Source organism: Pseudomonas sp. SJZ080, from assembly GCF_007828295.1.
GTDB classification, from domain to species: domain Bacteria; phylum Pseudomonadota; class Gammaproteobacteria; order Pseudomonadales; family Pseudomonadaceae; genus Aquipseudomonas; species Aquipseudomonas migulae_A.
The window spans coordinates 436,161-493,831 of sequence record NZ_VIUK01000003.1; the positions used below are offsets into that span (position 1 = coordinate 436,161).

The 57,671-nt window shown below is 58.8% G+C and carries 46 protein-coding genes, 1 other RNA gene and 2 pseudogenes (2 of these 49 cut by a window edge); 20 read left to right on the forward strand and 29 right to left on the reverse strand.

The genetic code is table 11. From position 1 onward, the window contains the following. From glmM to rlmE, 4 genes are all read right to left on the reverse strand, one after another. Window positions 1-1,164, reverse strand: partial view of a phosphoglucosamine mutase gene (gene glmM / locus FBY04_RS06830; RefSeq protein WP_145314836.1) — the 5' portion only. It extends 174 nt beyond the left edge of the window; only the first 1,164 of its 1,338 coding nucleotides appear in the window; it begins with the start codon at window positions 1,162-1,164; its stop codon lies off the left edge, out of view. A 16-nt stretch (window positions 1,165-1,180) separates the two neighbouring features. Then, entirely contained in the window at window positions 1,181-2,032 is an 852-nt protein-coding gene (gene folP / locus FBY04_RS06835; RefSeq protein WP_084321846.1) for a dihydropteroate synthase, read from the reverse strand. Between the two features lie 8 nt (window positions 2,033-2,040). Continuing rightward, window positions 2,041-3,951, reverse strand: a complete 1,911-nt coding sequence (gene ftsH / locus FBY04_RS06840; protein ID WP_084321845.1) for an ATP-dependent zinc metalloprotease FtsH — start codon at window positions 3,949-3,951, stop codon at window positions 2,041-2,043. Between the two features lie 202 nt (window positions 3,952-4,153). Beyond that, window positions 4,154-4,783 carry a 23S rRNA (uridine(2552)-2'-O)-methyltransferase RlmE gene (gene rlmE / locus FBY04_RS06845; protein WP_007900501.1) on the reverse strand — a complete coding sequence of 210 codons (630 nt, stop codon included), beginning with the start codon at window positions 4,781-4,783 and terminating at the stop codon, window positions 4,154-4,156. Between the two features lie 101 nt (window positions 4,784-4,884). Between rlmE and FBY04_RS06850 the strand changes: the two genes are divergently transcribed. Continuing rightward, window positions 4,885-5,193: a YhbY family RNA-binding protein gene (locus FBY04_RS06850; protein ID WP_017336468.1), complete on the forward strand. Its 309-nt coding sequence runs from the start codon at window positions 4,885-4,887 to the stop codon at window positions 5,191-5,193. A gap of 9 nt (window positions 5,194-5,202) precedes the next feature. Here FBY04_RS06850 and FBY04_RS06855 read toward each other — a convergent pair whose 3' ends face one another. The 8 genes from FBY04_RS06855 to grpE all read right to left on the reverse strand — a co-directional run bounded on the left by FBY04_RS06855 (window position 5,203) and on the right by grpE (window position 15,664). Continuing rightward, window positions 5,203-5,607, reverse strand: coding sequence for an MFS transporter (locus tag FBY04_RS06855; RefSeq protein WP_145314837.1), 405 nt, complete (start codon window positions 5,605-5,607; stop codon window positions 5,203-5,205). A 28-nt stretch (window positions 5,608-5,635) separates the two neighbouring features. Next, window positions 5,636-6,112: a transcription elongation factor GreA gene (greA, locus tag FBY04_RS06860; protein ID WP_019651075.1), complete on the reverse strand. Its 477-nt coding sequence runs from the start codon at window positions 6,110-6,112 to the stop codon at window positions 5,636-5,638. Then, the gene (gene carB, locus FBY04_RS06865; protein WP_145314838.1) at window positions 6,109-9,330 is read right to left on the reverse strand and encodes a carbamoyl-phosphate synthase large subunit; all 3,222 of its coding nucleotides are present in this window, start codon (window positions 9,328-9,330) and stop codon (window positions 6,109-6,111) included. Before carB ends, greA begins: the two co-directional genes overlap by 4 nt. Window positions 9,331-9,445: 115 nt before the next feature. Next, window positions 9,446-10,582 carry a glutamine-hydrolyzing carbamoyl-phosphate synthase small subunit gene (carA, locus tag FBY04_RS06870; RefSeq protein ID WP_084321842.1) on the reverse strand — a complete coding sequence of 379 codons (1,137 nt, stop codon included), beginning with the start codon at window positions 10,580-10,582 and terminating at the stop codon, window positions 9,446-9,448. A gap of 258 nt (window positions 10,583-10,840) precedes the next feature. After that, on the reverse strand, window positions 10,841-11,647 hold the full coding sequence (gene dapB, locus FBY04_RS06875; protein WP_145314839.1) for a 4-hydroxy-tetrahydrodipicolinate reductase: 807 nt from the start codon (window positions 11,645-11,647) through the stop codon (window positions 10,841-10,843). Between the two features lie 9 nt (window positions 11,648-11,656). After that, complete coding sequence (gene dnaJ, locus FBY04_RS06880; protein ID WP_084321840.1) at window positions 11,657-12,781, reverse strand: molecular chaperone DnaJ; 1,125 nt, start codon at window positions 12,779-12,781, stop codon at window positions 11,657-11,659. A gap of 297 nt (window positions 12,782-13,078) precedes the next feature. Then, window positions 13,079-14,995: a molecular chaperone DnaK gene (gene dnaK, locus FBY04_RS06885; protein WP_017336462.1), complete on the reverse strand. Its 1,917-nt coding sequence runs from the start codon at window positions 14,993-14,995 to the stop codon at window positions 13,079-13,081. Between the two features lie 102 nt (window positions 14,996-15,097). Continuing rightward, window positions 15,098-15,664: a nucleotide exchange factor GrpE gene (gene grpE, locus FBY04_RS06890; protein WP_084321839.1), complete on the reverse strand. Its 567-nt coding sequence runs from the start codon at window positions 15,662-15,664 to the stop codon at window positions 15,098-15,100. A 241-nt stretch (window positions 15,665-15,905) separates the two neighbouring features. On the opposite strand from grpE, the gene recN reads away from it, so the two are divergent. Next, entirely contained in the window at window positions 15,906-17,579 is a 1,674-nt protein-coding gene (gene recN, locus FBY04_RS06895; protein ID WP_145314840.1) for a DNA repair protein RecN, read from the forward strand. A gap of 227 nt (window positions 17,580-17,806) precedes the next feature. Here recN and fur read toward each other — a convergent pair whose 3' ends face one another. Beyond that, a complete protein-coding gene (gene fur, locus FBY04_RS06900) occupies window positions 17,807-18,211 on the reverse strand; it encodes a ferric iron uptake transcriptional regulator (protein WP_145314841.1) in 405 nt (134 codons plus the stop codon). 97 nt (window positions 18,212-18,308) lie between these two features. Here fur and FBY04_RS06905 point away from each other — a divergent pair, with 97 nt between their 5' ends. Next, window positions 18,309-18,836, forward strand: coding sequence for an outer membrane protein assembly factor BamE (locus FBY04_RS06905; RefSeq protein ID WP_084321837.1), 528 nt, complete (start codon window positions 18,309-18,311; stop codon window positions 18,834-18,836). Between the two features lie 60 nt (window positions 18,837-18,896). Here the strand turns inward: FBY04_RS06905 and FBY04_RS06910 are convergent, their stop codons facing one another. Genes FBY04_RS06910 through FBY04_RS06920 form a run of 3 tightly spaced genes read right to left on the reverse strand, consistent with a single transcriptional unit; the run spans window position 18,897 to window position 21,049 of the window. After that, window positions 18,897-19,211, reverse strand: a complete 315-nt coding sequence (locus FBY04_RS06910; protein ID WP_084321836.1) for an RnfH family protein — start codon at window positions 19,209-19,211, stop codon at window positions 18,897-18,899. Beyond that, window positions 19,204-19,638 (reverse strand): type II toxin-antitoxin system RatA family toxin, encoded by a 435-nt coding sequence (locus FBY04_RS06915; RefSeq protein WP_084321835.1) that lies wholly within the window; start codon window positions 19,636-19,638, stop codon window positions 19,204-19,206. Before FBY04_RS06915 ends, FBY04_RS06910 begins: the two co-directional genes overlap by 8 nt. A gap of 7 nt (window positions 19,639-19,645) precedes the next feature. Next, entirely contained in the window at window positions 19,646-21,049 is a 1,404-nt protein-coding gene (locus FBY04_RS06920; protein WP_084321834.1) for a sodium-dependent transporter, read from the reverse strand. Window positions 21,050-21,167: 118 nt separating this feature from the next. On the opposite strand from FBY04_RS06920, the gene smpB reads away from it, so the two are divergent. Next, window positions 21,168-21,650 (forward strand): SsrA-binding protein SmpB, encoded by a 483-nt coding sequence (gene smpB / locus FBY04_RS06925; protein ID WP_008029800.1) that lies wholly within the window; start codon window positions 21,168-21,170, stop codon window positions 21,648-21,650. A gap of 120 nt (window positions 21,651-21,770) precedes the next feature. Here smpB and FBY04_RS06930 read toward each other — a convergent pair whose 3' ends face one another. After that, window positions 21,771-22,538 (reverse strand): GntR family transcriptional regulator, encoded by a 768-nt coding sequence (locus FBY04_RS06930; protein ID WP_084321833.1) that lies wholly within the window; start codon window positions 22,536-22,538, stop codon window positions 21,771-21,773. 261 nt (window positions 22,539-22,799) lie between these two features. Here FBY04_RS06930 and FBY04_RS06935 point away from each other — a divergent pair, with 261 nt between their 5' ends. From FBY04_RS06935 to ssrA, 8 genes are all read left to right on the forward strand, one after another. Then, entirely contained in the window at window positions 22,800-24,494 is a 1,695-nt protein-coding gene (locus tag FBY04_RS06935; protein WP_084321832.1) for a lactate permease LctP family transporter, read from the forward strand. A gap of 151 nt (window positions 24,495-24,645) precedes the next feature. Beyond that, window positions 24,646-25,470, forward strand: coding sequence for a (Fe-S)-binding protein (locus FBY04_RS06940; RefSeq protein WP_084321831.1), 825 nt, complete (start codon window positions 24,646-24,648; stop codon window positions 25,468-25,470). Further along, on the forward strand, window positions 25,467-26,921 hold the full coding sequence (locus FBY04_RS06945) for a LutB/LldF family L-lactate oxidation iron-sulfur protein (protein ID WP_145314842.1): 1,455 nt from the start codon (window positions 25,467-25,469) through the stop codon (window positions 26,919-26,921). Before FBY04_RS06940 ends, FBY04_RS06945 begins: the two co-directional genes overlap by 4 nt. Next, window positions 26,921-27,592, forward strand: a complete 672-nt coding sequence (locus FBY04_RS06950) for a lactate utilization protein (protein WP_145314843.1) — start codon at window positions 26,921-26,923, stop codon at window positions 27,590-27,592. The genes FBY04_RS06945 and FBY04_RS06950 overlap by 1 nt, the downstream gene beginning before the upstream one ends. Further along, window positions 27,589-30,399 (forward strand): FAD-binding and (Fe-S)-binding domain-containing protein, encoded by a 2,811-nt coding sequence (locus FBY04_RS06955; RefSeq protein ID WP_145314844.1) that lies wholly within the window; start codon window positions 27,589-27,591, stop codon window positions 30,397-30,399. The genes FBY04_RS06950 and FBY04_RS06955 overlap by 4 nt, the downstream gene beginning before the upstream one ends. Before the next feature lie 130 nt (window positions 30,400-30,529). Further along, window positions 30,530-30,802 carry a hypothetical protein gene (locus tag FBY04_RS06960; protein ID WP_084321827.1) on the forward strand — a complete coding sequence of 91 codons (273 nt, stop codon included), beginning with the start codon at window positions 30,530-30,532 and terminating at the stop codon, window positions 30,800-30,802. 331 nt (window positions 30,803-31,133) lie between these two features. Further along, the gene (locus FBY04_RS06965; protein ID WP_145314845.1) at window positions 31,134-31,388 is read left to right on the forward strand and encodes a hypothetical protein; all 255 of its coding nucleotides are present in this window, start codon (window positions 31,134-31,136) and stop codon (window positions 31,386-31,388) included. A gap of 113 nt (window positions 31,389-31,501) precedes the next feature. Further along, window positions 31,502-31,895, forward strand: a transfer-messenger RNA (tmRNA) gene (ssrA, locus tag FBY04_RS06970). A 189-nt stretch (window positions 31,896-32,084) separates the two neighbouring features. Here the strand turns inward: ssrA and FBY04_RS06975 are convergent. Then, a complete protein-coding gene (locus FBY04_RS06975; protein ID WP_084321825.1) occupies window positions 32,085-32,750 on the reverse strand; it encodes a GntR family transcriptional regulator in 666 nt (221 codons plus the stop codon). Between the two features lie 264 nt (window positions 32,751-33,014). Here FBY04_RS06975 and FBY04_RS06980 point away from each other — a divergent pair, with 264 nt between their 5' ends. From FBY04_RS06980 to FBY04_RS07010, 7 genes are all read left to right on the forward strand, one after another. After that, window positions 33,015-34,247, forward strand: a complete 1,233-nt coding sequence (locus tag FBY04_RS06980; RefSeq protein ID WP_145314861.1) for an NRAMP family divalent metal transporter — start codon at window positions 33,015-33,017, stop codon at window positions 34,245-34,247. Between the two features lie 28 nt (window positions 34,248-34,275). Beyond that, the gene (locus FBY04_RS06985) at window positions 34,276-35,046 is read left to right on the forward strand and encodes a LamB/YcsF family protein (RefSeq protein ID WP_084321824.1); all 771 of its coding nucleotides are present in this window, start codon (window positions 34,276-34,278) and stop codon (window positions 35,044-35,046) included. Further along, the gene (locus FBY04_RS06990; RefSeq protein ID WP_084321823.1) at window positions 35,043-35,849 is read left to right on the forward strand and encodes a putative hydro-lyase; all 807 of its coding nucleotides are present in this window, start codon (window positions 35,043-35,045) and stop codon (window positions 35,847-35,849) included. Before FBY04_RS06985 ends, FBY04_RS06990 begins: the two co-directional genes overlap by 4 nt. Before the next feature lie 9 nt (window positions 35,850-35,858). After that, complete coding sequence (locus FBY04_RS06995) at window positions 35,859-37,478, forward strand: 5-oxoprolinase/urea amidolyase family protein (protein ID WP_145314846.1); 1,620 nt, start codon at window positions 35,859-35,861, stop codon at window positions 37,476-37,478. Further along, window positions 37,475-39,214: a biotin carboxylase N-terminal domain-containing protein gene (locus tag FBY04_RS07000; RefSeq protein WP_145314847.1), complete on the forward strand. Its 1,740-nt coding sequence runs from the start codon at window positions 37,475-37,477 to the stop codon at window positions 39,212-39,214. The genes FBY04_RS06995 and FBY04_RS07000 overlap by 4 nt, the downstream gene beginning before the upstream one ends. Window positions 39,215-39,367: 153 nt before the next feature. Beyond that, window positions 39,368-40,609, forward strand: coding sequence for an OprD family porin (locus FBY04_RS07005; RefSeq protein WP_084321820.1), 1,242 nt, complete (start codon window positions 39,368-39,370; stop codon window positions 40,607-40,609). A 300-nt stretch (window positions 40,610-40,909) separates the two neighbouring features. Further along, complete coding sequence (locus FBY04_RS07010; RefSeq protein ID WP_145314848.1) at window positions 40,910-42,793, forward strand: methyl-accepting chemotaxis protein; 1,884 nt, start codon at window positions 40,910-40,912, stop codon at window positions 42,791-42,793. 184 nt (window positions 42,794-42,977) lie between these two features. Here FBY04_RS07010 and FBY04_RS07015 read toward each other — a convergent pair whose 3' ends face one another. The 11 genes and pseudogenes from FBY04_RS07015 to FBY04_RS07060 all read right to left on the reverse strand — a co-directional run bounded on the left by FBY04_RS07015 (window position 42,978) and on the right by FBY04_RS07060 (window position 57,213). Beyond that, window positions 42,978-43,400 carry an organic hydroperoxide resistance protein gene (locus tag FBY04_RS07015; RefSeq protein WP_084321818.1) on the reverse strand — a complete coding sequence of 141 codons (423 nt, stop codon included), beginning with the start codon at window positions 43,398-43,400 and terminating at the stop codon, window positions 42,978-42,980. 33 nt (window positions 43,401-43,433) lie between these two features. Beyond that, complete coding sequence (locus FBY04_RS32630; RefSeq protein ID WP_256666787.1) at window positions 43,434-43,670, reverse strand: hypothetical protein; 237 nt, start codon at window positions 43,668-43,670, stop codon at window positions 43,434-43,436. A 77-nt stretch (window positions 43,671-43,747) separates the two neighbouring features. Further along, a pseudogene (locus FBY04_RS32635) lies at window positions 43,748-43,912 on the reverse strand (enoyl-CoA hydratase/isomerase family protein); the annotation flags it as partial. A 140-nt stretch (window positions 43,913-44,052) separates the two neighbouring features. Further along, complete coding sequence (gene pelG, locus FBY04_RS07025) at window positions 44,053-45,426, reverse strand: exopolysaccharide Pel transporter PelG (protein ID WP_145314849.1); 1,374 nt, start codon at window positions 45,424-45,426, stop codon at window positions 44,053-44,055. Then, window positions 45,427-46,941 (reverse strand): GT4 family glycosyltransferase PelF, encoded by a 1,515-nt coding sequence (pelF, locus tag FBY04_RS07030; RefSeq protein WP_084321816.1) that lies wholly within the window; start codon window positions 46,939-46,941, stop codon window positions 45,427-45,429. Then, complete coding sequence (locus FBY04_RS07035) at window positions 46,938-47,927, reverse strand: HEAT repeat domain-containing protein (protein ID WP_145314850.1); 990 nt, start codon at window positions 47,925-47,927, stop codon at window positions 46,938-46,940. The genes pelF and FBY04_RS07035 overlap by 4 nt, the downstream gene beginning before the upstream one ends. Then, the gene (locus tag FBY04_RS07040; protein WP_145314851.1) at window positions 47,905-49,272 is read right to left on the reverse strand and encodes a PelD GGDEF domain-containing protein; all 1,368 of its coding nucleotides are present in this window, start codon (window positions 49,270-49,272) and stop codon (window positions 47,905-47,907) included. The genes FBY04_RS07035 and FBY04_RS07040 overlap by 23 nt, the downstream gene beginning before the upstream one ends. Before the next feature lie 5 nt (window positions 49,273-49,277). Continuing rightward, the gene (locus FBY04_RS07045; protein WP_084321813.1) at window positions 49,278-49,796 is read right to left on the reverse strand and encodes a penicillin-binding protein activator LpoB; all 519 of its coding nucleotides are present in this window, start codon (window positions 49,794-49,796) and stop codon (window positions 49,278-49,280) included. Between the two features lie 26 nt (window positions 49,797-49,822). Continuing rightward, window positions 49,823-53,431: a tetratricopeptide repeat protein gene (locus tag FBY04_RS07050; RefSeq protein ID WP_145314852.1), complete on the reverse strand. Its 3,609-nt coding sequence runs from the start codon at window positions 53,429-53,431 to the stop codon at window positions 49,823-49,825. After that, window positions 53,409-56,219 (reverse strand): bifunctional glycoside hydrolase 114/ polysaccharide deacetylase family protein, encoded by a 2,811-nt coding sequence (locus FBY04_RS07055; protein WP_145314853.1) that lies wholly within the window; start codon window positions 56,217-56,219, stop codon window positions 53,409-53,411. The genes FBY04_RS07050 and FBY04_RS07055 overlap by 23 nt, the downstream gene beginning before the upstream one ends. A 61-nt stretch (window positions 56,220-56,280) precedes the next feature. Continuing rightward, window positions 56,281-57,213 carry an NAD-dependent epimerase/dehydratase family protein gene (locus FBY04_RS07060; RefSeq protein WP_084321810.1) on the reverse strand — a complete coding sequence of 311 codons (933 nt, stop codon included), beginning with the start codon at window positions 57,211-57,213 and terminating at the stop codon, window positions 56,281-56,283. 343 nt (window positions 57,214-57,556) lie between these two features. Here FBY04_RS07060 and FBY04_RS07065 point away from each other — a divergent pair. Beyond that, window positions 57,557-57,671 (forward strand): annotated as a pseudogene (locus FBY04_RS07065) (isochorismatase family protein); its annotated part runs 280 nt beyond the window's last position; the annotation flags it as partial.

Below are 57,671 nucleotides of genomic sequence, written 5' to 3' on the forward strand. Positions count from 1 at the left end.
CGACGGATGATCCAGCGGGCTCGCACCACCACCGAAACGTACATTGATCAACACCTGAGGACACTTGCGCAACGACTGACGGGCTTGAGCCAGCCCCTCGGAGCGCGTCTTCAACGCCATCAGCACCTGCAGCGCTGCAATGATCGCATCACCGGTGGTGGTGTGATTGAAGCAAACGATATGGCCCGAGTTCTCACCACCCACCAGCCATTTGCGTTCCAGCAGATCCGCGATCACGTAACGGTCACCGACGTTCGCACGTACAAAGGGAATCGACAGATCCGCGAGGGCCAGTTCCAGCCCGAGGTTACTCATCAATGTCCCGACCACGCCGCCTTTCAACAGGTCACGCTCATGCAGGTCGCGAGCAATGATGAACAGAAGTTCGTCACCATCGACGACGGCGCCTGTGTGATCGACCATCAGAACCCGATCGCCATCACCGTCGAAAGCAATCCCCAAGTCGGCGTGCTCAGCCAGCACGGCAGCCTGCAACTGCCCCATATGGGTGGAACCGCAGTTGTCATTGATATTGAGGCCGTTCGGCTGTGCAGAAAGCACGACAACGTCGGCCCCCAGCTCGCGGAACACGCTCGGCGCTACCTTGTAGGTCGCACCGTGAGCGCAATCGATCACGATCTTCAGACCCGAAAAGCTGGTACCGGTCGGCACGCTGCTCTTGCAAAACTCGATATAACGGCCCGAAGCATCATTGATTCGCGACACTTTGCCGATCTTGCTCGACTCCACAACGGTCATCGGAGTGTCGAGCAATTCTTCGATCATGTGCTCGACTTCATCAGGCAGCTTGGTGCCCTTTCCGGAGAAAAACTTGATGCCGTTGTCATCATGAGGATTGTGTGAAGCGCTGATCACGATTCCGGCTTCGGCATGGAAAGTACGCGTCAGATAAGCGATGGCAGGGGTCGGCATCGGGCCCAGGAGCATCACGTCGGCACCCGCCGAAGTCAGCCCGGCCTCGAGCGCCGATTCGAACATATACCCGGAGATCCGGGTGTCCTTACCCACCAGCACCTTGCAGGCGCCCATTTTGCGGAACGCCATACCTGCAGCCCAGCCAAGCTTGAGCATGAATTCAGGAGTAATCGGATATTCGCCGACCCGACCACGAATCCCGTCGGTACCAAAGTATTTCTTAGTCATAAGTACTCCATCATTCTTATTCGGCTGATTCCACTGCAGCGATCATTCGCACCACATCGACGGTTTCGGCCACATCATGGACGCGCAATATACGCGCACCCTTGAATGAAGCCAGCGCCGCGAGTGCCAAGCTGCCATGCAGTCGCTCTCCGACCGGGCGATTCAAGGCCTGACCTATCATGCTCTTGCGCGAAACCCCGACCAACAGAGGGCGCCCGAAGACATGCAGGGCTTCCATATGTTTGAACAAACTTAGATTGTGCTGCAAGTTTTTGGCGAAGCCGAAACCCGGGTCCAGAATGATCCGCTCAGCCGGAATTCCGACCAATGCACACTGCGCCATTCGCTCGGCGAGAAACTCGCCCACCTCTTTGGTCACGTCCTGATAATGCGGATCGTCCTGCATGTCGCCCGGCTCACCAAGCATATGCATCAGACAGACCGGTAAACCGGTGTCCGCCGCCGCGTCCAGTGCGCCTTCTCGGCGCAACGCGCGGACGTCATTGATCAAACCCGCCCCCAGCCGCGCAGTTTCGCGCATGACGGCTGGCGTAGAGGTATCGACCGAGATGATCACATCCAGCTCGCGATTGATGCGCTCAACGATCGGCGCTACACGCTCCAGCTCTTCGAGGGGCGAAACCGCCCTGGCACCGGGCCGGGTCGATTCGCCGCCGACATCAATCAGCGTCGCGCCAGCCAACACCATTGCCTCAGCGTGGCGCAAGGCCGCATCGAGCTGGCTGTATTGGCCGCCGTCGGAAAAGGAATCAGGAGTGACATTGAGAATGCCCATGACATGCGTCTGGGCCAAATCAAGAACCCGGTTGCCGCAAGGCAACCGGGTCGAGGACTGAACAAAAGTCATTTCAAACCTTAAACGTCAGCAGCCGGACCGCCGATCGGTGTTTCCGGACGCGGATCCTGCACTGCCGGAGGTGTTCCGGAAGAACCGGTGCCGCCCGACCAGTCGCGAGGTTCGCGAGGCGTACGACCCGCCATGATGTCGTCGATCTGATCAGCATCGATCGTTTCATACTTCATCAGGGCATCGGCCATGGCGTCGAGCTTGTCACGGTTATCCGTGAGGATCTGTTTGGCCGTGCCGTAGCACTGATCAATGATGCTGCGTACTTCGGAGTCGATCAGCTTGGCTGTCTCACCGGAGAAACTTGCACTCTGACCACCGCCGCCGCGACCGAGAAACACTTCGCCCTCTTCTTCGGCATACATCAACGGACCGAGTTTTTCCGAAAGACCCCACTTGGTCACCATGTTCCGCGCAATCTGGCTGGCACGCATGATGTCGTTGGAGGCACCGGTGGTCACACCGTCGAAGCCCAGGGTCATTTCTTCTGCGATACGGCCGCCGTACAGCGAGCAGATCTGGCTGATCAATGCACGCTTGGACAGGCTGTAACGATCTTCTTCCGGCAGGAACATGGTCACACCCAGCGCACGACCGCGCGGGATGATCGACACCTTGTAGACCGGATCATGCTCTGGCACGACGCGACCAACAATGGCATGGCCTGCTTCGTGATAAGCGGTGTTCTGCTTCTCTTTCTCGGACATGACCATGGATTTGCGCTCTGCGCCCATCATGATCTTGTCTTTGGCCAGCTCGAACTCTTTCATTTCAACGATGCGCTTGCCGGTACGGGCAGCGAACAACGACGCCTCGTTCACGAGGTTGGCCAGGTCAGCACCGGAGAAGCCAGGCGTACCACGAGCAATCACCGCCGGAGCAACGTCGTCGCCCATTGGCACTTTGCGCATGTGGACCTTGAGAATTTGCTCACGACCGCGGATATCCGGCAGACCGACCACGACCTGACGGTCGAAACGGCCCGGACGCAGCAACGCAGGGTCAAGTACGTCCGGACGGTTGGTTGCGGCAATGACGATGATGCCGTCATTCATTTCGAAGCCGTCCATCTCTACCAGCAACTGGTTGAGGGTCTGCTCACGCTCGTCATGACCACCGCCCATGCCGGCACCACGATGGCGACCGACGGCGTCGATTTCATCGATGAAAATGATGCATGGCGCGTGCTTCTTGGCCTGCTCGAACATGTCGCGAACACGACTGGCACCGACGCCGACGAACATTTCGACGAAATCGGAACCGGAAATGGTGAAGAACGGCACTTTGGCTTCGCCGGCAATCGCCTTGGCCAGCAAGGTTTTACCGGTACCCGGAGGACCGACCATCAGCACGCCACGGGGAATGCGACCACCCAGACGCTGGAACTTGCCCGGATCACGAAGGAATTCGACCAGTTCGCCGACTTCTTCCTTCGCTTCGTCGCAACCGGCAACGTCAGCCAGAGTGGTTTTCACCTGATCTTCGGAGAGCAGGCGCGCCTTGCTCTTGCCGAAGCTCATCGGCCCGCCCTTGCCTCCGGCGCCGCCCTGCATCTGGCGCATGAAGAACATGAACACGGCAATGATCACCAGGATCGGGAAGCTCGCGACCAGGAGTTGAGTCCAGATGCTTTGCTGCTCAGGTTGCTTGCCTTCGACTACCACGTGGTTGTCCACGAGGTCGCCGATCAGACCGTTGTCCTGGATAGCGGGACGGATGGTCTTGAAGCTGTCGCCATCGTTGCGCTTACCGGTAATCACATAGCCATCAACGGCTACGCGCTCGACCTTGCCATCCTTGACCTGCTGGATGAAGTCGGAATAGTTGAGGGTCTGCGGCTCGTTAGGGCTGGAGAAGTTGTTCATCACCGTCACCAGGACAGCCGCGATGATCAACCACAGGATCAGATTCTTTGCCATATCGTTCAATTAACTACCCTCTGAAGCAAGCTCCGCTAATGGCGCGCGCTTCGCATGATATTCACCGGCCTAACTTACTACATTACCTACGGCTCTGGCAGGCGCCGTCTGTAACCCTTTGTGAAACACTTTCTACACAATATTCGCTAATGCTCACGGGACGAAATACGAAAATCCTATCGACCCGCAAAAAAACCTCGATTTACTCACTACGGCCGCGGTAGCCCCAAGCCAGCATGTATTGCTCGCGGGAACTGCCACGGGACGAGTCCGGCTTGATCATCTGGACCTTGTCGAATTTCTGACGAGCGTCCTTCACATAAGCATCAAACCCTTCGCCCTGAAACACCTTGATCACGAAATTACCACCCGGCTTGAGTATCCGAGCCGCCAGATCAAGCGCCAGCTCACATAGAAACATGGCTTTTGGCATGTCCACCTCAGGCGTACCACTCATATTGGGGGCCATATCGGAAATCACAAGGTCCACCTGCGAATTACCCACGGCTTCAAGGATCTGAGCGAGCACTTCGTCCTGGGTGAAGTCACCCTGGATGAAAGTCACGTCCGGAATGCTGTCCATTTCCAGGATGTCCGAGGCGATCAGACGCCCCTGACCGCCGATCAGCCGACTAGTGACCTGCGACCAGCCGCCAGGCGCCGCCCCCAGGTCGACAACGCTCATACCCGGACGGATCAGTTTGTATTTCTCCTGGACCTCCAGAAGCTTGTAACTCGCACGCGAGCGGTAACCATCCTTCTGCGCCTGCTTCACATAGGGATCATTGACATGTCTTTTCAGCCAACCAAGGCTTGTCTTGGAACGCGCCATTGGGCACCTCGATGATAAGGGTCGTGATTAATTGGGCGGATCCACGAACCCTCGGGTAAAATGGCCGCCATTTTACAGAATCCAGACTAAAGGGTCAGATTATGCCGCTCACTCAAGAGCAGAAGAAACAGTACAAATCCATTGGCCACCATCTGAAACCAGTGTTGATTGTGGCTGACAACGGTTTGACTGAAGGTGTGTTAGCCGAACTTGAACGCGCTTTGGCGGATCACGAGCTGATTAAAATCAAGCTCAACATCCTCGATCGCGAATCGCGCCTGGCGTCCATTGCAGAGCTCTGCAAGGCCGGCAAAGCGGATCTGGTTCAGGTCATCGGCAAGATGGCACTGATTTACCGCAAGAACTTCAGCGTCAACAAGCAGCTGTCGAACGTCCATCGCTTCAAATGATGGCAAGGGTCAAGGGTGTGCTTCGCGCACCCTGCCACTCCATCCCGGCACGGGCTGCAACACCAGCACCAACCCGGAAAAACCCAGAACCAGATAACTGAACACCTGCCAACGCACCGCATCCGGCCAACCGACACGCACCGCGACATACATCGCGCACGCATACAGCGCCATCATCAGCAGTTGCCCACGAATATCGCGCCATAGACTGGCAAGGCCCTCGGCCTGAACCAGCACCAAAGCCTGAAAAATCACGCACGCTGCGGCGAACCCCACCATCAGCGAGTTCAGCATGCCTGCAATTTCGTCGATCAGCAGCGGCGCCAGGCCAATTCGGCCCAGCACCGGCAGCAGACCGATATGCAACAGCCACAGGCCACCGACCCACAACATCTGAGTCAGCTGCCAAAGCATCGCGCCCGCACGAAACGGGCGCCTGCGGTTAGATGTGGCGAACTTCGACAATCTCGTACTCGATAACGCCACCTGGCGTTTTCACGGCGACCACATCACCCTCTTCCTTGGCAATCAAGGCGCGGGCCAATGGCGAACCTACCGAAATCTTGCCGAGTTTGAAGTCAGCCTCATCCTCACCCACGATGTGGTAAGTGACGCGCTCATCCGTTTCGACGTTGGCGATTTCAACGGTGGTGCCGAAGATCACTTTGCCGGTGTGAGGAATGGTCGTGACGTCGATGATGACCTGATTCTGAATCCGGCCTTCGATGTCACGAATCCGCGCCTCGACCATACCTTGCTGCTCGCGGGCAGCGTGGTACTCGGCGTTTTCCTTCAAGTCACCCAACTCGCGGGCCGTACCGATGTCCTGACTGAGTTTCGGACGAACGACCTTGGTCAGATGAGCGTGTTCTTCTTCCAGGGCTTTAGCGCCCTTGACGGTCATTGGGTATTTGATCATGCCTTCAATCCTGCGTGTAGATCCTGCAAGCGGCGCACGGTCTTCTCGGGACCGAACTTCAGCGCTTCGCAGATAGCTTCGCCAGCAGCAATGGTGGTGGTGCAGTAGATCTTGTGCTGCAAGGCATTACGACGAATGGAGTAGGAATCAGCGATCGACTGACGACCTTCGGTGGTGTTGATGATCAGAGTGACTTCGTCATTCTTGATCATGTCGACCACGTGCGGACGCCCCTCGGTCACCTTGTTCACACGACGCACTTTCAGGCCTGCGGCTTCGATCAGCTTGGCAGTACCGGCAGTGGCGACCACTTCGAAGCCCAAGTTGATCAGATCACGGGCCACGCCTGCAACCAGTGGCTTGTCGTCGTCACGCACGCTGATGAACGCGGTACCGCCGGTCGGCAGCACTTCGCTGGCACCCATTTGAGCTTTGGCAAATGCTTCGCCGAAGGTGTCGCCCACGCCCATCACTTCACCGGTGGACTTCATCTCTGGGCCGAGGATAGGGTCCACGCCAGGGAATTTGGCGAATGGGAACACCGCCTCTTTCACGCTGTAGAAGTTCGGAATGATTTCCTTGGTGAAGCCGATTTCCTTCAGGGTTTTACCGGCCATGACGCGCGCTGCGATCATCGCCAGGGAAACACCGATGCACTTGGACACGAACGGCACGGTACGAGAAGCGCGCGGGTTGACTTCGATGACGTAGATGTCTTCGCCTTGCAGCGCCAACTGAACGTTCATCAGGCCGACCACGCCCAGTTCCAGGGCCATCTTCTTGACCTGTTCGCGCATCTCGTCCTGGATGTGGGCAGGCAGCGAGTACGGCGGCAGGGAGCACGCGGAGTCACCGGAGTGAACGCCAGCCTGCTCGATGTGCTGCATGATCGCGCCGATCACCACGTCGGTGCCGTCGCAGACCGCATCCACGTCCATTTCGATGGCGCAGTTGAGGAAGTGGTCGAGCAGCACCGGGCTGTCGTTGGACACTTTCACTGCGTCACGCAGGTAGCGCTTGAGCTCTTCTTCTTCGTAGACGATTTCCATCGCACGACCGCCCAGTACGTAGGACGGACGCACCACCAGCGGGTAACCGATCTTGGCAGCGGCACGAATCGCTTCGTCTTCGCTGCGCACGGTGGCGTTTGGCGGCTGACGCAGGTTCAGACGCTCAACCATCTGTTGGAAGCGCTCACGGTCTTCGGCACGGTCGATGGCGTCAGGGCTGGTGCCGATGATCGGCACGCCCGCTTCTTCCAGGGCGCGAGCCAGTTTCAGCGGGGTCTGGCCGCCGTACTGGACGATCACGCCTTTCGGCTTCTCGACCCGGCAGATTTCCAGCACGTCTTCCAGAGTCACTGGCTCGAAGTACAGGCGATCGGAGGTGTCGTAGTCGGTGGAAACGGTCTCCGGGTTGCAGTTGACCATGATGGTCTCGTAACCGTCTTCGCGCAGGGCCAGTGCCGCATGTACGCAGCAGTAGTCGAACTCGATGCCCTGGCCGATACGGTTTGGACCGCCGCCAAGGATAATGATCTTGTCGCGGCCCGACGGCGCTGCTTCGCACTCTTCCTCGTAAGTCGAGTACATGTAGGCGGTGTCGGTGGCGAACTCGGCCGCGCAGGTGTCAACGCGCTTGTAGACCGGGAAGATCTCCAGCTTGTGACGGTGGCGACGCAAAGCTTTTTCGGTCACGCCCAGCAGCTTGGCCAGACGCATGTCCGAGAAGCCTTTGCGCTTGAGCTTGAACATCAGGTCGCGGTCTATGCTGGTCAGACCCAGGGTCTTGACCTTCTCTTCTTCCTTGATCAGATCTTCGATCTGTACCAGGAACCACGGGTCGATCATGTTCATGCCGAAGATGTCTTCGACCGACAGTCCGGCGCGGAATGCGTCAGCCACGTACCAGATGCGCTCGGCGCCCGGCACGGTCAGTTCGCGCTTGAGGATGCTCATGCTTTCCGGATTGCTCAGATCGAGCTTCTCGTCGAGGCCGCAAACGCCAACTTCCAGACCGCGCAGGGCTTTCTGCAGGGATTCCTGGAAGGTCCGGCCGATGGCCATGACTTCACCGACCGACTTCATTTGAGTGGTCAGGCGTGCGTCGGCTTTCGGGAATTTCTCGAAGGCGAAACGCGGCAGCTTGGTGACGACGTAGTCGATCGACGGCTCGAACGACGCCGGAGTAGCGCCCCCGGTGATTTCGTTCTGCAGCTCGTCCAAGGTATAGCCGATCGCCAGCTTTGCAGCGATACGTGCAATCGGGAAACCGGTGGCTTTCGAAGCCAGAGCCGAGGAACGGGATACCCGCGGGTTCATCTCGATGACCACCATGCGACCAGTGTCCGGGCAGATGCCGAACTGGACGTTGGAACCACCGGTTTCCACGCCGATCTCGCGCAGTACCGCCAGGGAGGCGTTACGCATGATCTGGTATTCCTTGTCCGTCAGGGTCTGTGCCGGCGCAACAGTGATCGAGTCACCAGTGTGCACGCCCATCGGGTCAAAGTTTTCAATGGAGCAGACGATGATGCAGTTGTCCTTCTTATCGCGGACAACCTCCATCTCGTACTCTTTCCAGCCAATCAGGGATTCGTCGATCAGCAGTTCTTTGGTTGGCGAAAGATCCAGGCCACGGGCGCAGATTTCTTCGAACTCTTCACGGTTGTAAGCGATACCGCCACCTGTACCACCCATGGTGAAGGACGGACGGATGATGCACGGGAAGCCCAGCTTCTCGAGCACTGCGTTGGCTTCTTCCATGCTGTGGGCGATACCCGAACGCGGGCAATCCAGGCCGATGGACTTCATTGCCTTGTCGAAGCGCGAACGGTCTTCAGCCTTGTCGATGGTGTCGGCGTTGGCACCGATCATTTCTACGCCGAACTTCTCCAAGACGCCTTCGCGCTCCAGATCCAGGGCGCAGTTCAGGGCGGTCTGGCCACCCATGGTTGGCAGCAGCGCGTCCGGACGCTCTTTCTCGATGATCTTGGCAACGGTCTGCCATTTGATCGGTTCGATGTAGGTGGCGTCGGCCATGTCCGGGTCGGTCATGATGGTCGCTGGGTTGGAGTTCACCAGGATGACGCGGTAACCCTCTTCGCGCAGGGCTTTGCAGGCCTGGGCGCCGGAGTAGTCGAATTCGCAGGCCTGGCCGATAACGATCGGGCCAGCGCCGAGAATCAGGATGCTTTTAATGTCTGTACGTTTTGGCATGGGTTTGTCACTCAAATCCGCAGGTCAGTCGGCAAGCCGTCTTGTTCAATCTGTGAAGCCTGAGGGTCGCCGGTGTCGGGACCACCCTCAGGCTTTGCTGCATCAAAGCGAGCGATCAGCGTCGCTTGGCCATTTCGTTGATGAAGCGATCGAACAGTGGTGCTACGTCGTTCGGGCCAGGGCTGGCTTCAGGGTGACCCTGGAAGCTGAAGGCGCTCTTGTCGGTACGCTCGATACCTTGCAGGGTGCCGTCGAACAGCGATTTGTGAATCGCGCGAACGTTGGCTGGCAGGGTCGCTTCGTCTACCGCAAAACCGTGGTTCTGGCTGGTGATCATCACCACACCGCTGTCCAGATCCTGGACCGGGTGGTTGGCACCGTGGTGGCCGTGCCCCATTTTCAGGGTCTTGGCGCCGGAGGCCAGGGCCAGCAGTTGGTGACCGAGGCAGATACCGAAGACCGGAATCTCGGTTTCCAGCACATCCTTGATCGCCTGGATCGCGTAGTCGCAAGGCTCCGGATCGCCAGGGCCGTTGGACAGGAACACGCCGTCCGGTTTCATCGCCAGCACGTCAGCAGCAGGCGTTTGAGCCGGCACCACGGTCACGCGGCAACCGCGCTCGACCAGCATGCGCAGGATGTTCAGCTTGACGCCGTAGTCGTAGGCAACCACGTGGTACGGCAGCTCGGAGGCTTCGATAGTCGCGTGACTGTCGGTTTTCAAATCCCAGACAGTCGAACGCCACTCGTACTTCTCCGTGGTGCTGACGACTTTCGCCAGGTCCATGCCTTTGAGGCCAGGGAAACCCTGAGCGGCGGCGATGGCGGCTTCTTCGGAAATGTTGTCACCGGCCATGATGCAGCCGTTCTGCGCGCCTTTTTCACGCAGGATGCGCGTCAGGCGGCGGGTGTCGATACCGGCGATGGCCACAACGTTGTTGGCTTGCAGGTAGTCGGACAGGGACATCGTGTTACGCCAGTTGCTCGCAACCAGCGGCAGGTCGCGGATAACCAAGCCAGCCGACCAGACGCGGTCGGACTCGGCGTCTTCCGGCGTGGTGCCGGTGTTGCCGATGTGCGGGTAAGTCAGGGTAACGATCTGTTGGGCGTAGGAAGGATCGGTAAGGATTTCCTGATAGCCGGTCATTGCGGTGTTAAACACCACCTCACCAACGGTTTGACCGTCGGCTCCAATGGCTTCGCCGCGAAAAATGCTGCCATCAGCAAGGGCGAGTATGGCTGGCTTAGTCAAGAAGACCTCCCGTAAATAAAGCCTGAAAGGGCGATCGCAGGTTGTAAAAAAGCGGAGTGACGTATGGACACGTCACCCCGCTTCTTCACTGAATTATTCTGCGCGCTTTTAGTGGACACACTAAAGCTGTAGCTTACAGAAAAAGGCATTTTTGGTCTACCGCCAATGAGCCTTAAAGGCCGGAGAATGCCACAGGACGTCGCTTGGCGTAATAAAACCGGGTCCAACGCTGGGCTGGAACCCGGTTTCGGGTGCATCTTAACGCAGGTCAAGCACGTCTTGCATGTCGTAAAGACCAGGCTCGCGACCGTCCAGCCACAACGCCGCACGCACCGCGCCCTTGGCGAACGTCATGCGACTCGACGCCTTGTGCGTGATTTCGAGGCGTTCGCCCTCACAGGCGAACAGCACTGTGTGATCACCCACCACATCCCCGCCGCGCACAGTCGCAAAACCGATCGTTTCACGCTCACGCGCACCGGTGTGACCTTCACGCCCGTAGACCGCCACCTTCTGCAAATCACGATCCAGCGCACTGGCAATCACTTCACCCATGCGCAGGGCCGTGCCTGAAGGTGCATCGATCTTGTGCCGATGGTGAGCCTCGATGATTTCGATATCCGCATCATCGCCCAACACACGAGCAGCCATGTCGAGCAGCTTCAGCGACAGGTTTACACCGACACTGAAGTTGGCCGCGAACACGATAGGAATGTCCTTGCCCGCCTCGACCAGCAACTGCTTCTGCACAGCGTCCAGACCGGTCGTGCCGATCACCATGGCCTTGCCTGCCTTACGGCAGAACGCCAGATTTTTCAGCATGACTTCCGGGAGCGTGAAGTCGATCAACACATCGAACTCTTCAGCCACCGCTTCCACATGACTGGACAGCGGTACGCCGATACGCCCCAACGAAGCCAGCTCACCGGCATCCACACCAATCAGCGTGCTGCCGGGGCGCACGATGGCAGCGGTCAGGCCGGTCAGCGGCGCGCGCTGCTGCACGGCCTCAACCAGGATTTTGCCCATGCGGCCAGCAGCGCCCATCACAGCTATACGTCGCATGCTCACTCCTTACAGGTCGCCAAAGAAGCGCTTCACACCTTCGAACCAACCGGTGGTTTTCGGCGAATGGCTGTTATCGTCCGCCAGAGAACTGCGGAACTCTTCCAGCAATTCGCGCTGACGACGCCCCAGGTTGACCGGGGTTTCGACCGCCACACGACACATCAGGTCGCCGGCACCGCCACCACGCACGGGCGCAACACCTTTGCCGCGCACACGGAATTGTTTGCCGGTCTGAGTCCCTTCTGGGATTTTCAGTTTGACCCGCCCATCGAGGGTCGGAATCTCCAGCTCGCCACCCAGCGCCGCATCGACGAAGCTGATCGGCACTTCGCAGAACAGGTGCTTGCCATCGCGCTGGAAGATCGCGTGCTCGCGCACATTGATCACCACGTACAGGTCGCCAGTCGGACCGCCCTGAGCACCCGCCTCGCCTTCGCCGGACAGACGAATGCGATCACCCGTGTCGACACCGGCCGGCACTTTCACGGAAAGTGTTTTGTACTCTTCAACGCGACCGTCACCGTTGCAGGAAGTGCACGGATCGGAAATGATCTTGCCCTGACCATGGCAGCGCGGACAGGTCTGCTGCACCGAGAAGAAACCTTGCTGCATGCGGACCTGACCGATACCGCCGCACGTCGGGCAGGTGACCGGCGAGGAGCCTTTCTTGGCACCCGAGCCATCGCATGGCTTGCAGTTGACCAGTGTCGGAACGCGGATGTTAACGGTGGTACCGCGCACCGCTTCTTCCAGATTCAGCTCCAGGGTGTAACGCAGGTCGCTGCCGCGCTGGGCGCCGCCACGAGCACCGCCGCGACCGCCACCGAAGAAATCACTGAAGACATCGCCAAAGATGTCGGAGAAATTCTGACCGCCAAACCCGGCACCGCCGCCACCCATGCTTGGGTCGACACCGGCATGACCATACTGGTCGTACGCCGCGCGCTTGCTGGAATCGGACAGCACTTCGTAGGCCTCATTGGCCTCTTTGAACATCTCTTCCGACGCTTTGTCATCGGGATTACGGTCCGGGTGGTGCTTCATCGCCAAGCGACGGTAGGCCTTCTTCAGGTCCGCTTCGCTCGAGCCACGCTCAACACCCAATACTTCGTAATAGTCACGCTTTGCCATAAGTCTTTGCACTCTTAAGGACGTTCGACAAACCTCTCCTGAGCCTCGTCAAACTCGTTGAGCCCCAATACAGGCCCGGACCCAACTCACGTCAATTCAACGATCCTGGTCTTTGATTCATTGCAGTACTGTCGGCTCGAAAAGCAGGAGCATCTTCGGCCATACCGCCAACACACGAACGCTGTCGCATGCTGTAAAAATTCGTGTACTCCAGACACGCCAACGCGGGAGCAAGCTCCCGCGCGGCGACATCCTACCAGTCACCGCCTTAAGGCAGTCAACCGGGCGACCACTAACTTACTTGTGGTCTTTGACTTCTTCGAACTCGGCATCGACAACATCGTCAGCCTTCTCAGCCGATTCGCCTTGCGGTGCAGCGCCTTCAGCAGGCTGGGCCTGTTCGGCGTACATCTTCTGCGCCACTGGAGCGGAGACTTTCGACAGCTCTTCAACCTTGGCTTCGATGGCAGCCTTGTCGTCGCCTTTGACGGCGGCTTCCAGGGCAACCACGGCAGCTTCGATTGCAGTCTTCTCTTCAGCAGTCACTTTATCGCCAGCGTCTGCGACCATTTTGCGAGTCGAGTGAACCAGTGCATCGCCCTGGTTGCGGGCTGCTGCCAGCGCTTCGAACTTGCTGTCTTCCTCGGCATTGGCTTCAGCATCGCGAATCATCTGCTGAATCTCTTCCTCGGACAGACCGGAGTTGGCCTTGATCACGATCGACTGAGTCTTGCCGGTAGCCTTGTCTTTCGCGCCGACGTGCAGGATGCCGTTGGCGTCGATGTCGAAGGTCACTTCGATTTGTGGCACGCCACGTGGTGCTGGTGGAATCTCGGCCAGGTCGAACTTGCCCAGGGACTTGTTCTGAGCGGCTTGCTTACGCTCGCCTTGCAGCACGTGAATGGTCACGGCGCCCTGGTTGTCGTCGGCAGTCGAGAACACTTGCGATTTCTTGGTAGGAATCGTGGTGTTTTTCTCGATCAGCGCGGTCATCACGCCACCCATGGTTTCGATACCCAGGGTCAGCGGGCTGACGTCGAGCAGCAGAACGTCTTTCACGTCACCGGCCAATACGGCGCCCTGGATGGCAGCACCCATGGCAACGGCTTCGTCCGGGTTCACGTCTTTACGTGCTTCTTTGCCGAAGAACTCGGTCACCAGCTTCTGAACCAGTGGCATACGGGTCTGACCGCCGACCAGGATCACGTCGTTGATGGCGCCAACGTCGATGCCGGAGTCTTTCAGAGCGATGCGGCAAGGTTCGATGGTGCGTTGAACCAGGTCTTCTACCAGCGCTTCGAGCTTGGCGCGGGAGATTTTCACGTTCAAGTGCTTAGGACCGGTGGCGTCTGCAGTGATGTACGGCAGGTTCACGTCGGTCGACATGCTCGAGGACAGTTCGATCTTGGCTTTTTCAGCGGCTTCTTTCAGGCGCTGCATGGCCAGCGGATCACCCTTGAGGTTCATGCCGCTTTCTTTCTTGAATTCGTCGACGAGGTAGTCGATCAGACGAATGTCAAAGTCTTCACCGCCCAGGAACGTGTCACCGTTGGTGGCCAATACTTCGAACTGGTGCTCGCCATCGACTTCAGCGATTTCGATCACGGAAACGTCGAAAGTACCGCCGCCCAAGTCGTAAACGATCACGGTGTGATCGCCTTTCGCCTTGTCCATACCGTAAGCCAGAGCGGCTGCGGTCGGTTCGTTGATGATACGTTTAACGTCCAGGCCCGCGATGCGGCCGGCGTCTTTGGTCGCCTGACGCTGGCTGTCGTTGAAGTAGGCCGGAACGGTGATCACCGCTTCGGTCACTGGCTCGCCGAGGTAGTCTTCGGCGGTCTTCTTCATTTTCTTCAGAATTTCAGCCGAGATTTGTGGCGGCGACATTTTCTGGCCGTTGACTTCTACCCACGCGTCGCCATTGTCAGCCTTGGCGATTTTGTAAGGGACCATCTTGATGTCTTTCTGTACGACTTCTTCGTCGAACTTACGACCGATCAGACGCTTCACCGCATACAGGGTGTTGTGCGGATTGGTCACAGCCTGACGCTTGGCCGACTGGCCAACGAGAATTTCGCCATCGTTCGCGTAAGCGATGATCGACGGCGTGGTACGCGCGCCTTCAGCGTTTTCGATTACTTTGGCTACGCCGTTTTCAAGCACGGAGACGCAGGAGTTGGTAGTCCCCAGGTCGATACCGATAATTTTGCCCATGTTCACTCTCCCGAAACTTTGGATTTGGTTGCCGCAGCAGTGGTGGCTAACTGCGGTAGCACTTAAACGCTTGACTTCTAAATGGGGGCCTTGCGGCTAATTTCAAGCCTGCTCGTCAATAGAAGGCGAAACTGGCGCAGGGGCCTTGCTGACCACGACCATGGCCGGGCGCAGCAGACGACCGTTGAGCTGATAGCCCTTCTGGAACACCTTGAGCACGCTGTTCGGCTCGACGTCGGCGCTTTCCTGCATGGCCATTGCCTGATGTTGAACGGCGTTGAACGGTTCTCCATGCGGATCGATCGCCTCCAGCTGATAACGCTTCAGGGTGTCCTGGAACATTTTCAGGGTCAGCTCGATGCCTTCGCGCATTGGACGGATGCTTTCGTCGTCCGGGCTGGACAACTCCAGGCCACGCTCCAGGCTGTCGATGATCGGCAGCAAATCGCCTGCGAATTTTTCCAGGGCGAATTTGTGCGCTTTTTCTACATCCTGCTCGGCGCGGCGGCGGACGTTCTGCAGATCAGCTGCTACACGCAAAGCCTGATCCTGGGCGCCAGCCAGTTGCTCTTCGAGCACTTGTACACGGGCCGCCAGATCACCACCCGAGTCCTGGGCAGCCTGATCGGCGTCTAGATTTTGCGTATCCACTGTCTGTTCGTCAGCCATAGATTTCTCCTTTCAATTTCGTCCGCGAGCTCAACTCGCGCTTCTGTCCCGGTATATGGGGCCGCAAAAATCAGCTTCAAGGGGCTCGTTATGATTAACCCTACAAAAAACAGCTGCATTGTCATTCCTCAATGGGCTAACGATTTCGTCGGATCAAGCAAATCGAGCTAAGCGAGGGCATTGTCAGGCGCAAATAAAACACTGTATAAATAACCAGACCTAAAGCCTGGGAGCGGCCTTTATGCTGGTGCACCTGTCCGTACACAACTACGCCATCGTCGAACATCTCGATCTCGAACTCGATCGCGGGATGAGCGTGATCACGGGTGAAACCGGCGCCGGGAAGTCGATCATGCTCGACGCCCTGGGCCTGACCCTGGGCGATCGCGCCGACAGTGGCGTCGTCCGCCCCGGTGCCGACAAGGCCGACATCCTGGCCACCTTCGACCTGGTCGACATTCCTGAAGCCAGTGCCTGGCTGGCCGAGCGCGACCTCGAAAGCGATGGCCCATGCATCCTTCGCCGGGTGATCACTGCCGAAGGACGTTCGCGCGGCTATATCAACGGCACGCCCTGCCCGCTCGGTGATCTCAAGTCCCTGGGCGAACTACTGATTGATATCCACAGCCAGCACGAACACCAATCCCTGCTCAAGACCGACACTCACCGACGCCTGCTCGACGAGTATGCCGGTGCCACCGACCTTGCCCGTCAGGTTCAGCTTGCCGCCCAGCGCTGGCGCCAGACCCGTCAGGAGCTGGAGCGCCTGTCCAACTCCGGCGATGAGCAGCGCGCACGCCATCAATTGCTGAGCTATCAACTCGAAGAGCTGGAAAACCTCGGCCTCGGCGAAAACGAACTGGAGCAGTTGGAGCAGGAACACAAGAACCTGACCAACGCCGAAACCCTGCTGGGCATCTGCCGACAAGTGGTCGAGCAGTGCAGCGAAAGTGATTCCGGCAATGTCCTGAATGCCCTGACCGCCAGCCTTAATCGCCTGTCGAGCGTAAACAACTCGATTGGCGCGCTGGGCGAAGCCAGCAGCTTGCTGACCAGTGCACAGATCCAGGTTGAAGAAGCCGTGGGCGAGCTGAATCGCTTTCTCGACAACTTCGATGCGGACCCGGCGCGTCTTCAACACCTGGAAGAACGCCTCGATGCGATCTACACCATGGCGCGCAAACACCGCATCCAGCCCACCGAAGTGGCCGAGATGCAGCAGCGGTTGCTGGATGAAATCGAAACGTTGAATGCGAACGACGAATCCATCGAACGACTGAGCGATGAGCTGGCGTCCTATGCTCGCCATTACCAGGAGAAGGCTCGAGAACTCAGCGACCTGCGCCATCAAGCCTCCAGCAGTCTGGCCAGCGCCGTGGAGCAGGAAATTCAGCGACTGGGCATGCCCGGAGGTCGCTTCACCATCGAACTGCGCCCCAACAGCAGCGATGAGTTGCTACCCAACGGGCTCGAACAGGTAGAGCTGCTGGTGAGCGCCAACCCCGGCCAGCCCTTGAAAGCCTTGGCAAAAGTAGCCTCGGGCGGCGAGCTCTCGCGGATCAGCCTCGCGATTCAGGTGATCACCGCGCAGACCTCACGCGTACCGACACTGGTATTCGACGAAGTGGACGTGGGTATCGGCGGACCGACTGCGGAGATTGTCGGCCAACTGCTGCGTCGCCTTGGCGAGCGCGGGCAGGTGTTGACGGTGACTCACTTGCCACAAGTGGCGGCGCAGGGTCATCAGCATCTATTTGTGCACAAGGTGCGTGGCGAGGATGCGACCCACACGGCCGTCTCCAAGCTCAGCAAGAATGATCGCGTCGAAGAAGTCGCACGGATGCTGGGCGGCATCGACTTGACCAAGGAATCCCTGGCCCACGCGAAAAAAATGGTCGTTACCGCAAAAATCTAAGCTTCGCACGCGAGACATGCAGGAGCCGGCTTGCTGGCGATGGATGCGCCGCGTTTAATCAGATCCTGCGCGTTATCGTTAACGACCATCGCCAGCAAGCCGGCGCCTACAGGAGGCCGAGTGCCAACCAGCGAAGGCCGCAAAACATCTAAGGCCGGCAGAAAGCACGAAGGCGACCCTAGGGTCGCCTTCGCTCGTTTCGCGAACCTGAAGTTCGCGCGACATGCTTACTTTTTCTTGCGCACGTACAGCACAAGATTGTGATCAACCATCTCGAAGCCATACTTGTCGACGATCGCTTTCTGCAGGCGCTCGATTTCTTCGTCGAAGAATTCGATCACTTCACTGGTCTCGACGTTGACCATATGGTCGTGATGCTTGCCGTCGTCCAGCTCGAAGACCGCATGGCCTCCGTCGAAGTTGTGCCGCACCACAAGGCCAGCTGCCTCGAACTGGGTCAGTACACGGTAAACCGTGGCCAGACCGACGTCCTCACCAGCCTCCATCAGCGCCTTGTAAACATCCTCGGCACTCATGTGGCGTTGCTCGGCGGAATCGAGCATTTGCAGAATCTTGCCCCGTGGAAGGGTCACTTTGAGGCCGGCTTTGCGTAGTTCGCTATTTTCAACCATGGTCAGCTTTCTCGCGATGCTGCTTCGCAGCTTCTCTTAATGCGGGTATGATCGGCGTTTACGTTGTCCCAGCCAAGATAGTGGAAGTCGCCCACCGATGCAAAACACCAAGCTCTTGCTAACCAGTTTCACCTTTGTGGGACTGCTCGCACTCGCCGGTTGTTCATTCCCCGGGGTTTACAAAATCGACATCCAGCAGGGCAATGTCGTCACGCAGGACATGATAGACCAGTTACGCCCGGGAATGACCCGTCGGCAAGTACGGTTTATCATGGGCAACCCTCTGCTGACCGACACGTTCCATGCCGATCGCTGGGATTATCTGTATAGCCTGCAACCGGGTGGCGGTGAACGCCAACAGGAACGCATTAGCGTTATCTTCAACCCAAATGACCAACTTGTCAGCCTCTCCGGTGATTTCATGCCAGGCGTGAGCCGGGACGAAGCCATTCTCGGCAAGGACAGCGGCACTACCGTGACCGCACCTGCAGAAAACGCCGAGAAGCCGAAACCGGAAAAACCGGTCAAGCCGGGTTCGTTGCTGGATCAGATCCAGAAGGACGTAGACGGCGTAGAAACCGTACCGGTCCCGACGCCAGAACCGCTGGAAACCTCGCCGCAATAATTTGCGACGCAATAAAAAACCCGGAATGTCCGGGTTTTTTATTGTCTGCCGTTTGGCACATCACTGATTCCGCGCTTTGGCCTCGGCAGCCTTGGCGGCACGAAGCCGGCGAACCTCTTTCGGATCGGCCAGCAGCGGTCGATAAATCTCGATGCGATCCCCCGCCTGTAGCTGACGAGTATCAGGATCGATGACCACCTTGCCGAATATCCCCACAGGGCATTCAGCCAGGTCCAGCTCAGGAAACTCGCGATCTACCCCCGACGCCAGCAAAGCCGCCCGCACTGTCGTCCCCGCTGGCACGGTCACACTTAGAAGCACCTGACGATCAACGGCGGCATACACCACCTCGACTTCGATCACGACCTCAACCATGCATCTGCTTGGCGCGCTGGCAGAATGCATCCACCAGCGTATTGGCCGCCTGATTGAACAATGGCCCCAACGTTGCGCGGACAATCGGCCCTGCATAGTCGAACGAAAGGTCCAGGCTGATCTTGCAGGCCTTGTCGGTCAACGCCTTGAACACCCAGATGCCGTGCAACTGAGTGAACGGACCTTCCTCGAGATTCATTTCGATCGATTGCCCGGGCACCAGCGTGTTGCGCGTTACGAAATGCTGGCTGAGACCACCTTTGGCCACACCAACGCTTGCACGCATGTGCTCGATAGAGCTTTCCAGGACTTCGGCCGACGAGCACCACGGCAGAAACTCCGGGTAACGCGCCACGTCATTGACCAGGTCATACAGCGCTTGCGCCGGATACGGCAGCAGGGCCGAACGTTGAATGTGTGTCGTCATGTCAGCGTCACTTCCACAGCTGGGCGGCAAACACTACGAGAATGCCGATGGGCGCTACATAGCGCATCAAAAACAGGGACAGATTGAACAGCATGGGGCTGCGGATCGACAACTCGTCGCGCACCGCTTCACGCCCCATCACCCAGCCCGCAAACACCACGAAACACAAACCACCGAGAGGCAGCATGATCCGCGAAGTGAAGAAATCGATCACGCCAAAGAAATCCAGGCCGCCGGCCGCACCCCATTGATAGAGATGGAACATCCCGCCTTCGTTCACGAAAAACTTGGCTTCCTTCCAGATATTGAAGGAAAACACAGTCCCAAGACCGACGAACCAGCATGTGAATGCCAGCCAGAACGTCACCCAGGCGCGACTGACTTTAGTACGCTCAACCAGGTAAGCCACCATCGGCTCCAGCAACGAAATCGCCGAACTCCAGGCCGCAATCGCTACAAGCACGAAGAACACTACGCCCATCAACTGGCCAAACGCTACGTTGCCAAAGGCAAATGGCAGGCTGACGAACATCAGGCCAGGGCCTTCACTCGGATTCAGGCCGGCAGCAAACACTATTGGAAACAACGCCAGGCCGGCCACGAGAGAAACAAAGGTATCGAGCAGCGCTACTCCGACGACGGTGCCTGAAATCGACGAGTCTTTCGGCATGTAAGCGCCGTAGATCATGATCGAACCCACGCCTACGCTGAGGGAGAAGAACGCATGCCCCATGGCGGGCAGCAAACCGTCGAGGACTTTTTCCGGGTGGAAGTCGAACATGAAATGCACGCCCTCCATGAAATGGCCGGTGGTCATGCTGTAACCCAGCAGCACCAGGATCATCACAAAGAGCAACGGCATCATGATGCGCAGGCTGCGTTCAAGCCCGGCAACGACGCCTTTGGCGATCACAATGGCGGACAGCAGCATAAAAATCGTGTGCCAAAGTGTCAGGCGCCATGGATCGGCGATCACCTTGCCAAAGTACGCGCCGACCTGATCAGGCGTTACACCCTGGAAATCACCGCGCCCCATGTCGATGATGTAATCCAGCGACCAGCCGCCGACAACGCTATAGAAAGACAGGATCAGCAGCGCTGTGATCATCCCGGCGAACGCGCCCCAGGACCACTTGCCCGAATGCCCCGCCTCCAGCGCCAGCACCTTCAACGCGTTAGCCGGACTTTGCCGGGCACGCCGGCCGATCAGGGTTTCCGCCAGCATGACCGGCACGCCGATCAGCGCGATACAGGCCAGGAACATCAGCACAAACGCACCGCCGCCGTAGACCCCGACCATGTACGGGAACTTCCAGATACTACCCAGGCCCACGGCCGAACCGGTCGCGGCGAGTATGAAGACCCAGCGGCTAGCCCAACTGCCGTGGACAGAAACCTTGTCTGTCGACATCGTTACCACGTCCCAGCATTGAAAAAAGAGGGCGCATTGTCCGGGATTCAATCAACCTGCTCAAGCACGCTGCGTCACCGTAGCCGACTCGCTTGCAACTCCCTATAATGCCGCCCCTATGGCTAAACAGAAGAAACACCCAACAGGGACCATCGCGCAAAATAAAAAGGCGCGACACGATTACTTCATCGAACATCGGTTCGAGGCTGGCCTGGTCCTGGCCGGCTGGGAAGTAAAAAGTCTGCGGGCGAGCAAGCTACAGCTGGTTGACAGTTATGTACTGCTCAAGGATGGCGAAGCCTGGCTGCTTGGCAGCCACATTACGCCACTGACGACCGCCAGCACCCACGTCATTGCTGACCCGACGCGCACCCGAAAATTGCTGCTCAACCGCCGCGAGCTGGAAAAGCTGGCCGCCGCCGTGCAGCAAAAAGGTTACGCCTGCGTGTGCCTGTCCTGGTACTGGAGCAAGCACATGGTCAAGTGCGAGATCGCACTGGGCAAGGGCAAGAAGGAATATGACAAGCGTGACACCGAACGCGAACGCGACGCCGGTCGCGAGCTGCAACGTGCGGTGCGCAACAAGGGCAAGGAAGAGTAATCTTTCTGCCTGAACGTTGCGGCGCTAGCGACAAGATCGCAGCCTTCGGCAACGCCTACACCGGGATCCGCATTTCCCTGTAGGCGCTGCCGAAGGCTGCGATCTTTTGTTTTTTTTAAATTACATCCCCTTGCGCCGCTCCGCCCGGGCCATGCGTTGCACTTCCTGGCGCACTTCTTCCAGCACTTCCTGCACATACAAAATGTGTCGGCTGGAGACTTCTCGCGCCTGCTCCGCCCTTCCTTCGATAATCGCCATGTACAACTCCCGGTGCTGCGTGATCAGCATGTCGCGGGTTTCAGTGCGCTGTTTGTACATACCGCCGATGTTGGTCACCACGTTGCGCTTGAGCAGATCGAACAGCCCGCGAATGGTGTGCAGCAACACCGCGTTGTGACTGGCCTCGGCGATGGCCAGGTGAAATTTTGCATCCGCCGCGCCCTCCTCCGCCCGACTCACTTCATCGTGACGCGTGTAGCAATCCTGCAGTTCATTAAAGGCTGCGGTCAGCCGCTCGCGATCGACATCCGTGGCACGCAGCGCAGCGTAATAGGCGCAGGACGCTTCCAGGGTGTGGCGAAACTCCAGCAGATCACGCTGGGCCTCGGGATTACTTTCCAGCAGATGAAGAAGTGGATCACTGAAGGTCGTACCCAGTGATTCCACTACGTAGTTTCCGCCGCCCTGGCGACTGACCAGCAAGCCCTTGGCCGCCAGTTTCTGAATCGCTTCGCGTAACGAAGGGCGTGACACGCCGAACTGCTCGGCCAGCGCGCGCTCTGCCGGCAAGCGCTCACCTGCTTTCAGCGTGCCCTCGAGAATCATCCCCTCGAGCCGCTCGACAATATCGTCAGACAAACGGCGCTGACGAATTTGATCAAACCCCATAACTCAAATCTCCACGATCCCGACGGCTCGCCGGGCTCTCTATTCTGGCCTATCGGCGCTGTGCCAGCACCTGCCCGACAGCATTTGTTCGAGCGCATCACTCGGGAGCAAGAGCGCTTGTTCGACAAAAGTTTTAGGGCGGCAAATTGACACACCGCCTACAAGGCTTTTACCCTAGCGAACAGCGATTGTAAATTGGTATTACCATTTATCCAAGAACGCTGACAGTGCATGACCAACAACAATTAGGGGCCACCCCATATGCAAACCTGGCAACAGCTCTATACCCCGCTCGGCAGCCTTGGCTTTTCCGCGCTCGCGGCCGTCATTCCCATCGTGTTTTTCTTTCTGGCATTGGCCGTGTTCCGGCTCAAAGGACACGTGGCCGGCAGCATCACGCTGGCTTTGTCCATTGCAGTCGCGATTTTCGCTTTCCAGATGCCGGTCGACATGGCATTCGCCGCCGCCGGGTATGGCTTCGCCTACGGCTTGTGGCCTATTGCGTGGATCATCGTGGCAGCAGTTTTCCTCTACAAACTGACGGTCAAGAGCGGTCAGTTCGAGGTGATTCGCAGCTCGGTCCTGTCGATCACGGACGACCAGCGCTTGCAGGTGCTGCTGATCGGTTTCTGCTTCGGTGCATTCCTTGAAGGTGCAGCCGGTTTCGGCGCACCGGTAGCGATTACCGCCGCACTGCTTGTGGGACTGGGCTTCAACCCGCTGTACGCCGCAGGCCTGTGCCTGATCGCCAACACTGCGCCGGTAGCCTTTGGTGCCTTGGGGATTCCAATCATCGTGGCCGGGCAAGTGACCGGCATCGATGCGTTCAAGATCGGCGCCATGACCGGCCGCCAACTGCCGTTGCTGTCGCTGTTCGTGCCGTTCTGGCTGGTGTTCATGATGGACGGCCTGCGCGGTGTGCGGGAAACCTGGCCGGCAGCACTGGTCGCTGGCTTGAGCTTTGCCATCACCCAATACTTCACGTCGAACTTCATCGGCCCTGAGCTGCCGGACATCACCTCGGCCCTGGCCAGCCTGATTTCCCTGACGCTATTCCTGAAAGTCTGGCAGCCAAAACGCGCTGCGGGCCAACACATCGCTGGCGCGGTCTCGGCTTCCGTTGTGACTGCCAGCGCCGGTGGTTTCGGCCAGCCGCGCACAACCGTGGCCTCGCCTTACAGCTTCGGTGAAATCTTCAAAGCGTGGTCGCCGTTCCTGATCCTCACCGTGCTGGTCACCATCTGGACCCTGAAACCGTTCAAGGCAATGTTTGCCGCTGGCGGCTCGATGTACAGCTGGGTGTTCAACTTCGCGATCCCGCACCTGGATCAAATGGTGATCAAGGTTGCACCGATCGTGACTGCGCCAACCGCCATTCCGGCCGTGTTCAAACTCGATCCGATTTCCGCGACCGGCACGGCGATTTTCTTCTCCGCGCTGATCTCGATGCTGGTACTGAAGATCAACCTCAAAACTGGTCTTACCACTTTAAAAGAAACCTTCTACGAGCTGCGCTGGCCAATTCTGTCCATCGGCATGGTGCTGGCGTTTGCCTTCGTCACCAATTACTCGGGCATGTCGTCGACCATGGCCCTGGTACTGGCGGGCACTGGCGCGGCGTTCCCGTTCTTCTCGCCGTTCCTCGGCTGGCTGGGCGTGTTCCTGACCGGTTCCGATACTTCGTCCAACGCGCTGTTCAGTTCGTTGCAAGCGACCACCGCACACCAGATCGGCGTCAGCGACACCTTGCTGGTCGCGGCGAACACCAGCGGCGGCGTAACCGGCAAGATGATCTCGCCACAATCGATCGCCGTGGCCTGCGCCGCGACCGGACTGGTGGGCAAGGAGTCGGATCTGTTCCGCTTCACCCTCAAGCACAGCCTGTTCTTTGCAACGATCGTCGGCTTGATCACCCTGGCTCAGGCCTACTGGTTCACCGGCATGCTGGTGCACTAAGTACTACAAGATAAACAGCAAAAACCGACGCCGGACCACGATTCCGGCGTCAGCTATCCACAACCCGGTCTGTAAGGCTGCTGAAAGAATCACTCTCTATATTCGGCAGCCTCAGCGGACGGATAACCGGGCCCACCCGGAGACACGCCTGATGAGCGAGCTTTTTTACAACGCAGTGCCGAACGCGACCCGCGTCGCCCCGCCCCTGCCCGAGCCTCGGCAATATCCCAGCGAAAAACCGTCACGGGTCTACCTGTTCGGGACCTGCGTGGTGGATTTGTTCTACCCGGAAGCCGGGATGGATGCGATTCACCTGTTGGAACGCGAAGGCATTCGTGTCGAGTACCCGCAAGGACAAAGCTGCTGCGGACAACCGGCCTACACCTCCGGTTACACCGACCAGGCCCGGACCGTGGCGCGGGCGCAACTGGCGCTGTTCGCTGGCGACTATCCGGTGGTGGTGCCGTCGGGATCGTGTGCCGGCATGTTGCGCGAACACTACGCCGACTTGTTCAAGGACGAGCCGCAAACACTGAAACAGGTTCAGGCGCTGGCCGCCCGGACTTATGAGTTGGCCGAGTTTCTGTTGTTTGTCTGCAAGGTGCAGCTCAAGGACAGCGGCGAGCCGGTAAAAGTGGCGTTACACACCTCGTGCTCGGCACGTCGTGAGATGAACACCCACCTGCACGGCCGCGAGTTGTTGGCGCAGCTGGACAACGTGGAACGCGTCGACCATGGCCATGAAAGTGAATGCTGTGGCTTTGGTGGGACATTCAGCGTCCGTATGCCAGACATTTCCGGGGCGATGGTGGCTGACAAGACTCGGTCGTTGAAGGAATCCGGCGCGCACAAGGTACTCAGTGCCGACTGCGGTTGCCTGATGAACATCAACGGCTCGCTGGAGAAACAGAAGGAAGCGTTGCGCGGTCAGCATCTGGCCAGTTTCCTCTGGCAGCGAACCGGAGGCGGCCAATGAACGCTTCCGCGATTATTCCTACGGTTGCCGTAGAAGAAGATTTTCGCACCCGCGCTCACACGGCATTGGGTGACAAGCAGTTGCGAAACAACTTTCGCACTGCGATGGATTCACTGATGACAAAACGGGCAACGTCCTTCAGCGATGCCCATGAAAGAGAACATTTGCGCGCGCTGGGCAATGCTGTCCGCGCCCGTGCGTTATCGAAGTTGCCCGACCTGCTCGAGCAGCTTGAACAGAACCTGATCCGCAACGGTGTGACAGTGCACTGGGCGGAAACGGTGGACGAAGCCAATGGCATCGTCCTCTCGATCATCCGCGCTCACGAGGGGCGGCAAGTGATCAAGGGCAAATCGATGGTCAGCGAAGAGATGGAGATGAATCATTTCCTCGCTGAACAGGGCATTGAATGCCTGGAGTCGGACATGGGCGAGTACATCGTCCAGCTCGACCACGAGAAGCCTTCACACATTATTATGCCGGCAATCCACAAGAACGCCGGTCAGGTCGCGTCCTTGTTCCACGACAAACTTGGCGTGGAATACACCAAGGACGTTGACCAACTCATTCAGATCGGTCGCAAAGTCTTGCGGCAGAAATTCTTCGAAGCGGACATCGGCGTCTCCGGCGTCAACTTCGCCGTGGCCGAAACCGGCACCCTGCTGCTGGTGGAAAACGAAGGCAACGGCCGCATGACCACCACCGTGCCGCCGGTGCACATCGCCGTCACCGGCATCGAAAAAGTCGTGGAAAACCTGCGTGACGTGGTGCCGCTGTTGTCGCTGCTGACCCGCTCGGCCCTTGGCCAGCCGATCACCACTTACGTCAACATGATCTCCGGCCCACGCAAGGACGATGAACGCGATGGCCCACATGAAGTGCACCTTGTGCTGCTGGACAACGGTCGCAGCCAAGCCTTTGCCGACAGCGAATTGCGCCAGACCCTGAACTGCATCCGCTGCGGCGCCTGTATGAATCATTGCCCGGTCTACACTCGAATTGGCGGCCACGCCTATGGGGAGGTTTACCCTGGGCCTATCGGAAAAATCATCACCCCGCACATGGTCGGCCTGGCGAAAGTGCCGGATCATCCGAGTGCATCCTCGCTGTGCGGTGCTTGCGGAGAAGTCTGCCCGGTAAAAATTCCTATCCCTGCGTTGCTGCGCCGCCTACGGGAAGAGAACGTCAAAGCCCCAGACAGTCCGCATCAAGTCATGCGTGGCCAAGGCAGCAAGTATTCGCGCAAGGAGCGTTTTATCTGGAATGCCTGGGCGAAACTCAACAGCTCGCCGACGCTGTATCGCCTGTTCGGCTTTGTCGCCACGCGCCTGCGCAGCCTCGCCCCGAGTAACGTCGGCCCGTGGACGCAAAACCACAGCGCCCCGAAACCCGCTGCCCGCTCACTGCACGACATGGCCCGCGAGCATCTGGCCAAACAGGGAGACCGCTGATGAGCGCCAAACGAAATATCCTCGCCAAGTTACGCAACAGCCTGACCGGCACCACGCCCGTGCCTGACGAATTTAATGTCGAACTGGTGACCGCGCCCTACACCTATGCACCCGAGCAACGGATCCCGCAGTTGCGCAAACTGATGGAAGCGGTGCACACCGAAATCCATCTGACATCAGGCGACGGTTGGCCAGCGCTGCTGGCGCAATTGCTGCGCGATCGCCAATTGCCAAGCCTGTTGATCGCGCCGACTACGCCTCATGGTCAACGTATCGCTCAGCACTGGGCGAACAATTCTGGCCTGCCCACGCTCAAGTCCTACGACCGTCCGGTTGAAGAATGGAAAGCCGAACTGTTCAACGACACACCTGCCAGTCTGACCGCGACCCTCGGAGCAATCGCCGCCACAGGCAGTCTGATTCTCTGGCCGACGCGGGAAGAACCGCGCTTGATGAGCCTGGTGCCGCCGGTGCATTTCGCCCTGCTCAAGGCCAGTGAAATCCGCGACAACTTCTATCAGGTGCAACAGGAATTCAACTGGGCGCAAGGTATGCCGACCAACGCGTTGCTGGTCTCCGGCCCTTCGAAGACCGCCGACATCGAGCAAGTCCTGGCTTACGGCGCCCACGGCCCGAAAGACCTGGTGGTTTTGATCCTGGAGGACCAATGAATCTACCGGCGGCTTTCCTGCGAGATGCACAGAAACTGATCCCCCAAGAGCGACGTTTCGATGATCCGCTGTCGACATTGGCCTTCGGTACCGACGCCAGTTTCTACCGGTTGATTCCGAAACTGGTGATCCGTGTCGAATCCGAAGACGAAGTGGTGGCACTGCTCGGACTGGCGCAACGGGATCAAGTCCCGGTGACCTTCCGCGCCGCCGGCACCAGCCTGTCCGGCCAGGCCATCAGCGATTCGGTGCTGATCGTGCTTGGGGATAACTGGAACGGTCGAGAGATCCGCGGCCAGGGTACGCAAATTCGCCTGCAACCGGGCGTGATCGGCGCGCAGGCCAATGCATGGCTGGCACCGTTCGGGCGCAAGATCGGTCCGGACCCGGCGTCGATCAACGCCTGCAAAATCGGTGGCATTGTCGCCAACAATGCCAGCGGCATGTGCTGCGGTACGGCGCAAAACACCTATCACACGCTGGCCGGTATTCGCCTGGTGCTCGCCGACGGCAGCCGCCTCGATACCGAAGATGCAGCGAGTGTCGCGGCGTTTCGCGAGAGCCATGCAACGCTGCTTGATCGTCTGGCGGCACTGGGCCGCGAGACCCGCGCCAATTCCGAACTGGCCGCAAAAATCCGCCACAAATATCGTCTGAAAAATACCACTGGCCTGTCACTCAACGCCCTGGTGGATTTCGATGAGCCTGTGGATATCTTGAGCCACTTGCTGGTGGGTTCCGAAGGCACGCTAGGGTTCATCAGCGCCGTGACTTACGACACCGTGATCGACCACCCGAACAAGGCCTCGGCGCTGATCGTGTTCCCGGATGTGGAAACCTGCTGCAACGCCGTCACCGTGCTGAAAAGCCAACCGGTGTCGGCCGTGGAACTGTTGGACCGCCGCAGTCTGCGCTCGGTGCAGAACAAACCCGGCATGCCGGCTTTCGTACAGCATCTGTCGAACAATGCCTGCGCCCTGCTGATCGAATCTCGCGCCGCGTCATCCACTTTGCTGCACGAGCAACTGGCGCAAATCATGGCGTCGCTGGCCTCATTCCCGGTGGAAAAACAGGTCGATTTCACCGAAGACCCCGTCGAAAACGCTCGTCTCTGGGCGATTCGCAAGGACACCTTTCCCGCCGTCGGCGCGGTGCGCAAAACCGGCACCACGGTGATCATCGAAGACGTGACGTTCCCGGTGGAACAACTGGCCATCGGCGTAAACCGTCTGATCGAGCTGTTCGACAAACATCACTACGACGAAGCGATTCTTTTCGGACACGCCCTGGAAGGCAATCTGCACTTTGTCTTCACCCAGGGCTTCAACAACCCGGAAGAAGTCGCACGCTATCAGGCGTTCATGGATGACGTCGCGCAATTGGTCGCCGTGGAATTCGGCGGTTCGCTGAAGGCCGAGCACGGCACCGGCCGCAATATGGCGCCCTTCGTCGAACTGGAATGGGGCAGCGATGCCTACCAGTTGATGTGGCAGCTCAAACGCCTGCTCGACCCTAATGGCATTCTCAATCCCGACGTGGTGCTCAGCGACGATCCGCAGATCCACCTGAAGCATCTGAAACCGCTGCCGGCCGCCGACGAGATTGTGGACAAGTGCATCGAGTGCGGTTTCTGCGAGCCGGTTTGCCCCTCGAAAGGCCTGACCCTGAGCCCGCGCCAGCGCATCGTGATCTGGCGGGATATTCAGGCGAAGAAACGTGCAGGCGTGGACACCACTGAACTCGAAGCCGCTTACGAATACCAAGGCATCGACACCTGCGCCGCCACCGGCTTGTGCGCACAACGTTGCCCTATAGGAATCAACACTGGCGAGCTGGTGAAAAAGCTTCGCGGCCGTAAGGCGACGCATACGAAAACCGCCAACTGGCTTGAAGGCAATTTCGCCACCGCACTGCAAGGTGCACGTTTCACCCTGCATGTGGCCAATGGCGCGCGCATGCTGCTGGGTGCGCCACGCCTGGCGAAACTTTCGGCGACGCTGACGAAGCTGTCCAAAGGTCACGTCCCGCAATGGACCAATGCCATGCCGCAGCCGGAAAAGGCCATTCGCTTCAGCCCGACCGTGACGGATGCGCGTCCGCGAGTGGTGTACCTGGCGGCCTGCGTCTCGCGGGTGATGGGGCCTGCGGCGGGTGATAAAGAACAAATGTCGCTGTACGACAAAACCCGTGGTCTGCTGGAAAAAGCCGGTTACCAGGTCGTTTTTCCGGACAATCAGGACAGCCTCTGCTGCGGTCAGCCGTTCGCCTCCAAGGGCTACGCCGAGCAAGCCGAACACAAACGCCAGGAGCTGATTGGCGCGTTGCTGCACGCCAGCCGTGGCGGGCTCGACCCGATCTACTGCGACACCAGCCCTTGCACGCTGCGCCTGGTTCAGGACCTGGGTGATGTTCGACTGGACTTGTACGATCCGGTGCGTTTCATCCGTACGCATTTGATGGACAGGCTCGAATTCACACCGCAGGAAGCGCCAATCGCGGTGCACGTTACGTGCAGCACTCAGCACCTGGGGGAAAGTCAGGCACTGATCGATCTGGCGCGCAAGTGCAGCAAATCCGTGGTCATTCCCGAAGGTATTCACTGCTGTGGATTTGCCGGCGACAAAGGCTTTACCACACCGGAGCTGAACGCCCATTCGCTGCGCACGCTCAAGGATGCGGTGCAGCAGTGCAGCGAGGGGATTTCCACCAGTCGCACCTGTGAGATCGGTCTGACACAACACGGTGGAATTGACTACCACGGGCTGGTCTATCTGGTGGACCGAGTCACCCGGGCGAGGACCCTCTGAAGAAAAATAGAACCCTGATGCACAGCCGCAGTCCACTGATTAAGCCCGGACATTGCCGGGCCTTACCCAAACTCGGCAGCCCGTTCTGATGGCCGGCAAATGCCTGGACCGTCAGTTCAAGGAGATACTCATGAAACGTTCTGTACTGTTAGGTCTGTTCGTTACTGTCTCGCTGATGGCGTCCCCCTCGTTTGCCGCAGAAGACCTCTGTGCGGTCAACTTGAAAACCATCGAAAATGCCAAGGCCCAGACTCCTCCGGAGATGGCTGATCAGGTTATGGCGAGCGTCAAGAAAGCCCAAGCCGATCAGGCAAAGGGCACCAAGGAAGGGACAAATGATTGCATCGCCGAGACCGAACAAACTATCCAGCAAATCAAGAACGCGAACAAAGGCGATAAATAACCCGGCACAATGCCACCCTTCGGGCGGGCTTTCTTGGAGTTCAACTCGCAGGCTTGTTGCTCATTAAGATTCACAGAGCAACAGGCCAGAGAGCGCTCAGGATGGCTCCACCCCATGCGAAACAAGCCAAAACCCGCCAACTGCGGGTTTTGTTGCTTCTGGGGTTTGGGCATGCGTCGACCTTTTTTTCCATAGCCTTTGGGTGAAAAGCGAATTCCTGCACCGCGTCGTAGTCTTTTAAGTAGGGCCGATCAATCGTGGCTTGTTTTTCGACTTCGGCCGAGCCCCCTCCCTAAGGCAGCACCGAGACTACCCGGACAAGGAAATATCCATGAAACGTACCGCGATCGCTGGTTTGCTCATGTCTGCTGCACTGTTGGCCTCTCCCGTATTTGCAGCGGACAACGACCTCTGTACGAGCAAGCTGCAACAGCTCAGAGCCAAAGTGAATGCACTGCCGGCGAGCCCTGACAACACCACGATGGAGATCAAAAGACTGCTGGCCAGCGCCGAAGCTTCAAAAGCTACCGGGGACGACAAAAAATGCGTCACCGAGGCCACCCAGGCATTGTCACTGGCAAACTGAGCAAAGGTCCCAACCCATGATCACTCGCGCCAAGCATCGGGTGGCCTTCTGAGCCACGTTGGCGTACACTACGCATGCTTGTTGCTCACTTCGATTCACAGAGCAACAGGCTCGGGGCCGTTTAGGATTCGACGCCGGTTGCGAAACTTTAGGTGCATGCCGAGTTGGTAACAGAACTCGTAAATCCACTGTTGCAACTTTCTATAGTTGCCAATGACGAAACCTACGGGGAATACGCTCTCGCTGCGTAAGCAGCCTTAGCCCTTCCCTTCTGGTACCTTCGGGTCCAGCAATCATCAGGGGATGTCTGTAAACCCAAAGTGATTGTCATATAGAACAGAATCGCCGTGCAGTACGTTGTGGACGAAGCGGCTAAAACTTACACAACTCGCCCAAAGCACCCTGCCCGTCGGGTCGCTGAGGGTTAACTTAATAGACACGGCTACGCATGTAGTACCGACAGCGGAGTACTGGCGGACGGGGGTTCAAATCCCCCCGGCTCCACCACTTCAACAAAAAAGACGTCCACGGACGTCTTTTTTTGTGCCTGAAATCCAGTGATTACAGGGGGGGGCGGGGCTTTCCTGGTTTTTTGAGTTCCAGGCGGTTTGGAATTCCCGGTTATCAAAACCTCGTAAATAATCGGACGCCGAGAGTGATGTGCTACAGGCCTACCTGCACCGCATATCAAGTCGACTATCGGTTCCTGCTGCGCTCATAGGCTGCCAAGACAGTTCGTTCCGATTGGACCAGGTAGGCATCCAGCATAATAGTCGCCTCGTCTGAGCGGCCTTCCTCAACGCATCGAAGTATCGAAGCATTCATATCGAGAAACGGCAAATGCAGGAATTGGGGATCGTTGAGCAGACCAAAGGCCAACCGCAATTCAGCCGATATCTGCCCATAAAAAACGAGCAGGCGCGGACTGTCGGCCAGTTCGACGATTGATTTGTGGAACATCATGTTAGCAGTGCCGACCGCTACCCAGTCTTTCGCTTCGCGCGCGCGGACGCCTAATTCGACGGCCTCTTGCATGTGCAGGGTGCCTGGGTGTTGGGGGTAACCTTGGGCGATTGCCTTGCATTCGATGAAACGGCGCACCCTGTAGATGTCGATAATCGACGCCATGTCAGGCTCCGCAACTGTTACTCCACGGTTGGGTTCGTGTTTGAGCAACCCTTCACGCGTCAGGACTCTGAATGCCTCTCTCAAGGTGTTCCGCGAAATGTCCAGGTTTTCGGCCAGTGCGGCTTCTGAAAGGCGTTGGCCGGGCACGAGTTCACCCTCGACCAGCATTCTGCGTATTTCTTGGGTGATGGATTCTCCCAGTGTTCGAGGAAGAGCGGGAGAGGCGTCATTCATAAAAAATCCAAGGTGAGAAAAACCGCTCCATTATTCCATCAGAGCTCAGTGCATGGCACAAGGACGAAACGTGTAGTGCGCTTCATTAAGTAGCACTTTTATAGGGTGAGGTAACAATTTGGTGCAGTTAGCTCAACCATGATAAATGGATTGTTCAACAAAAAAGCATTGATACACCTACATTGCGCGGTGTTTGCTTGACTCTTGGCATGCTCATTGCTCTGTCAAGGTATCTCTCACCCTAGGAATGATGCCGTGGATGCCGTGACACAGACCACTCAAGAGTTTACAAAAGCGCGGCGCGCTTCTTTGATCGCCGCGATTTTCATGATGGCGACTTCTGCCATCGGCCCTGGATTCATCACCCAGACCGCCACGTTCACAGCCAAGATGGGGGCGGCATTTGCGTTCGGTATCCTGGCGTCGATTCTGATCGACTTCGTGGTTCAACTTAACGTATGGCGTATCGTCTCCCTGACCCGAATGCGTGCCGCAGATGTGGCCAACAAAGCGATTCCAGGCAGTGGTTACCTGCTAGCGGTGCTGGTGATCTTCGGCGGGCTGGTATTCAACGTCGGTAACATCGCCGGTGCCGGGCTGGGTCTGAACGCGCTGATGGGGCTTGATGCAAAATGGGGCGGCAGTCTGAGCGCCCTGCTGGCCATCGGCATCTTCCTCTCCCACCGCGCCGGATTGGCGGTCGACCGGCTGATCGTCGTGCTGGGCCTGGTGATGATTGGCCTGACGCTGTTCGTAGCCTTTGCCTCTAACCCGCCACTGGGTGAAGCCCTCTACCAGACCGTACTTCCGGACCAGATCAACTTCGCCACCATTACCACCATTGTCGGAGGCACGGTGGGTGGTTACATCACCTATGCGGGGGCTCACAAACTGCTGGACCGCGGTACTACCGGGGTAGAAAACCTCAAGGCAGTGACCAAAGCAGCCCTGAGCGGCATCCTGGTCACCGGCCTCATGCGCTACATCCTGTTTCTCGCCATCCTCGGCGTTGTTGCCAGCGGCGTAGTCATCGACACCTCGGGTCAGGGCGCCAATCCGGCCGCACAAGCCTTCCAGGCAGCGGCCGGGCAGATCGGCCTGCGCGTCTTCGGTCTCATCCTCTGGGCTGCCAGTATCACCAGCGTGATCGGCGCCGCTTACACCTCCATCTCCTTTATCACCGTGTTCAAGCCGAACATCACTGAGCAGGGGCGCAACCGCGCCACCACGGTCTTCATCGCCCTATCGCTGCTGATCTTTGTTCTGATGGGTACTGCTCCTGCCGCACTGCTGCTCTTCGCAGGCGGTTTCAACGGCCTGATATTGCCAATCGGCCTGAGCATCTTCATCTACGTCGGCTGGCGCCGATCCGACCTCATGGGCGGTTACCATTACCCACGCTGGCTCCTGGTGCTGGGTGTCCTGACCTGCATGCTGACCTGGTACATGGCATTCAAATCCGTTGGGCCGATCTTTGCCTTCCTCAACGTCGTCTGAGCCTGATAACGAAAAAGGAGTCACGTGAATGCCAACGATAGATATCAATAGCGACTTGGGCGAAAGCTTCGGCGCCTGGAGCATGGGCGACGATGGCGCGATGCTCGATATCGTGACCAGCGCCAATGTCGCCTGCGGTTTTCATGCCGGAGACCCGGCGGGCATCCTGCGGACACTGAAAGCCGCAGCAGCCAAAAACGTCACCATCGGCGCCCATGTCGCGTACCCGGACAAAGTGGGCTTTGGCCGACGAAACATGGACCTGGCCAGCGATGAGCTGACTGCCGACGTGATCTACCAGATCGGCGCGCTGCAAAGCCTGGCCAAGGCCGCGGGCACCTCGGTGCGCTATGTGAAGCCCCACGGCGCCCTGTACAACACCATCGCCCACGACCGCCGCCAGGCGCTGGCGGTGATCGCAGCTATCCGTGCCATCGACCCCACGCTGATACTGGTGGCTTTGGCCGGCTCCGAGCTGATTGAGTTGGCGCGTAACGAGGGCTTGCAGTGTGTCGCGGAGGCCTTCGCCGACCGTGCCTATACACCGCAAGGCACCCTGGTTTCACGACGCGAGCCGGGGGCCGTGCTGCACGATCCCCAGATAGTGGCCCAACGCATGCTCCGCCTGGTCGAAGACGGCACCATCGAGGCCATTGATGGCAGTCGAACCCGAATCCAGGCTGACTCAATCTGTGTTCATGGCGACAGTCCCGCTGCCGTGGAAATGGCTCGCGAACTGCGCCGAGTCCTGGAGCACGCCAACCTGTCCCTGCGGCCTTTTGCTGGAGATCGTCCATGAATGCTTTCGCCCGCGCCCGCCAGTCGGCCATTGCCGCCGCCCAGGAAGCACGCAAAACCTATCGTGGCGGACTGGTAACCCCCACAGCCGGTATCGCCCCGGGCATGACCCAGGCCAACCTGATCGCCTTGCCGCGCGAATGGGCCTACGACTTTCTGCTATACGCCCAGCGCAATCCGAAAGCTTGCCCGGTCCTCGACGTCAGCGATGCGGGCAGTCCGAGAACACTGCTGGCTGAAGGCGCAGACCTACGCACCGATATCCCCCTGTATCGCATCTGGAGGGACGGAAAAATGGTCGAGGAAGTCAGCGACGCCACCCAAGCCTGGGCTGAGCACGACGATATGGTGGCGTTTTTGATTGGTTGCAGCTTTACCTTTGAAACCGCCTTGCAAGAAGCGGGCATCGAAGTGCGGCATATCGCAGATGGCTGCAACGTGCCCATGTACCGTACCAATCGCGCCTGCCGTCCGGCGGGACGCCTACAGGGTGAAATGGTCGTGTCCATGCGCCCGATCCCGCCCGATCGCGTGGCAGAGGCCAGTGGAATCTCCGGGCGTTATCCCTCCGTCCACGGCGCCCCGGTGCACATCGGTGAGCCTGCGCTGCTGGGCATACAGGACCTGAGCCGACCCGATTTTGGCGACGCCGTGCGCATTGAGCCTGGCGAGGTTCCAGTTTTCTGGGCCTGCGGTGTGACGCCACAGGCTGCGGTAGCGGCTTCGGGTGTGCCCTTTGCGATCACTCATGCGCCCGGCCACATGTTCATCACCGATGTGCCCGACAGCACTTACCACGTCTAGGAGTCTCCCGTGCGCTTTCTACCGGTCAACCTGGACGCCCTGCTCGTCGAATTGAAAGACCTGGACGAGACCCTGGCGTTGTTCGACGCCCTGATCGCGGAGCCTATTGCGGGCGTGGAAGAAATCATTCCTGCCGCACGAACCCTGCTGATCCAGTTTCGCCCCAGCGCCATTACACAGCAGGCGCTCGTTGTGTGTATCGCTGGCCAGGACCTGAGCCAGCGCCGCGCGATCGAGCATCGCCGGGTGGAAATTCCCGTCCACTACAATGGTGAAGACCTCGACGAGGTCGCCACGCTGCTGGGGATCAGCCGCGCCGAGGTGGTCCAACGCCACACCGCCCATGACTACAGCGTGGCCTTTTGCGGATTCGCTCCGGGCTTCGCCTACCTCACCGGCGGTGCCGATTTCCAGGTGCCTCGCAGACAAACTCCACGCACCCGCATACCCGCAGGTGCGGTTGCTCTGGCGGGGGAGTTCAGCGGTGTTTATCCGCAAGCCAGCCCCGGTGGTTGGCAGATCATCGGCGTAACGCCTTTGCAGATGTGGGACCTGAACCGCGCTGAATCGGCCTTGCTGCGCCCAGGCTACAAAGTGCGGTTCACCGATGCTGGCCCGCTCCCGGCGGGCGGCCTGCCCGCCCCCTCGGTACCGGCAAGTGCCGCTACACCCACCGGTGCCTATCTGGAAATCATGACCCCTGGTTTGCACAGCGTACTGCAGGATATGGGCCGTCCCGGCCAGACCGGCCAAGGCGTATCCCGTTCCGGCGCGCTGGACCTGGGCGCCCTGCGGGCAGCCAACCGCGCTGTCGGCAACCGCTCGGACATGGCCTGTGTGGAATCGGTACTCGGCGGCCTGAGCTTCGTTTGCCATGGCCGTGCCTTGATCGCCGTCACCGGAGCGCAAACCCCGGTCACCATTACCAACGCGAGTGGCCTGCAATGGCAGGCAAGCAACTACCAGCCCATCGAGCTGGATGTGGGTGACCGTGTCAGCCTGGGTTCACCTCTGGCGGGGCTGCGCAGCTACCTGGCGATTCGAGGTGGCTTTGAAGTCACGTCGGTGCTTGGCAGTCTGTCCACAGACACACTGGCCCAGGTTGGGCCCCCGGCGCTCGCCGTCGGCGACCGACTGGGCTTTGCCACACTGACCACCGGCACCAGCGTATCGCTGAACGAAGCCCCGGCTTTTGAACTACCGACGGCGGCTAACATCGTCACCCTTGACGTGGTGATGGGGCCGCGCACCGACTGGTTTACCGAAGAAGCTATCCAGCGCCTGAGCAGCCAACTCTGGCGCGTCACCTCACAGTCCAACCGCGTCGGTATTCGTCTGGCCGGTGAAACCCCGCTGGATCGCATCAACCACCAAGAGTTGCCCAGCGAAGGCACTTCCGTCGGAGCCATTCAGGTTCCGGCCAGCGGCCAACCGGTTCTGTTTCTCGCCGATCACCCGTTGACCGGAGGCTATCCGGTGATCGCCGCAGTCGCCAGCTACCATCTCGACCTGGCTGGCCAGATCCCTGTCAATGCGCAGATTCGCTTCAACCCTTTGGACGGCTTCAAAGAGATTCAAGCCATTACGGAAGCCTCTTCTTCAACTGCCGATGTGAAAAAACTTCCATGAAAAAATTACTGATTGCCAACCGTGGTGAAATTGCCGTCCGCATCGCCCGCGCCTGCCGCGACTACGGCGTGCAGTCTGTCGCCGTCTATGCCGACGCGGACATCGACGCCCTGCATGTGCGCCAAGCCGACGAAGCCTACTCATTGAATGGCCAGCGCCCGACCGAGACCTACCTGGATATCGGCAAACTGATCGCCGTCGCCAAACGCAGCGGCGCCGATGCCGTGCACCCCGGCTATGGTTTTTTGTCTGAACGAGCCGACTTCGCCCGGGCGGTGATCGACGCAGGGTTGATCTGGGTCGGTCCCAATCCGGAGACCATCGACGTGCTCGGCGACAAGGTCGAGGCGCGGAAAATTGCCCAACTGGTCGGTGCGCCTCTGGTGGCCGGTACGCCTGGCCCGGTCGAAAGCGCCGCCGAAGTACTGGCCTTTGCCGAACAGCATGGCCTGCCGATTGCCATCAAGGCGGCCTTTGGCGGCGGCGGACGCGGCATGAAAGTCGCCTGGCGCATGGATGAAGTGGCTGAATTGTTCGCCTCCGCCGTGCGCGAAGCGGAAGCGGCCTTTGGTCGTGGCGAATGCTATGTCGAACAGTTCCTCGACCGTCCTCGGCACATCGAAGCGCAGATCCTCGCCGACAAGCACGGCAAGGTCGTCGTCGTCGGCACGCGGGACTGCTCCTTGCAGCGGCGAAATCAGAAGCTGGTGGAGGAAGCGCCAGCGCCCTTTATCAGTGACGAACAGCGCCAGCGTATTCATCAATCTGCTCAGGATATCTGCGCCAAAGCCGGCTATGTCGGTGCCGGCACGGTGGAGTTCCTGCTTAGCCAGGATGGCACCCTGTCGTTCCTTGAGGTCAATACCCGTTTGCAGGTCGAGCACCCGGTGACCGAAGAGACTACTGGGGTTGACCTGGTGATCGAACAACTGCGGATCGCCGACGGTTTCCCGTTGTCCTTCAGTAAGACGCCGACCCCGCGTGGCCACAGCTTCGAATTTCGCATCAACGCGGAAGACCCGGGCAAGGGCTTCCTGCCCACCCCCGGTCAGATTACTGATTTCCTGCCACCGTCTGGCCCGGGTGTGCGTCTGGACAGCGGTGTAATAAGCGGCTCGCGAGTGCCCAGTACCTTCGATTCGATGATGGCCAAACTGATCGTCACCGGCGCCACCCGCGAACAGGCTATCGTCCGCGCCCGGCGCGCGCTGGCTGAGTTCAACATTGAGGGCATCGCCTCGGTGCTGCCGTTCCACCGAGCCGTGATGGACCATGACGACTTCACCGGTGCCGATAAATTCGCCGTACACACGCGCTGGATCGAGACCGATTTCGCCGAACAGATCACTCTCGCCCCACGTGCCGTTGTATCGGCCGACCCTGGCATCCTGCGCACGTTTGTCGAGATCGACGGCAAGCGCCACGAACTCGGCCTTCCGGCTGCGCTGCTGCGCGGCGTCAGCCTGAACGCAGCGGACACCGTCAGCGAAAGCACGGCCCCCTCCGAGGTCTCTGATCCACAGGCGGTACTGACACCCGTAGCGGGGAATCTGCATACCTGGGTCGTCGAAGACGGCGAGTCGGTGAGCGTCGGGCAAGTGATCGCGGTTGTAGAGGCCATGAAAATGGAAACCTCGGTTCTGGCACCTTGTGAAGGTCAGGTGCAGATCGCCAAACAGGCCGGTGACTATTTTGAAGCCGCCTCCGTGATTGGCCGCATCAAGACCATTAATTGATTTAAACACTCTTCTTTTCGCCGGTAGTACGCACAACGGGGTAATAACTCCGTTGCCGCGTGCTGCCTGCAGAAAACTGTAGATGTAACTGCGCACTCAAAATAACGATAAAACTCAACCAATAGATCTGCCGTTATCTGGAGCATAAAGAGCATGTTGATCAAAACGACTTTCGCTGTCGCGGGTACTTGCGCATTAATTTTCCCACTCACGGCATCTGCAGATTTTATTGCCGACAGCAAGGCCAGCGTTGAACTGCGCAACTTCTACTTCAACCGTGACTTTCGTAACGGACCGCCCACCGCCCAACGTGACTCTGCGGCGGAGTGGGCGCAGGGAGCCATGTTGCGATTCGAGTCGGGTTATACCGCAGGTACTCTGGGCCTGGGCGTCGACGCTGTCGGCATGCTCGGTATCAAGCTTGACGGCGGTGATGGTTCCGGCGGCACGGGCCTGTTGCCGGCGGACCTTGGTTCGAAAAACGGCCGAGGCTCACAGGACGAATACTCCAAACTCGAGCTGACGGCCAAGGCGAAGGTATCGGAAACCATTCTGAAGGTCGGCTCACTCGCCTTCCGTACGCCCGTGGTCTCGAGCAATGACACGCGCTTACTGCCGGCGACGTTCGAAGGCGCACTGTTGACTTCGAAGGACATCGACAAGCTCATGTTGCAAGGCGGCAAGCTGGAGCAAATCAAGTTCAACAGCTCTTCAAATTATCAAGACTTCACGGGTAACCGCATTGGCGGCGTCAGCGATGACTTTCGCTTTGCCGGCGGCACCTACAGTTTCAACAAGGCCCTGAGCACCAGCCTGTACTATGGCAACCTGGAAAACGTCTATCGGCAGTACTTTGGTGGTGTGGTCTACGAGATCCCCCTCGCCGAGCAACAGTCGCTGAAGTTCGACCTGCGCTATTCGAAAAGCACCGACGACGGCAACTTTCGCCCCCTTGATAACCGGGCAGCGAACGGCCTGGTGTCCTACACCCTGGGCTCCAACGTATTCACCGCAGCCTATCAACGCATGAGCGGTGACGACCCCTTCCCCTACATTGCCAATAGCGATCCGTACCTGGTCAACTTCGTCCAGATCAATGACTTCGCCAATACCCAGGAACGCTCCTGGCAGCTGCGCTATGACTACAACTTCGCCGCGCTGGGCCTCCCGGGGCTGACGTTCATGAGTCGTTATGTCCAGGGAGACAATGCGTTGGTCGCCGGCAACAACACCGGTAAAGAGTGGGAGCGCAACACCGACATTGGTTATGTCATACAGTCAGGTTCGCTGAAAAACGTCGGCCTGAAAGTCAGAAACGCAACCGTCAGGTCAAACTTTGGTAATGACCTGGATGAAACACGCCTGATCCTTAGTTACACCTTGGCATTGTGGTAACGGCCAAACACCCAGACAACTTTCAGCCACAACCTGTGCTGGACGCCTGACAAATTTACCAACCAATAACGCAAGTCAAAGTATTTGGTTCGCCATGAAGTTGGCTGCCGCAGGGGCGCTTTTATCCTGACGCGATGTTTTAACAGGTACAACAAAGCAAACTTCGGATAACTGACAGCTCCGTTTTTTTACAAGGAGGCAATTGCGTTCGCAAGTAACAAGGCCCCGGGGTTGATAATCCAACCCCGGAATCCTCAGCCTGAATACGTGGTGTACCGATTCAAACCCGGAGAGTGAACGATGGGACATCTCAAATTTAATCAGAAGATATTGCTGATCGCCTCCTTGGTGATCATGACGGTGTTTTGCTCATTTTCCGTGTTGAATGACATTCGCCTGCGCGAAGACAACGCGCAGAAAATCGAACAAAACACACGCGCCCTCGCAGCCTCCATGGCGCATGACATCCAGAGCTGGCTGACCGGCCGGCTGATTCTGATGAAAAGCGTCGCCGAGTTTATCGGGCACAACCCTACGGCCGAAAACGTCCAGGCCACATTACAAAACCAAGTGCTTATGGAACAGTTCATTGCCACGTATGCCGGCACCCGTGATGGCAAGTTTCAGATCTATCCGCCACGGGAAATGCCTGCGGACTACGACGCCCGACAGCGCCAGTGGTACAAGGACGCTATCGCCAACGGAGCCGCGATGACCGAACCTTACGTAGGCGCAGGGATCGATTACCGGATCATTACCCAGGCGGTCGCCATCCCTTCCGGGCAGCAAACACTCGGGGTACTGGGCGCCAGCCTGAAAATCGAGACGATCTCGCAAACACTCAATGCCCAGGCGTTCGATGGCAACGGCTACGCCTTTCTGGTGAGCAAAGAGGGCAAGATCCTGGTTCACCCTGACCAGGCGCTGATAGGTAAAACCCTGGCCGATCTGTTTCCGGGCAACACCTTGACCCTGAGCGACCGGCTGGTCGAAGCCACGTCGGTTGATGGCAGCAAATTCACCCTGTTTTCAGCGGTCAACGGCCTGCCTTCGCAGGATTGGTACATCGGTATCGTGCTCGACAAACAAGCGGCCCTGGCCAGTGTCTCCGCGTTCCGCAACTCCGCGATCATCGCGACGGCTGTTGCGGGCCTGGCCACTTTGCTGATGCTCGGGCTGCTGATTCGCGTGCTCATGAGGCCCCTGCATTCGATCAGCCACGCGATGGAAGATATCGCCCAAGGCGATGCCGACTTGACCCGTAGATTGTCGATCCTGTCGAAGGACGAATTCGGGCAACTGGCCATGAGCTTCAACCGCTTCAGCGATCGTATCCACACTTCTATCAGCGAAGTATCCTCGACGACGGATGCCTTGGGTGAAGCGACGCGCCGGGTACTGTCGGCGTCCGACTCCTCGATGGAAAAATCGGAACACCAATCGGGTTACACCACGAGCGTGGCTGCCGCAATTGAAGAGCTGGGCGCAGCGGCGCAGGAGATCGCCTCCAGCGCCTCGGCGGCGTCCAAAGGTGCTTCCAGCGCCAGGTTGCAGATCGAGTCGACCTGCGAACTGGTCGAGAACACAGTCACAGCCATGAGCGACCTGCAGGCAAATATCGAACTGACCCGCTCGCAGATCGAAGAGCTCAACGCCAAAACCATCAACATCGGAAAAGTCCTGGAGGTCATTTCGACTATTTCCGCAAAGACCAATCTGCTGGCCCTGAATGCGGCTATCGAGGCGGCCAGAGCCGGAGAGGCGGGACGCGGCTTTGCCGTTGTGGCGGACGAAGTGAGAAACCTTGCCCATCATACCCAGAATGCTACCGAAGAAATTCGCCAGGTCATCGAAGCGTTACAGGCCGGCGGCGCCCAGGCTTCCCGAACCATGCTGCACAGCAATGAAATCGGCAGCCAAAGCGTGCTCGTCGCGAAACAGGCTGGGGCCAGCCTTGTGAAAGTAGTCTCGAAAATCGGTGAGATTGATGAGATGTGCCTTACAGTCGCTGCCGCGACTGAAGAGCAAACAACAGCCGTCGATCAACTGACAAGGGATGTGCATGAGATCAGCCAGTTGAATCGCCAGACCAATGACAATCTTGGCTCTACCCTCAGAGCCTGTGCAGAATTGGATTCAGAAGCTTGGCGACTCAAAAACGTGGTAAATACGTTCAAGTTGTAGGCGTATTGGTTAAAAGCGAACAATTTGTGCTGGTCCCGTCTGACTTGATCGCCAGAGTGGGGGACTCAATTGCGCCACCTTATCACCAAGGCCATGGCCTGCCTGACTCAGTAAAACCAAGCCGTAAAGCATCGAGAAATCGAAGCTTCACGGCTTTTTGTTGCCTGGATTTTTTATCCAGCGATCAAACGACTTTCAACTCAACCTTCACACCGTCGCGCGTCATCCGCGAATACGGGCAGATCTGATGCGCAGCCTCAACCAACTCCCGTTTCACGCCCTCCTCCAGGCCAGGAATATTGACGTTCAACCTGACCGCCAACTGAAAATCCCCGCCACTGGTTTTGCCCAGATCCACCTCGGCATCCACCGACGTGTCCTCGGGCAATTTGACTTTCAGTTTCCCGGCGGCGACCTGTATCGCACCGATGAAACAGGCTGAATAACCCAGTGCAAACAGTTGCTCCGGATTGGTCCCCGGTTTGCCTGAACCGGGGGAACTGAATTTCACGTCCAGCTCGCCATCGCTGGATTTGCCGGTGCCCGTGCGGCCGCCGACGGTGTGGGTTTTTGCAGTGTAGAGAACGGTTTCCAATGCAGTGCTCATGACAGTAACTCCTGATAGACGAGATCGTTTTGATCAGTCACCGAGGGTGCCGGTGTGATACGCCAGGCGTTTTTCAATATCCGCATTTTTCTGCAAGCCAAGCTCCATCAATTGTTTGATCCGTTGCTGCGTCGCCGGACGTTTCACCGAGCCGATGAACCCGTCCCATTCGGCAGCGATGGCCTCGTTCGGTGGCAAGCTGGAAGCGTCGACGAGGCGCTTGATGTCGGTGATCGACTGCTTGTCGAACCGGGCAATACGCCGGGCCATGTGTCGACGAACGCGTCGAGTTCAGCATCGGGTAGCGCACGATTGACATAGCCATAGCGTTCCGCGAGGTCGCCATCGATATCGTTGCCGGTGAGCAGCACTTCCAGTGAGCGCCCACGCTCCATCAGCCGCGGCAGTCGAGCCATGGGGCCACCACCCGGCACCAGCGCGGCGCCGATTTCCCATTGCGAGAGAATGGCTTTTTCGCGACTGGCAAATCGTATGTCGCTGGCCAGTGACAGCTCACTGCCGACACCGGTGGCACGACAAGGTTAGCAGCGTACCTTGGCCTTTCAAGTGACGTCAGTCGGAAGCCATCAAGCGAAAAAAAAGGCACATGGCGATGATCGCCAGTGCCTCTTTTTTATACCCGCAAGTACCGTTAGCGCGATGACAACATGAAGGTGTCGTACTCCAGGTCTTCCAGCGCCGTGGACAATCGGTGCAGCCCGAGCAGTACACAGACCAGCAACGACAGCGTGAACCCGTAGCCAAAGAAGCTTGGGCCGAGGTACATGCTCAGCAGCGTCAGCGCCCCGTTCAACACCGCAAACAGCACGCACAACTCCAGCACCACCGTGCGCTTGTCCAGGTAGAAGAACACGTTGAGCAGAGCCATGAACACCACCTGAATACTGACGCCGATCAGGTCGATATAGAACAGCGGCAAGTAGTAGCTGGAGATACCCAGCCAATCCAGCAGACGCGGTGCGAACAGGAACAACAGCACCACCGTCAGCCCCTGCACCTTGCAGATTTCCAGCAGGCCCTGACGGATCGACAAGGTCATCTCGGTTTTCAGCGAGCTAATGTGCTGCAAGGTTTCACCCTCGCGGATCGCCCGGAACAGACGGTCATACCATTCGGCAAAATCGGTTTCGATGCGCACCAGGAACACCGCCATCCCCGGGATGATCGCCAGGTAAGCAAGGAAGATCGGCAGGTCATAAAGGATAGACGCGCGCAGCGGACCGATGACGATGTTCGAGGTGCCGGGGTTGAACCAGAACAGGAACTTGTCGATCCAGATGCCGAAGTTGTAGAAGAAACCGGTGGCGAGCAGGCTGAGAAAAACGTGGCGACGATCGAGGAAGTCGAAGGCGATCAGTTTCTCCGCACGGTACTCGCGCAGGATGTCGTAGAGGAACAGAAACAGCAGCGTGCTGTGCCCGATCAACAGCGCCAGCAGCAAGCCCGGTAGTTTCAGGAAACTCAGCACATAGGCGCTGGCGACCATCAGCGTGTAGCCCACCAGCATGACCAGCAGAATGCGGTTATAGGCCTTCATCCCCGACAGGAAGATGATCACCAGCCACAAGTTGCACAGCACCACGAAATTCGACAGCACCAGCACCCGGTAGATCAGCGGTTGATCGAACAACACGGCCAGTACGATGATGCCCAGCACGCCGGCAGAGAGCGTGACCAACAACAGGATACCCAACAAGTTGGGGAGGATCTGCTCGTACTGGTGCTCGAACAATCGGTCGGACACGAACCGGGTGAAGAACAGCTGCAAGCCACCGGTGAGTATCAATGAGGTGGCCATCAGATAGGTCACCGTCACCAGAAACTGCCCCACCAGTGTGTTGGGTATCACAATGCCCAGGCTGATGATCCCCACCAGCATCACGCTAATGATTGATAACACCCAGGGTCCGGAGCTGATCAGACCGGCATATATGTAGGCGTGCAAGGTCGCGGTGTAGGAGTCGCGCGAAAGGATCTTGCGCAGTTCGAAGCCAATGCCGGCCATTTAATTGTTCTCCATGGCTGCTTGATACAAGTCGCGATAACGCTGCAGCATCAAGGCTTCGGTGTAGTAACGATTGACCCGCAACAAGCCGCTGGCCTGAGCGGCCTGCCAGCGCTGCGGGCTGCGCAGCAGTTCGAGGATCGCGGCGCAGGTGGCCTGTGGATCGGCAATCGCCACCACTTTGCCGGCCAGGCCGAGGTCGCGGTCTTCGGCGCTGCCGCCTTCGATCAATTCTCGGCACGAACCCACGTCGCTGCTGACCACCGGCGTACCGGCGGCCCAGGCTTCGAGGATCACCAGCGGTTGCGCCTCGCTGATCGAGGTGAGCACCATCAGGCCAAGTTTCGGCAGGATCTCCTGGATGCGCTGGAAACCAAGGAAATGCACCTTGCCCTCCAGACCCAGGCTGGCCATCAGGCTGCGGCATTCACTGACGTATTCCGGGTCTTCCTCTTCGGGACCGACGATCCAGCCTTCAGCCTCCGGCATGGCGCTGATCACACCGCGCATGGCCCGCAGGAAGGTTTTCACGTCCTTGATCGGCACCACACGCCCGATCAAGCCCACCACGGGCGCAATGCCGGGCGCACGGGATTCCAATGCCGCGGTCCACTGCGGCAGGTCGATGCCGTTCGGAATGACCTGGGTGCGGGTCGGGTCGGCGCCATCCTTGATTTGCCGCTGACGGTTGCCGTCATACAACGCGATGATGTTGTCGGCGCTGTTGTAGGTCAGTTGACCGATGCGTTCGAAGAAGCGTACCCACAAGGTGCGGATGTAACCCGAGCCGGCGTCGAGGCTGCGATTGAGCGCCTGCCCGGAACTCTCGGCGATCCAGCTGGCCTGGGCCAGGTCGATCTTGCGTTCCTTGGTGTAAATCCCGTGCTCGCTGAGCAAGTAGGTACAGTTCCAGCGCTGCTTGAGGATGCACCCCAGCAACCCGGCGTAACCAGTAGAAATCGAATGCAGCATCCGCGCTCGCGGCATTTTACGTGACGCTTCGGCGAGCATCAGCAACGGCGACTGCATCGAACGCAGGGTCCAGAAATAATTGACGAAGGACGGGTCGGCGCAATGCAGCCGATACCCTTCGCTCAACGCCTCCCAACTGGCGCGGCTGCGCAGCACGTCGTCGAGGGTCATGCGGCCCTGCGCGATGCAGTCGAGCAGGCGCTCACCCAGCTCGGGCTCCGGCGCGTCCGGGTGGTGCAGGAAACGATAAAGATCCAGCAACTGCTGCGGGTCAGCCTCTCGCGGCGTTCCGCGGGTGTTAGTCGGATGGGTCGCATCCTCGAGAAACACCTCTTCGATGTGCAGCACATTCGAGGGGATTTCATAGCGCCGCGACGGGTAGGCCGAACGTTGGCCGCCGATGAACATCACCGAGAAGGTCAGCTCCGGCAGGCCAAGAATCATCTGGTGAATCCAACTCGATACACCGCCGCGCACGTAAGGCCAGGTGCCTTCGAGCAGCAGACAGATGTCGGCCGTAGGCGCCGCTTCCTTGTGATTCATGTCCAGCTCCTCACCAGCTCAGCGAACGGTGGCCGCTGGCGGGTTTTCTCGGGAAGCTTCTCGAGCAACCCGGGAATTTCGTGATAACGACCGGCCTCGAACGCCAGTTCGGCGTGGAACGGCAACACCTGAGCAGCGCCCATGCCGTTGTCCTGGGCCTGATGCAAGAGCATTTCGGCGCGCTCGATATCACCTCGCTCCAGCGCAATGCGCCCGGCCAGCAAGAACAGCTCGCCGCCCTCGCCCGCTTCAAGCCCTTGCGCGGCGTGTTCGCTGGCCTGATTGAGCACGTGTTCAAGCACGCTGCCTTGCGCCAGGCCGAGGTACGCCAGCTCCCAGTACCAACGCGCCAGCGTGCCATGCAACGTACCGGCGTTTTTGGCATTGGCGCCGCTCAGTTGCCCCAAGGCAATCTGGATACGCAGGTTGATGTCGCTTTCCTGCTTGTCGAGCATCGAGTACGCCAATAGCCGCACGTCGTCGCTGGGATCACCCAGCGCCAGTTTGAGGATCGGCACCGCTTCCTTGCCCGGCATGCGTCGCGTGGCCAGCAACGCGGCCAGACGCTGATCCGGATCGGGCGCATGGCGCAGCACATCCTGCAAACCGCCATCGGCAAAGATCGGCGAATGCAATTGCTGCTGCGCGCGATACGGCAGGCTCGGAATACCGACGGCTTGCCAAGCTTGCTTGTCGCGTTTGCGCGGCAGGTACAGCGCCGGAAAGATCGACGCGACCACACCAATCGTGCCGATCACCGGCACAAAGAACGCCAGGCTGAAAATGAACAGTGGGCTCCAGGGCAACGGCGCACGGTAGCGTGCCGGCAACAACAGCCACACCGCGCCGCACAACAGCGCGCACGCCAGACCATGGCTTAAGGTGAACACCAGCAATTGTTGTAACTCGGGCGCCGCGAGCCACAAACTGGCCCAGCTGCCCGCCTCTAACAACAAGGCTCCGCTAAACAGCCACTTGCTGATCATTCAGGCCACACTCGTTGAACAGGAAATTACGCAGCCCGTCGCGTTCACAACCAGGCTCCAGATTGAAAGGCATCACCCGCACCCCCAGGCTCGCCATGTCACTTTCAATACCAAAGTGCTCATGCAACAACAGGTTGATACGCGCCAGATAACCTTCGGTGCCCTGCGGACTGGTCAACGGCAAGAGCACCAGCAACAGTTGATGATCGCGATTGTTGCGCACCGGCAAGTGCAGATCGAGACCGCGCTGGCTGCGCTCCAGCAGACGCGTCAGCTCGTCGTTGGGACGGGTCATTTCAAAGGCAAACAACCCGGCCGGCAATGCGTGTTTCTCGACATCCACCAGCGAGCGTTTGAGCTGCAGGGTGAATTGCTGGGCATCGGCGTCGGGCAGTTGCAACACATGCGGGTCGCGGCGCAACAGGTCGGCGATGTGCCCGGCGAGCAGCGCCAACAGGCTCAGGGTGCGATCCTGGAAGGCGAAGAACGGCATCTGCCGAACCGCCAGGATTGCCAGCAGACGACCCTCGGCATCGATCAACGGGATGCACGCCTGCAACGATGAGAACTGCGCCGAGGTGCCGGAATCAATCAACTCCTGACGCACGCTCACCAGTTCGCCGCGCTCCAGGCACAGCTTGACCAGACCGTCCTCGGTGCCCAACGGCCCCATCACGCCGATCGTTGCCAACGCGTCAGGCAAGACATTTTCTTCACGCTCGTCAACGCGGTACAGACCGGCCACGCGCAACGCGCCGTACTGCCCAAGCATCGACGTGATCGGGTCTGCCAGCGCGGTCAACGCATCGCCCGAGTCCGGCATCACCCGCAATATTTCGCGCAAGCCCAACAAGGAGCTGCGCAGGCTCTGATCGCTACCGGCCACGCGCTGCTCGAGCAGGTCGTGGGAGACCCGCAGAATCTGGTGCGCCCGGGTGAACTCGTCGAGACGGTACTGACGATATTCGTTGGCCATCTGCAGCCGCTCCAGGCGCCGCATCCACTGATCGCGAACCTCACCCACCAGCATCCCGCAAACCAGTACACCGACAATGAATGACGGATCGATCTGGGCGTAGCCTTCGAGACCGCTGCGGCGCAGGGCAAACATTGCCAGCACCAGCAGGCTGGCGCTGAACAGGCCACGCACAAAACCGTAGCGCACGCCCAGCAGCAGCGGCGCCAGGATCGGCCAGGGGAACCCGCCGTGTATCTGCAACGGGTCTTCAGGGGTCAGCCACAAGCCCAGGCCGATGGCCGCGCCGGTGACCAGAAACGTTTCCAGCCAAGACACCGGGCCGCTGGCTTGAGGCGCCAGGCTGTAATCCATGTGGGGAGAATTCATTGCGATCACTCGAACCGAAGGGCGCCGACAAGTTTGTCGAGCACCGTTTGAGCGGTGCCCGCGAGGCTTTCACGGGACCAGCCAGCACGTGCGCCACTCTTGCTCCAGAGTACCCGACCGCTGCTGCCTTCGAGTACCCGCAGGCTGATGCCCACCGCGGGCTCGCCGTCCAGGCCGTTCTTGTACTGCCACTCTTCAACGCTGCCGGCGATCACATAATCGAGTTTCTGTTCACGTGCCCATTCCAGGGCGCCAGCCAGACGCTCGTTGTCATCCATCAGCGCTTGTTCGCCCTGGGTGCTGACCGGGTAAACCCGCGGTTGCAAGCCGTGGCTGCTGAGCACACTGAGCAGGATCTGCTCGCTGCGCTCACCGGCCTGCGGCGTCTGCGAATAGTTGATCATTGGCACGATGCCCCACTGCGCATTGCGCGGCAGGTTCGGGCTGGATTCATCGGTGAAGCTGGCGCAACCGGCGACGAACAGGACGGCAAGCGCCAGGCCCAGATTACGAATTGCTTGCATAGTTTTTCTCCGTAGACATTCCATGATCAGCGTCCAAACCGCACGCCGTAGCTCACACCCAGTGTTCCGCCGGACTGACCATCCCCGCCTTGTGGCGCGGATTGGTAGCCGAAGGTCAGGGCCAGTTCGTCATCACCCAGCACTTCAAAACCGATCCCGGTATTGATGCCGTAGTTAAAAGTTTGATCCAGCCATTGCCAGCCTGCCGTCACATCCACCAGCCAGGTGTATTGCGGCTTGGTGCGAACCAGTGCGCCGGGTATGCCGCGACGCCAGGACGTACCGACATAGAGCTGGCCGTAGCGACTTTGCAGCAAGTCGCTGCCCATGACGGTTTCCGTATCGGTGGGGTCGAGTTCGTTGGTTTCAGGATCTCGCGCCTGATCGGGCACGATCACCGGGCCGTCGTTACGACTCGACAGATAATCCAGCCTGCGGTCATTCACATTGTTGTGCTGGTAGTCGACTCCGCTGCGCACGGTCCAGTTGGGACCGGCGAATTCCAGCGTGTGATTGAGTTCCAGCTTAAGTGCCTCGCCATTACCCAGCGAGTCGCCGGCACGCGTGGAGAATGACCTGCGGGCGACTTCCCAGCTCAACTGATCACGAGCGGTCAGGCCATGACGACCTCCAACCCAGACACGGTCCTGCTGACCGAAAGCGCGCATCAAGCCACTGTCTTCACTTTTACGGTGCCAATCCAGACCGGTTTCGAGTTCATCACTGACGCCCAACTGCCAGGTCCGGGAAAGGCCCAGTCCATTGCGGTCGTCGTCCTTGCGCTGACTGGTGTCGGCGAACAACTTGTAACTGCCGTTGTCCACCGGACGAATCAGGGTCAGGGCCGCGTTACGCTCCTCACCGATTTTCGATGAATGTACGTCGTCGCCGTCGTAAGTGCCCTGCTCCAGCTCAAGATCGGCGTACCACTTGTCACCCAGGTTGTGGGCAATTTGCAGGCGCGGAGCGTTGAACGCAATACCGCCAAAATCCTGGTCCTGCCACGACAGCAGCGCACCTTGCGGCGTGCTTTCGTGAATTTCCACGGCCTGACGGCGCAATTGGTCGCGCACAGCTTCGGGCTGCTCGTCACCGAGCGCTGACAGGTTGGTATCAAGCGCTTCGTTGACGCGCCCAAGTCGACTGAGGGCCTGGGCCCGCTGCGCCGGGTTCAGATCGCTACTGGCCAACAGTGTTTCGACCTGTGCCTTGTTGCGGCTTCGCAGCGCCTGCTGAATCTGCTCATAGCGGTCGACCTTCAAGCCCTGGCTTTTTGCCCACTCCAGCCATTGGTCTTTCTGCGATTCCTGATTGGTCGCGTCCAGGCGCGCCAGCAAACGCTCGAACCACAGTTGCAGCATCGCTGGCGAACCGTCTTTCCACTTCGATACTTCCTGTTGAGCCTTGCGTGGCGAATAACTGCTGGCCATCAGACGCAACCAGGTCACGTAGCGCTGGGACGACGGCTGAATGTTTTCACCCTCAGGACTTCGCAGCAATTTGAGGCGCAGCCGCTGGGCCGCATCCTGATAACCGGCGCTGTACAACGCATCGGCATAGGCTGCCTGCACCAGCCAATCCTGCGGACTGTTCTTGAGGTACATGCGATACCAGGCCAACGCTTCGCTGTCACGACCGAGCATCTGGTTGGCACTGGCAAACGCCAGCCACAGGACCTGGTCGCCACGCGCCTGCGCTTTCCACTGGGTCAGCAACGGCTTGAGCTCGACGGTATTGCCCTGGTCGACGTAGAGCCACATCAGGCGCTCGCGGAACAGATTCTCATCGGGGTAGCGCGACAAGCCAAGCAGGTACAAGCGTTTCGCTTCTTCGGGCTGGCCCTGCTGCATTGCCAGCGCACCGCGCACACCCAGCACCTGAGCCTGCTCGTAGAGCGCCGGGTCTTGCTCGGCATCCTTGAGCAGTGCAGTCACCTGTGGCCAATCCTCCAGTTCCTGGGCAAGCAGCAACGCGTCGACCAGGCGCATCGGGCTACGGGTGCGCTCCCAACTGTCGACCAGTAATTGCAGTGCACGCCGCGGATTGCCGGGGCGATAGCTCGCAATCAGATGGGACTCATCGTTAGAGTTGAGCGACCCCTTGAGCTCCAGCTGTTTTTCCAGAGCCGCACGCAACTCCTCGTCGAGCTCCAGATCCCAGGCCAGGGCGGCTCGGGTGGTCCAGTAATTCTGATCGGTGATGGTTCGGGTGTTCACCTGCAACACATTCCAGGCGGCCTGATTATCAAACAGCTTCAGGTAGGTTCCGGCCCAGTCGACCCGCTCGGTGATGGTCAACGCAAAACGCTTCGAATAATCCTTGTAGACCTTGACCTTGGCCGCGAACTGTCCGGTGTTTTCGAGGTTTTGCAGCAGCCGAGTCCAGGCCAGTCGATGCTTCGGGTACTTGCGCAAGTAAGTGTGCAGCCAGGCTTGAGCCTGCTCCGGCGTGCCCCGTGACTCATGGCCGTAGACCAACGCATCAAGCTCGGTGTCGGTCAGCGCGCGCTGGTTCATGATCCCCGAGAGCAATGGAATCGACCGATCAAAATCAAACTGCATGCTCGCCAGACGCCACGCATGTTCACGGACTTGCGGCGTCTCGTGCAATTCCAGCAGGCGAATCCAGTAACCGAGCGCTGCGTCCATCTCACCGCGCCATTCGCCGAGGTGAGCCATTTGCTCCAGCAGCGCCTGATCTTCGGGGAAGTCGATCGCCAATTGCTGCCCACTCTCCCAGGCGCCTGCCAAATCATTCATGGCCAGACGAATACTGAAATCCTTCCTGAGAATTTGCGGATTGTCCGGCTGCAAAACACGCCATTGCTCGAGGAACCGCTGCGCCAGATCGAAGCGCTGGTTGCCCATCGCGACGTCCACGCCCTGCTCAAGCCATGGCGCATCGGTTTGCGGATCCTTGAGCTGGTCAAGTTCATCGGCGAGCACTTGCGCGGCCTGGGCGCCGCGACCGGCAGCCAGCAGGCTATTGAACGCCAACTGTGCGTACCCACGACGCTCGGCAGCCTGCTGGCTGTCCTTCCTCAACTGCAGATAAATGTCGGCGGCCTGACCCGGCTGCTCGCCGGCCAGATACCACTGAGCAGCAGATTTGAGCGAATCAGTACGCTGCGACGGATCACGGTCGGCGATTTCTTCAAACACGGTGGCAGCAAAAGCCGGGGCCTGAAGAGTCAATGCCAGCCTGGCCAGACTCTGCAATTGCGGCAGTGACAGTTTGCGATGATCGAAACCTTTCAGACGCTCCACCAACGCTTGCCGCACGGTAGCGTCCTCGCTGGTCGCCGCCTCCAATGCATCCAGCTCAAGCCGGTAGTACGCGTATACTTCCGCCACTGGTGTGGGCCAGTTTTCCAGGTGCTTGCGTGCTTTCGCGTAGTCGCCGAGGCGGATCAACAGATCAATCAACTGCAGGCGCAAGTGATCGTCATCGGGGTGTGCGGTCAACAACAATTCGGCGTAGTTGGCCGAGACGGCATCCGGTTCACGGCCATCGGGCTGGAACACTTCCTCACGCTGGAAAGTCGCCCATAGCAAGCCTCCCACGGCAACGGCCACCACCGCCAATGCCCAGGGATTGAGCAGGCGATTGTTTTTAGTTGCAGAGGAGCTGACCATTACTCACCTGCTTCATTGGCAATTGGAAAATCCACAGGTCGGCGGATGCCTTGCCTGCAAAACGCTGTCCATCCACTTCCACCCGGCAGGCGCTCGCAGAGCGTACCGAGAAGGTCAAATCGATCTGTCCGGCAAACGAAAAGCTCACACGCCGGTCGTCCAGGTAACGCCAGTCCACCAACGGCAGATTGGCCTCCTCAAGTGCAGGCCGGCTATCGCGATCAGGACGCAGGACCAACAGCGCGCGGTCGCTGCTCAAGTGCACATAGCGTCCTTGAGGCAAATCGCGAACCCCGGCAATCCCTTGTGAACGCAGCAAATCCGGCCAGCCCATTTGCGGATCGAGTCGCAAGGTGCGCAGCGCGTCCATCCCCCGAACCTGCCAGTTGCCGTCAGCCGTACGCGCCAGGCTGGACTGATACAGGCCGTGCAAACGATCAAGGTAATCGCTCATCCACAACGACATCGGTTGCTGTTCCCGCATGTAACCGTAGATATCGTTCATCGCCTTGATCGAGGCTTGCTTGGTACTCGAATAGAAGTGGTAATACAGGTGCAAGCCGCGCAGACGCCGTGGGCTGTCGGTCAGCTCAAAGGTTTCGATCAGATCGCGAAAACCGTAGTACGGCCCTTTCCACAGATTGGTGTAAACGTTTTCGTTGATGATCGGTGCGTAGTACTGCAAGCCACCTTCGGTGGGTCGCAACAACGGATTCAAACCGGTCAACGATGGCTTGGCCTTGGTCAGCATGGTCGAGGCGCCGTTGACGTTTTTCAGACCGGCGTCGTAGGCCAGCTTGATGGTGGCTGCCGATGGCAAGGCATCGCCCGGCCAGAAGACCATCTTCACCGGTTTTTCTGCAGTCGTGAGCTTTTGGTTGATGTAGTCGCGCGAGCCGAAGATCTCGCGACGAAAATCAATTTTGTCGTAGCCCGGGATGGCCATTTTCAAACCATATTCCGGGTTGAAATCCTCGTCTTGCTGGGCCTTTTCCGGCTGCATGAAAAACGGATGGCTGAAGGTGTGCGTGGCGACTTCGACTTTAGGGTTGGCAAACAACTCGCGGGCGATGGGCTCCAGCTCGCGAGCCAGGTGCGGGTACATGCCCCGCGGCGAAATCTCACCTTCGATGATCGACACCGAAGTCAGGAACGGGTTGGGCCGAATGAAATCGTCGAGCACCTGTTGACCGGCATACGGCGAGCCGCGCACTTCGGCGCGCGACGGGAAACCATCGCCATCGATGTGCACCGTCGCGATTCGGCGACCGTTTTCCGTGGTGGTGTCCGGACGTGGCTGCACCGGCAGACGCAGGCTCGCCTGGAGGAACGCGAACGGATCAAGGATCCAGCGACTGCGCTCATTGTTGGTTTCAAGGATGTAAGGTGCGAGCGCCAGACCGCCCCACTCGCCAACAGCCACCGGAGCAAATGTCTGGCCGCCCGCACCGGTCAGCACCACTGCGGCCTTGGGTCCGTTGGGCATTAAAGACACTGAGCTCAGGTCACGGGATCTTGGCTGCACTGGCGCTTCGAACGCACCGATCAGCGACTTGTCCTGATAAGTGATGCTCAAGGCTTGAGTGCCTGCTGGGGGCGAGAGAGTCAACCCCAGGCGCTTGAGTAAAACCTTATCCTCAATCGGCAGGCTGGCGAAAAAGGCCACCGGCACCTTTTCGTCGAGACGCTTGCCGATCCACCGATTAAAGCCAGGGCTGTCTTGCGGCGGACCACTGCCCATCCAGGTCACGATGCCAGCGTACAAACCACTGAAACGATGCTCAGGCAAATCGTCGGCGGCCAGATAATCGATCCGATAGCCGAGGTATTCAAGCAAACCACCCAGCAGGGTGTGACCGGCGTTGGTGGTCAGATCGCCTTCGCGCGGGTCGTAAACCAGTGCGATGCGTCGCGGCTGGATTTCGATGTTGCTGATGCCGATAGAGTCCAGTTCCGGGGTGCTGATGAATGGAATGTACCCCTCGTCGCGCAGACGCTTGGCCAGCTTGCGCGCTTCGTCACGACGCTCAGGTGGCAAGTAATCGATCGCCACCAGCGGGATGCCTTTGGCACGCAACGGCTGCAACTCGCCCAGCAGCCACTGGCGATCGGCCTCCGGCACCGGACGATAACGCTTGGCGGCAGCATCCCAGCCGGCATACATGGATTCAAAGGCTACCGCTGCCGCGACACCCTCAAGCTCGGGCAACACTTCAAATCCGCGATTGAAAAACAGTTTCAGCGTCGGCTGACGCTTGTGCAGTTCGCGCAGCAGACTGGCGAGGGCGACCCGTTGCGCTTCCCGTGAGGCTTGCGGCAACAATTGAAAACTGTCGAGGGTGTCGAGAAACAGACCGTCATAACCTTCTGCCTGCAACGCCTTTGCGCGGCCGAGCAAATACTCGCGCCAGGCCGGCGTGGTGAGGTCCATGACCTGACTGTTCCAGGAGTCGTTTCGCACCGGGCTGACCGCATCACGCAACCCCGCCTTGTCGATGGCCGCCTTGTTGCCATCGAATTCGCCCACCGACACATAAGCGAACGGATGGCTGCCCAGCTTGCGCAAGGTTTTGACATCGCTCGCCGTCATATGCCCCGGCTCGACCACAGCCCAATCGAACTGAGCCAGCTCGGGCAATGGGGGCTGGTCGGCGTACCAAAAAACCACGCTGGAAGGTGACGGCAATGCTGAAGCCTGGACGGCTGGTCCGCTCACGAAAAGTGCCAGTGCCGCCAGCAGCCGCTTGGCAATCGCGCGGGCACGCGTCCTGCGAAAAACGATTTCCATAATTCACTCTTGAAATGACTGAACCGATACTACTCAACGTCGGACATGAGGAGCGGGCGGGTTACAAGCTACGTAAAAGCTGCGCTAAACCGTTGCCGATCGAGGTCGGTGCCGGGAGCTTGAAACGCTCCAGCAAGCGAGCGTTATTGGCGCGCGAATGGCGTATGTCGCCTTGACGCGGAGCCTGATAATTCACCGTCAAAGGATTGCTGGTGGCGCTCCCCAACTCGGTGATCAGGTCGTTGAGGCTGGTGGAACGACCCAGCCCGACATTCACCGCGCCGGGGCTCGGCTCGCTCGCTTCCACTGCTTGCACGAGAATGCTCACCAGGTCTTCAACGTAAACGAAATCACGGGTCTGTTCGCCATCGCCGAAAATCGCCACTGGCTGCTGCGCCATGGCCCGCTCGGTGAAAATGCTGATCACGCCGGAGTACGGCGACGAAGGATCCTGGCGCGGGCCGAAGATATTGAAGAACCTCAGGATCACTGGCTCCAGGCCATGTTCACGGCGATAGAAGTCCAGGTAATACTCGCTGGCCAGTTTGTCGCTGGCATAAGGAGTGAGCGGGGACTTGGGGGTGTCCTCGTCAATCGCCGAGCCTTCGCCATTGTTGCCATAGATGGCCGCGCTGGAAGCGAATACCACGCGTTTGATCCCGGACTTCAACATGTGCTCGCACACGTTGAGCGTGCCGACGAAGTTGCTTTGATGGGTGCCGACCGGATCATCTACCGACGCTTGTACCGAGGCCACCGCCGCCAGATGCACGACTGCGGTGCAATCACGCATGGCCTGTTCTACAGCAACACCGTCCGCCACATCGCCGACAACGAGGTTCAGATTGGCATTACCTACCGGCAGATTGCCGACCTTTCCGGTCGACAAATTATCCAGTACGCGAACCTTGTAGCCTTTGCCAAGCAAAGCTTCCACAAGGTGTGACCCAATAAACCCTGCACCGCCGGTAACCAGTATTCGCCCATCAAGCATGAAGTTTCTTCCTGAAGATTCAAACGGACACGTCATATGTAACGTCCGCAAAAACGGTAGCTCAGTAGATCATTGATCGAGGATGATGGCATTTAGCCCATCACTCTCGAGACTGCGACATCGCCCGAATCTCGAAGGTTCAACATCATGGATGGGGCTTGTCGTACCAACGTCGATTTTATGGCGCTAGGCCACTAACGCGGCGCCGATAATGTGAGATCGAGAGGATACTGTCAATAGTTTGTCTCATATCTCGTCGCTCGGTGAACACTCATGAAAAATCGCCATTTAATTGACGACATTTAATAAATACACGTCAACATACAACGACTCATGCGACACCGCTCCTGTCGGCACCCTGCCGAGCGTCGCGACCGTGGAACGCCAAGCCGAGCCCAGGACATCTTTCCAGAAACAGCTCGGCTGGCACCCCGCGTCAGACGATGAAAGCCTGATCC

Excerpts from the sequence above, each read along its gene's own strand:
- folP (WP_084321846.1), bottom strand. The coding sequence starts at position 2,032 with ATGACTTTTGTTCAGTCCTCGACCCGGTTGCCTTGCGGCAACCGGGTT.
- ftsH (WP_084321845.1), bottom strand. The coding sequence starts at position 3,951 with ATGGCAAAGAATCTGATCCTGTGGTTGATCATCGCGGCTGTCCTGGTG.
- rlmE (WP_007900501.1), bottom strand. The coding sequence starts at position 4,783 with ATGGCGCGTTCCAAGACAAGCCTTGGTTGGCTGAAAAGACATGTCAAT.
- FBY04_RS06850 (WP_017336468.1), top strand. The coding sequence starts at position 4,885 with ATGCCGCTCACTCAAGAGCAGAAGAAACAGTACAAATCCATTGGCCAC.
- FBY04_RS06855 (WP_145314837.1), bottom strand. The coding sequence starts at position 5,607 with ATGCTTTGGCAGCTGACTCAGATGTTGTGGGTCGGTGGCCTGTGGCTG.
- greA (WP_019651075.1), bottom strand. The coding sequence starts at position 6,112 with ATGATCAAATACCCAATGACCGTCAAGGGCGCTAAAGCCCTGGAAGAA.
- carB (WP_145314838.1), bottom strand. The coding sequence starts at position 9,330 with ATGCCAAAACGTACAGACATTAAAAGCATCCTGATTCTCGGCGCTGGC.
- dapB (WP_145314839.1), bottom strand. The coding sequence starts at position 11,647 with ATGCGACGTATAGCTGTGATGGGCGCTGCTGGCCGCATGGGCAAAATC.
- dnaJ (WP_084321840.1), bottom strand. The coding sequence starts at position 12,781 with ATGGCAAAGCGTGACTATTACGAAGTATTGGGTGTTGAGCGTGGCTCG.
- dnaK (WP_017336462.1), bottom strand. The coding sequence starts at position 14,995 with ATGGGCAAAATTATCGGTATCGACCTGGGGACTACCAACTCCTGCGTC.
- grpE (WP_084321839.1), bottom strand. The coding sequence starts at position 15,664 with ATGGCTGACGAACAGACAGTGGATACGCAAAATCTAGACGCCGATCAG.
- recN (WP_145314840.1), top strand. The coding sequence starts at position 15,906 with ATGCTGGTGCACCTGTCCGTACACAACTACGCCATCGTCGAACATCTC.
- fur (WP_145314841.1), bottom strand. The coding sequence starts at position 18,211 with ATGGTTGAAAATAGCGAACTACGCAAAGCCGGCCTCAAAGTGACCCTT.
- FBY04_RS06905 (WP_084321837.1), top strand. The coding sequence starts at position 18,309 with ATGCAAAACACCAAGCTCTTGCTAACCAGTTTCACCTTTGTGGGACTG.
- FBY04_RS06910 (WP_084321836.1), bottom strand. The coding sequence starts at position 19,211 with ATGGTTGAGGTCGTGATCGAAGTCGAGGTGGTGTATGCCGCCGTTGAT.
- FBY04_RS06915 (WP_084321835.1), bottom strand. The coding sequence starts at position 19,638 with ATGACGACACACATTCAACGTTCGGCCCTGCTGCCGTATCCGGCGCAA.
- FBY04_RS06920 (WP_084321834.1), bottom strand. The coding sequence starts at position 21,049 with ATGTCGACAGACAAGGTTTCTGTCCACGGCAGTTGGGCTAGCCGCTGG.
- smpB (WP_008029800.1), top strand. The coding sequence starts at position 21,168 with ATGGCTAAACAGAAGAAACACCCAACAGGGACCATCGCGCAAAATAAA.
- FBY04_RS06930 (WP_084321833.1), bottom strand. The coding sequence starts at position 22,538 with ATGGGGTTTGATCAAATTCGTCAGCGCCGTTTGTCTGACGATATTGTC.
- FBY04_RS06935 (WP_084321832.1), top strand. The coding sequence starts at position 22,800 with ATGCAAACCTGGCAACAGCTCTATACCCCGCTCGGCAGCCTTGGCTTT.
- FBY04_RS06940 (WP_084321831.1), top strand. The coding sequence starts at position 24,646 with ATGAGCGAGCTTTTTTACAACGCAGTGCCGAACGCGACCCGCGTCGCC.
- FBY04_RS06945 (WP_145314842.1), top strand. The coding sequence starts at position 25,467 with ATGAACGCTTCCGCGATTATTCCTACGGTTGCCGTAGAAGAAGATTTT.
- FBY04_RS06950 (WP_145314843.1), top strand. The coding sequence starts at position 26,921 with ATGAGCGCCAAACGAAATATCCTCGCCAAGTTACGCAACAGCCTGACC.
- FBY04_RS06955 (WP_145314844.1), top strand. The coding sequence starts at position 27,589 with ATGAATCTACCGGCGGCTTTCCTGCGAGATGCACAGAAACTGATCCCC.
- FBY04_RS06960 (WP_084321827.1), top strand. The coding sequence starts at position 30,530 with ATGAAACGTTCTGTACTGTTAGGTCTGTTCGTTACTGTCTCGCTGATG.
- FBY04_RS06965 (WP_145314845.1), top strand. The coding sequence starts at position 31,134 with ATGAAACGTACCGCGATCGCTGGTTTGCTCATGTCTGCTGCACTGTTG.
- FBY04_RS06975 (WP_084321825.1), bottom strand. The coding sequence starts at position 32,750 with ATGAATGACGCCTCTCCCGCTCTTCCTCGAACACTGGGAGAATCCATC.
- FBY04_RS06985 (WP_084321824.1), top strand. The coding sequence starts at position 34,276 with ATGCCAACGATAGATATCAATAGCGACTTGGGCGAAAGCTTCGGCGCC.
- FBY04_RS06990 (WP_084321823.1), top strand. The coding sequence starts at position 35,043 with ATGAATGCTTTCGCCCGCGCCCGCCAGTCGGCCATTGCCGCCGCCCAG.
- FBY04_RS07000 (WP_145314847.1), top strand. The coding sequence starts at position 37,475 with ATGAAAAAATTACTGATTGCCAACCGTGGTGAAATTGCCGTCCGCATC.
- FBY04_RS07005 (WP_084321820.1), top strand. The coding sequence starts at position 39,368 with ATGTTGATCAAAACGACTTTCGCTGTCGCGGGTACTTGCGCATTAATT.
- FBY04_RS07010 (WP_145314848.1), top strand. The coding sequence starts at position 40,910 with ATGGGACATCTCAAATTTAATCAGAAGATATTGCTGATCGCCTCCTTG.
- FBY04_RS07015 (WP_084321818.1), bottom strand. The coding sequence starts at position 43,400 with ATGAGCACTGCATTGGAAACCGTTCTCTACACTGCAAAAACCCACACC.
- FBY04_RS32630 (WP_256666787.1), bottom strand. The coding sequence starts at position 43,670 with ATGGCCCGGCGTATTGCCCGGTTCGACAAGCAGTCGATCACCGACATC.
- pelG (WP_145314849.1), bottom strand. The coding sequence starts at position 45,426 with ATGGCCGGCATTGGCTTCGAACTGCGCAAGATCCTTTCGCGCGACTCC.
- pelF (WP_084321816.1), bottom strand. The coding sequence starts at position 46,941 with ATGAATCACAAGGAAGCGGCGCCTACGGCCGACATCTGTCTGCTGCTC.
- FBY04_RS07035 (WP_145314850.1), bottom strand. The coding sequence starts at position 47,927 with ATGATCAGCAAGTGGCTGTTTAGCGGAGCCTTGTTGTTAGAGGCGGGC.
- FBY04_RS07040 (WP_145314851.1), bottom strand. The coding sequence starts at position 49,272 with ATGAATTCTCCCCACATGGATTACAGCCTGGCGCCTCAAGCCAGCGGC.
- FBY04_RS07045 (WP_084321813.1), bottom strand. The coding sequence starts at position 49,796 with ATGCAAGCAATTCGTAATCTGGGCCTGGCGCTTGCCGTCCTGTTCGTC.
- FBY04_RS07050 (WP_145314852.1), bottom strand. The coding sequence starts at position 53,431 with ATGGTCAGCTCCTCTGCAACTAAAAACAATCGCCTGCTCAATCCCTGG.
- FBY04_RS07055 (WP_145314853.1), bottom strand. The coding sequence starts at position 56,219 with ATGGAAATCGTTTTTCGCAGGACGCGTGCCCGCGCGATTGCCAAGCGG.
- FBY04_RS07060 (WP_084321810.1), bottom strand. The coding sequence starts at position 57,213 with ATGCTTGATGGGCGAATACTGGTTACCGGCGGTGCAGGGTTTATTGGG.